Raw genomic sequence first — 44,469 nt, forward strand, 5'->3', positions numbered from 1 at the left:
GATCAGCAATGATCGGGGTTTTTTCGTGTGGGTGAAAGAAAAGTAAAGCTGGGCAGAAAGAGAAAGAAAACCTGCAGATAAATCACAGTATTGTATCTGATTTAACTCAAACCCTTATTCAGAGTGAGGCTTGTGTAGATGGCTTAGTGTAACCCTATTAATCTGAAACCCTTAAACTTTTAAGACTGCTTATCGTCTTTTCTTTGGGGTTTTATTCGAGGGTGCAGGCAAGAGAACAAGGGATAAGCTAATCGGTGAAACATGAGCTGGAGTTTTTACTGTGCACTATGCTAAGGGGCTCAGGCCTGTTCTGAGATCATACTGGTATTTTCTTGTTTTAACCCGTCAGAGTCTTCTGTTACGCGGTGGCTAGCCTTACTTGCTATGTTTGCTTTACTTATTTGGCTGCTGGGTTGGTACTGACTAGGAGTATCATCGTTATCTTCACTTTTATCATCTTCATAATAGTCGACTAAGCTAGAGTTTTCATTTTTGCTTTCTTCCTTTTCCCCACGGCGCGTATAACGAATGAGCCCTTCTTCTTGGTTTGTTTGTGATTCCATTATTTTATGCTCTGAATCAGCGTCAGATTCTTTCAGGCTTGCATTGGCCTCTATAGCTTCCTGGCTCCTTTGCTCAAGAAATTCTCCAATGGGATTGTTAAGTACACTATTAATGTTGCTACGCCTGTTATCAAACTGAAGGTATTGTCTGTCAATACCTGCTGATAGTGAGATAATACGTCCGCTGCTATGCACAAGGTAAGCTGTTACACCCGAGTTTAAAACTTGAAACTCTTCAGCGCGACCAAGTATCCGAAAGACATTGCTTAAAGCGATGCTTTCAGGCCTGTTTGTAAAACCCTGTTGGCTCTGTAGCTGTCTTTCGTGACTTGAGTCTGTTTCTTTGGTGTATAGCTCTGAATCCTGCGAGCTGGTATTAGATGCTGCCCCTGCTGCAGTCTTATCTTTCAGGTTGTTTTCCTGTACTGAAGGTGTGTTACTAAAAGGTGGTATGGTTATCAGGCTAGGCATATGATTCTTTCATCATTAGCAGGAATGATTATGCTATTAAGCGAAAAAAGAGCGTTGGTTGCAATCATTTGATTAATATATATCGCTGATTTAGTGGCTAAAAAGCAAATACTGTTTTTATGAACAGTGTTGTGGTGATTAAAGAATTCTGGGGTTGGTGGTGGTAGTGCTGTGGAAGATATAGACCTGATTCGTTTGTTGTCGGATGGTGAGAGTCACTCGGGTGTTGAGTTAGCTGCGAAAATGGGTGTAAGCCGTGCTGCGGTTTGGAAGCGTCTTCAGAAGCTGGAGTCCCAGGGGTTGCCTGTAGTGAGTGAGCAAGGGAAAGGCTATAAGCTGGCTTATCCTTTATCCTTGCTTGACCCTAAAGCTGTGAAAACTGATTTAGCTGAAGGTGTTACGGTGGATATTAAATCCATTACTGAATCGACCAATAATGACGTATTGCAGTATATCAAGGATGGCAGCCTGGATGGTTCCCGCGTCTATGTTTGTCTTGCTGAACAGCAGTCAGCTGGGCGTGGGCGTAGGGGCAAGGAATGGCAAAGCCCCTATGGTTCAAACCTTTATTTCTCCCTTGGCCGGCATGTGGCTTTAGGGGCAGCTGCTCTTGAGGGGTTGAGTCTGTCTGTTGGTCTTCTGTTGGCTCGTTTGTTGTCAAAGCAGGGTGTTGAAGATGTATCGGTCAAGTGGCCTAACGATATTTATATTCAGGGTCGTAAAGTAGCAGGAATTTTGATTGAAGTGGATGGTGATCTGACGAGCTACTGTAATGTCGTTGTAGGGATTGGCATTAATTTTCAATTGGAGAGTCTGAAAGATAAGTGGATTGATCAGGCCTATACCGCATTGGATGAATATGGTGTCACGGACCGCAGTTTAATCGCCAATCAGCTCATTGTTGGGTTGCAGAGGGTCTTTAATGAGCTGGAAGCCGGTGCAGCCTTCGACTTGTCAGCCTGGAAAGCATATGACTTCCTGGCCGGAAAAGCAGTGGATGTGCATCTGGGTAGTCAAAAGGTTTCAGGGCAGGCGGTAGGAGTCGATATGGGGGGGAATTTATTGGTGCGCTTGGAAGATGGCAGCGAAAGAAAGTTTTCAGGGGGAGAAGTCAGTGTTCGGGCGCAATAAGCTGTTATTGGTGGATATCGGTAATACCCGTGTGAAGTATGCCTATTCGACAGAGGGGGAGTTAACACAGCAGTGCTACGCCGCTAGCTTGGCTGAGCTTGATCTATCCGGAGTGATAGAAGTGCGTATCGGAAGTGTGGCCAGAAAGGCGGAAGTTGAGCAATGGCTGGCGACTTTGCCTGACGATATTTTGATTAAACAGGCAAAAGTATCCCCCGAAGCTTATGGAGTGCGCTGTATTTATCCGGATTGTTCCCGTTTAGGGGTGGATCGTTGGCTGGCGATGATCGCCGCTCGTAAAGAAAACACTGATGATTTGGTGGTTATTGATCTTGGTAGCGCGATTACTGTCGATTATTTGGCTAAAAACGGTCAGCACGATGGTGGCTATATTGTTCCCGGTCTGGCAATGATGCGAAAAAGCTTGGGGCAAACTACCGAGCAAGTAGGTTTATCCGGTGGAAAAGGGAAAAAAATCACTCCCGGAAGTGATACGAGTAGCTGTGTTGATCATGGCGTGATGCGTTTAGCGGTTAATTTTGTGCAATCTGTTATTGATGAAAACGCTGAAAAAGCCCAGGTTTTCATTACCGGTGGTGATAGTAAACAAGTTTGTGCAAAAATTTCAGGTGCCTTTGAAATCGATGAAAGCCTTGTAATACGTGGGTTGCAGCATTGTTTTGATTGAAGGGGTAAAACTTTTTTTAAATATTTTCAAAAAAATGTTTGCACTGTCTTCGGGAGTTAGATATAGTACGCCCCGTTGCTGAGACACGGCAACGAAACAAAGCGGAATATCCGCGCTGTGCTCGGAGGGGTTCCCGAGTGGCCAAAGGGAGCAGACTGTAAATCTGCCGGTTCGCCTTCGAAGGTTCGAATCCTTCCCCCTCCACCATTTTGCGGGCATAGTTTAGTGGTAGAACCTCAGCCTTCCAAGCTGATGATGCGGGTTCGATTCCCGCTGCCCGCTCCAAGGTTCGCTCATGTAGCTCAGTCGGTAGAGCACTTCCTTGGTAAGGAAGAGGTCACCGGTTCAATTCCGGTCATGAGCTCCAGTTTGAAAAGACAGGCTAAGGCCTGTTTTTTTGTCTGCGAGGTAAAGTATTTTATCTTGTAGGCAGGTGATGCTAAAGAGTATAATCTCTGGTCTAAATTTTTTAGTCAGGGTGTGATAGGCCAGTAGTTCAATTGGTAGAGCACCGGTTTCCAAAACCGGCTGTTGGGGGTTCGAGTCCCTCCTGGCCTGCCATCCTTCCCCAGGTTGGTGTCCTTATCGGCAGTCGCCGAAATCTGAGGAGTTCATAGATGAAAAGCAATGCAGAAGCCCCTGAGTCCAGTAGTTTTGATGGTTTGAAGTGGGCGGTTGTTGTTCTGCTTGTTTCTGTAGCTGTGGCGGGAAACCTCTATTTTTCCGAGTACCCTCTGTTATATCGTACAGTCGCAGTGGTTGCGGTTGGTGTTGTGGCGGCGCTGGTAGCTCTTAAAACTGAGAAAGGTCGTCGCTTTGCAGATATGGCCGCTGAATCTCGTAATGAGATTCGTAAAGTCGTTTGGCCAACTAAGCAAGAAACAACTCAGACGACAATGATCGTTCTGGCCGCAGTTTTATTTATGGGATTGGTTTTGTGGGGGCTAGATTCCCTGCTTAGCTGGCTGATCTCAATGTTTATACGTTAATCGAGGAATAGACATGGCAAAGCGTTGGTGTGTTGTACATGCCTATTCAGGTTACGAAAAACACGTAATGCGCTCCCTGTCTGAGCGCGTTTCCCGTCTTGGCATGGAAGAGTTCTTCGGTGAGATTTTGGTGCCGACAGAAGAAGTTGTCGAGATGCGTGACGGTAAAAAACGCAAAAGTGAGCGTAAATTTTACCCGGGTTACGTGTTAGTACAGATGGAAATGAATGATTCCACCTGGCACTTGGTTAAAGAAACGCCTCGAGTAATGGGATTTATTGGCGGTACCGCTGAAAAGCCCGCGCCAATTACGGAGCGTGAGGCAGATGCAATTCTGCAACGGGTGGCTGATCGTACCGACAAGCCTCGTCCTAAGACTCTGTTTGAGCCGGGTGAGATTGTGCGTGTTATCGATGGTCCATTTGCAGACTTTAATGGCGTAGTTGAAGAAGTAAACTACGAGAAGAGCAAATTGCAGGTGTCTGTGTTGATCTTTGGTCGTTCCACTCCGGTTGAGCTGGAATTTGGTCAGGTCGAGAAAGATTGATTTAAGGCTTGCCCTTTAGGGTGAGTGTTAACGGGGAGCCGAAAGGCGCATAACCCATTTAGGAGATAAAGATGGCTAAGAAAGTAGAAGCCTATATCAAGCTTCAGGTTGGAGCTGGTAAAGCAAATCCAAGTCCTCCAGTTGGTCCTGCTCTGGGTCAGCACGGTGTTAACATCATGGAGTTCTGTAAAGCGTTCAATGCTGCGACTCAGGAAATGGAAGCAGGTCTGCCAATTCCCGTTGTGATCTCTGTATACAACGATCGTAGCTTCACCTTCGTAACTAAAACTCCTCCAGCGTCCGTTTTGCTGAAAAAAGCAGCGGGCCTGAAGAGTGGTAGTGCGCGCCCTAATACTGTCAAAGTAGGTACTGTTAACCTGGCTCAGCTGGAAGAGATTGCTGCAACTAAGCAGCCGGATCTGACTGCAGCTGATATGGATGCGGCGGTACGTACTATTGCTGGTACGGCTCGTAGCATGGGTCTGAACGTGGAGGGTCTGTAAGATGGCTAAGCTGACTAAGCGCGCGAAACTGATTCGTGAAAAAGTAGATGCTAATAAGACTTACTCTGTTGCTGAAGCATTGGCTCTGCTGTCTGAGTTGTCTACTGTTAAGTTCAAAGAGTCTGTAGAAGTTGCAGTAAACTTGGGTGTGGATCCACGTAAATCTGACCAGGTTGTACGTAGTGCTACAGTAATGCCTAATGGTACTGGTAAAGATGTCCGCGTAGCGGTATTTACTCGGGGTGCTAACGCAGATGCTGCTAAAGAAGCAGGTGCTGACGTAGTAGGTATGGATGAACTGGCTGCCGAAATGAAAGGTGGCGACCTGAACTACGATGTGGTAATTGCTTCTCCTGACGCAATGCGTGTTGTGGGTCAGCTGGGCCAAATCCTGGGTCCGCGTGGTCTGATGCCAAACCCTAAAGTGGGTACTGTAACTCCTGATGTGGCGGGTGCGGTTAAGAATGCCAAGTCCGGTCAGGTTCGCTACCGTACAGACAAGAACGGTATTATTCATACTGCTATTGGCAGGGTTGATTTCTCTGCCGATGCAATTAAAGGTAACCTGGAAGCACTGGTTGCTGACCTGAAGAAGCTGAAACCTTCATCTTCCAAAGGTGTTTACCTGAAGAAAATTACTCTGTCTTCTACCATGGGTCCTGGTCTGACAATCGATATTGCAGATCTGGCGGTTTAAGATAGAAATCGAACTTTGCGGGGCTCTGTATTGTACAGGGTTTCGTCAAAGACCGTAGGAGCGAAAGCTTAATTGCTTATTTAGGCATCCTGCGCAGATGGAATGGCCCGCCAGAATCTCTGGTGCCCAGCCATCGTTACTTCCCTGAAAAGGGGTGGTGGTAAAAGAAGGTATAATACCTTCATGAACTTAGGAGCACACAAAGTGGCACTACGTCTCGAAGACAAAAAAGCAATTGTTGCTGAAGTCAACGAAGCTGCCAATGCTGCTCTTTCCGTTGTGGTAGCCGATTCTCGTGGCGTTACTGTAGGTGCAATGACTGCTCTACGTAAAGATGCCCGTGAAGCCGGTGTACAGCTGCGTGTTGTTCGTAACACGCTGGCTCGTCGCGCTGTTGAAGGTACTCAGTTTGAGTGTCTGACAGAATTCTTCAAAGGCCCAAGCCTGCTTGCTTTCTCTATTGAGCATCCAGGTGCAGCTGCTCGTCTGCTGAAAGATTTTTCTAAAGCACAAGAGAACTTTGAAGTTAAAGCGCTGGCGTACGAAGGAGAGTTGATCGCAGCGGCGGATATTGACCGTTTAGCAAGCCTGCCAACCTACGACGAAGCTATTGCTCGCCTGATGATGACTATGAAAGAAGCATCTGCTGGCAAACTGGCGCGTACTCTGGCAGCTATTCGCGATCAGAAAGAAGAAGCGGCAGCTTAATTTTAGCGCTGTTTTTCTCTAAAAGATTTTTGATTTTAATCGAGCGACAATTGCTCTATAACGTTGGGAAGCTAAGAAAATGGCTCTGACTAAAGAAGATATCATCAATGCAGTTGCTGAAATGTCCGTAATGGACGTTGTTGAACTGATTGAAGCTATGGAAGAAAAATTCGGTGTTTCTGCTGCTGCAGCTGTTGTTGCTGGTGGCGCTGCTGGTGGCGAAGCTGCTGCAGAAGAGAAAACTGATTTTGACGTTGTTCTGACCGCTGCTGGCGATAAGAAAGTTAACGTAATTAAAGCAGTTCGTGCGATCACTGGTCTGGGCCTGAAAGAAGCTAAGGCTATGGTAGACGGCGTTCCTGCTACTGTTAAAGAAGGCGCATCTAAAGATGACGCTGAAGCTGCTAAAGCACAGCTGGAAGAAGCTGGTGCAACTGTAGAGCTGAAGTAATAGCTCTTGCAGTACAGCAGACGCTGCTAAATATTGCAGTGGGCTGGTGGCGATTTTCGCCGCCGGCCTTTTTCTGTTCATAATATCCTTGACTGCTTTTAAAAAAGTAGTGTGAATAGATAACGACACAAGCTTCCGGTAATCAGTGGTGAAGTTGTGTGCGTAGCCTAATTAAGCTGGGGACTACTGATGGCTTACTCATATACTGAGAAAAAACGTATCCGCAAGGATTTCGGTAAACTACCCCAAGTCATGGATGTGCCGTATCTGTTGGCCATCCAGTTGGACTCTTATCGATCCTTCCTGCAAGAAAACAAATCAATTGAACAGCGGGAGGATTTAGGCCTTCATGCTGCGTTTAAATCGGTATTCCCAATCGAGAGTTACTCTGGTAACGCTTCGCTGGAATATGTGAGCTATCGTCTGGGTAATCCCGTCTTTGATGTAAAAGAGTGTCAGTTGCGTGGTGTGACCTACGCGGCATCTCTGCGCGTTAAAGTGCGTCTTGTAATTTATGACAAAGAGTCATCTAACAAGGCAATCAAGGATATTAAAGAACAAGAAGTCTACATGGGCGAAATGCCTCTGATGACTGAAAACGGTACTTTCGTAATCAATGGTACCGAGCGTGTGATCGTATCTCAGTTGCACCGTTCTCCTGGTGTGTTCTTTGATCACGATAAGGGTAAGACGCACTCCTCTGGTAAGCTGCTCTACTCTGCACGTGTAATTCCTTACCGTGGTTCTTGGCTGGACTTCGAATTCGATCCGAAGGATAACGTCTTCGTTCGTATTGACCGTCGTCGGAAACTGCCTGCTTCCGTTCTGCTGCGTGCTCTGGGTTATGAATCTGAGCAGATGCTGGACATGTTCTTCGATACAAACCGTTTCTACTTTGAGCGTGACGGTCTGTATATGGAGCTGCTGCCTGCGCGTCTGCGTGGTGAAACTGCAACCTTTGATATCTGTGATGAAAACGGTGAAGTCATCGTTGAAGAAGGTCGTCGTATCACCCCTCGCCATATCCGTCAGCTTGAAAAAGCAGGTATGGATAAGCTGAAAGTGCCTGTTGAGTATCTGTTTGGTCGTGTACTGGCTAAAGATATGGTCAATCAGAGCACGGGTGAGTTGGTTGTTGAGTGTAATACGCCTATCAGCGCCGATATTCTGGAAAAACTGGCGATGGCCGGTTGTAAAGAGATCGAGACACTGTACACCAATGACCTGGATTGCGGTCCGTTCATCTCTGATACCCTGCGTATTGATACCACGCGCAACAAGCTGGAGGCTTTGGTAGAGATCTACCGCATGATGCGTCCTGGTGAGCCGCCAACCAAAGAATCTGCCGAAGCGCTGTTTGAGAATCTGTTCTTCAGTGAAGATCGCTACGATCTGTCTGCGGTAGGTCGCATGAAGTTCAATCGTCGCCTGGGTCGCAGTGAAGATGTTGGCGAAGGCGTACTGAGCTACGATGACATCATTGATGTACTGAGAGAGCTGATCAACATCCGTAACGGTAAGGGTGAAGTCGATGACATCGATCACCTGGGTAACCGTCGTATCCGTTCGGTTGGTGAAATGGCAGAAAACCAGTTCCGTGTAGGTCTGGTTCGTGTTGAGCGTGCTGTTAAAGAGCGCCTGTCTCTGGCAGAAAGCGAAGGCCTGATGCCTCAGGACTTGATCAACGCTAAGCCTGTTGCTGCGGCAATTAAAGAGTTCTTCGGTTCCTCCCAGCTGTCCCAGTTTATGGATCAGAACAACCCGCTGTCTGAGGTCACTCACAAGCGTCGTGTTTCTGCTTTAGGCCCTGGTGGTCTGACCCGTGAGCGTGCTGGCTTTGAAGTGCGAGACGTACACCCAACTCACTATGGTCGTGTATGTCCAATTGAGACCCCTGAAGGTCCAAACATCGGTCTGATTAACTCTCTGGCAACCTATGCCCGTACCAATGATTACGATTTCCTGGAGACCCCATACCGTAAAGTTGTGGATGGCCAGGTAACGGATGAGATGGTGTATCTGTCTGCTATTGAAGAAAGCCAGTTTATTATTGCACAGGCTTCTGCAACCGTAGATGAAGATAATCGCCTGATTGATGATCTGGTCCAGGTGCGTCACAGGGGTGAAACCACCTTTATGACACCGGATCAGGTGACCATGATGGATGTATCTCCGCGTCAGGTTGTGTCTGTCGCAGCGGCACTGATTCCATTCCTGGAGCACGATGATGCGAACCGTGCATTGATGGGGTCGAACATGCAGCGTCAGGCCGTACCTACATTGAAGGCGGACAAGCCTCTGGTGGGTACCGGCATGGAGCGCTTTGTGGCTCGTGACTCGGGTGTATGTGCTATTGCCCGTCGTGGCGGTGTGGTTGACTCCGTAGACGCCAGCCGTATTGTGATTCGTGTGAACGATGAAGAGACGGATGCGGGTGAGGCGGGTGTAGATATCTACAACCTGACTAAGTACACCCGTTCTAACCAGAACACCTGTATTAACCAGCGCGCCATTGTGCTGCCGGGTGATGTGGTGGCTCGTGGCGACGTTTTGGCAGATGGTCCTTCTGTGGATCTGGGTGAGCTGGCTCTGGGTCAGAACATGCGCATCGCCTTTATGCCGTGGAATGGTTACAACTTCGAGGATTCCATTCTGGTATCCGAGCGAGTTGTACAGGAAGATCGTTTTACAACGATTCATATTCAGGAACTGACTTGTGTATCCCGTGATACTAAGTTGGGCCCTGAAGAGATTACTTCTGATATCCCGAATGTGGGTGAAAGTGCCCTGAGCAAGCTGGATGAATCCGGTATTGTTTATATCGGTGCAGAAGTTGGCCCTGGTGATATCCTTGTCGGTAAAGTAACGCCTAAAGGTGAGACTCAGCTGACGCCGGAAGAAAAGCTGCTGCGTGCTATTTTCGGTGAGAAAGCGTCTGATGTTAAAGATACCTCTCTGCGTGTATCTACCGGTACTAAAGGTGCTGTGATTGATGTTCAGGTCTTTACCCGCGATGGCGTGGAGAAAGATACTCGTGCTCGTGCGATTGAGCAGTCTCAGTTAGATGAAGTGCGCAAAGATCTGCAGGAAGAGTTCCGTATTGCGGAGGAAGCCACTTTTGAACGTCTGGGTCGTCAGCTGGAGGGGCAGTCTGTACTGAGTGGTCCTAAGCTGGCTAAAGGGGATATTCTGACGGCTGAGTACCTGAACGAACTGCCACACGGCCAGTGGTTCAAACTGAGTCTGATTGACGATGCCCTGAACGAAGTACTGCAGCAGGCTGAAGAGCAACTGCAGCTGCGTCGTAAAGAGATGGATGCCAAGTTCGAAGACAAGAAGAAGAAGCTGCAGCAAGGTGATGACCTGGCTCCAGGTGTTCTGAAGATTGTTAAGGTATACGTGGCTATTAAACGTCGTATCCAGCCAGGTGATAAGATGGCGGGTCGTCACGGTAACAAGGGTGTAATCTCTGCGATTATGCCGGTTGAAGATATGCCGTACGACGAAAAGGGTCAGCCAGTGGATATCGTACTGAACCCGCTGGGTGTACCGTCTCGTATGAACGTGGGTCAGATTCTGGAAACTCACCTGGGTATGGCAGCAAAAGGTCTTGGTGACAAGATTAATGAGATGCTGCTGGAACAGCGTGAGAGTCAGGTTCAGGATATTCGTAACTTCCTGAACCAGGTCTATAACGAAGTGGGTAACCACAAAGAAGACATTGACAGCCTGACAGATGATGAAGTGATCGCACTGGCGAAAAACCTGCGCAAAGGTGTGCCGATTGCAACACCTGTGTTCGATGGTGCGCCGGAGGAAGAGATCAAAGCACTGTTGCGTCTGGCAGATATTCCAGACAGTGGTCAGGTATGGCTGCGTGACGGTCGTACCGGTGAGCAGTTCGATCGTCCTGTAACCGTAGGTTACATGTACATGCTGAAACTGAACCACCTGGTTGATGATAAAATGCACGCCCGTTCCACTGGCTCCTACAGTCTGGTAACTCAGCAACCGCTGGGTGGTAAAGCTCAGTTCGGTGGTCAGCGTTTCGGTGAGATGGAAGTGTGGGCACTGGAAGCTTACGGTGCGGCTTATACCCTGCAGGAGATGCTGACTGTTAAGTCGGATGATGTGAATGGTCGTACTAAGATGTATAAGAACATCGTAGACGGCGACCATCGCATGGAGCCGGGTATGCCTGAGTCCTTCAACGTATTGGTGAAGGAAATCCGTTCTCTGGGTATCGATATCGACCTGGAAAGCTAAGCCGGGTTTATAGCAAAGAATTCCGATGCGGGCTGAGGTCCGCATCCGTAACTCCATTTGGAGCAGTGGCCGATGAAAGATCTAGTTAATGTGCTGAAGGCACAGGGACAAAGCGACGAATTCGACTCGATTAAGATCACGCTGGCATCGCCAGACATGATCCGTGCATGGTCCTTTGGCGAAGTGAAAAAGCCAGAGACCATCAACTACCGTACCTTTAAGCCAGAGCGTGATGGTCTGTTCTGTGCAAAAATCTTTGGTCCGGTAAAAGACTACGAGTGTTTGTGCGGTAAATATAAGCGCATGAAGCACCGCGGTATTATCTGTGAAAAGTGTGGTGTTGAGGTCACTCAGGCTAAAGTACGTCGTGATCGTATGGGTCACATCGAACTGGCTTCTCCTGTTGCCCGCATCTGGTTCCTGAAATCTCTGCCGTCCCGTATCGGCTTGCTGCTGGATATGACGCTGCGTGATATCGAGCGTGTCCTCTACTTCGAATCTTTCGTAGTGATTGATCCGGGTATGACAACGCTGGAGCGTGGTCAGCTGCTGAATGACGAACAGTACTATGAAGCACTGGAAGAGTTCGGCGATGACTTTGATGCGCGCATGGGTGCTGAAGCTGTTCAGGAGCTATTGAAAGATATTGATCTGGAAGATGAGATCAATACTCTGCGTGAAGAGATCCCGCAAACCAATAGTGAAACCAAGATCAAGAAGCTGTCTAAGCGTCTGAAGCTGCTGGAAGCTTTCTACAAATCGGGTAATAGCCCGCAGTGGATGATCCTGGAGGTACTGCCAGTTCTTCCGCCTGATCTGCGTCCTTTAGTGCCGTTGGATGGTGGTCGTTTCGCGACGTCAGATCTGAACGATCTGTATCGTCGAGTGATCAATCGTAACAACCGTCTGAAGCGTCTGCCGGACCTGAATGCACCTGACATCATCGTACGTAACGAAAAACGGATGTTGCAGGAAGCGGTCGATGCACTGCTGGATAACGGTCGTCGCGGTCGTGCCATCACGGGTTCTAACAAGCGTCCTCTGAAATCCCTGGCCGATATGATCAAGGGTAAACAGGGTCGTTTCCGTCAGAACCTGCTGGGTAAGCGTGTTGACTACTCCGGTCGTTCGGTAATTACCGTAGGTCCTCAGCTGAAACTGCATCAGTGTGGTCTGCCTAAGAAGATGGCTCTGGAGCTGTTCAAGCCGTATATCTTTGCCCGTCTGGAAGCAAAAGGTATGGCTACAACCATCAAAGCTGCGAAGAAGATGGTTGAGCGTGAACTGCCGGAAGTATGGGATATCCTGGCTGAAGTGATTCGTGAGCATCCGGTTCTGCTGAACCGTGCGCCGACGCTGCACCGTTTGGGTATTCAGGCGTTTGAGCCGTTGCTGATTGAAGGTAAAGCGATTCAGCTGCACCCACTGGTTTGTGCCGCTTATAACGCTGACTTTGATGGTGACCAGATGGCGGTTCACCTGCCGTTGACCACTGAAGCACAGCTTGAAGCCCGTGCACTGATGATGTCGACTAACAACGTACTGTCTCCTGCGAACGGTGAGCCAATTATCGTTCCTTCCCAGGACGTTGTACTGGGTCTGTACTACATGACCCGTGACCGTATCAACGCTAAAGGCGAAGGTATGGTGTTCAGTAATACCGACGAAGCAGAGCGAGCACTGGGTGCGGGGCATGTACACATGCAGGCCCGTGTTAAAGTGCGAGTGACTGAGCGCCTGCTATGTGATGATGGCAGCATTGAAGAAGTAACTTCCATCAAAGAGACGACTGTAGGTCGTTGTATGCTGTATCGCGTACTGCCGAAAGGTCTTCCGTTCTCTCTGGTTGATCAGCCTATGACGAAGAAGGCAATTTCTCGTCTGATCAATAACTCCTACCGCCGTGTAGGCCTGAAAGAAACGGTTATTTTTGCTGACCAACTGATGTACACCGGTTTCCGTCAAGCGACGCTGTCTGGTGCATCCATTGGTGTAAACGACTTTGTAATCCCTGACGAAAAAGCTGATATCGTTAGCGCGGCTGAAGCGGAAGTTAAAGAGATTGAGCAACAGTTCTCTTCCGGTCTGGTAACTCAGGGTGAGAAATACAACAAGGTGATCGACATCTGGTCCAAGGCAAACGATAAAGTTGCTAAGGCGATGATGGAGGGTATCTCGAAAGAGACCGTGATCAACCGTAACGGTGAAGAAGAGCAACAAGACTCCTTCAACTCCGTATTTATCATGGCTGACTCCGGTGCGCGGGGTAGTGCTGCTCAGATTCGTCAGTTGGCGGGTATGCGTGGTCTGATGGCTAAACCGGATGGCTCTATTATCGAGACGCCGATTGTGGCGAACTTCCGTGAAGGTCTGAACGTACTTCAGTACTTCATCTCGACCCACGGTGCTCGTAAAGGTCTGGCCGATACTGCACTGAAAACTGCAAACTCCGGTTACCTGACTCGTCGTCTGGTAGACGTGGCGCAGGATTTAGTAGTGACAGAGCATGACTGTGGCACAGAAGAAGGCCTGGTTATGAACCCTCTGATTGAGGGTGGTGATATCGTAGTGCCTCTGGCTCAGCGTGTGCTGGGTCGTGTTGTTGCTAAAGATGTGATTAAGCATGATAGCGGTGAAGTGCTGATTCCTCGTGGTACTTTGTTGGATGAAGCCTGGTGTGATCGCCTTGATACTATGGGTATCGATGAGATTGTGGTGCGTTCGGCGATCTCTTGTGACACGCGTTACGGTGTATGTTCAAGCTGTTATGGTCGTGATCTGGCTCGTGGTCATCTGGTTAACGTGGGTGAAGCTGTTGGTGTTATCGCAGCACAGTCCATTGGTGAACCAGGTACCCAGCTGACGATGCGTACATTCCACATTGGTGGTGCGGCATCTCGAGCGTCTGCGATCGATAATGTTCAGGTTAAACACGGCGGTACTGTACGTTTCCACAATATTAAATTTGTAGAGCGTAGTGACGGTAAGCTGGTAGCGGTATCTCGTTCCGGTGCGCTGGCAGTAGCCGATGAAACCGGCCGTGAGCGTGAATACTATAAACTGCCTTACGGTGCTGAAATCAGTGTACGTGAAGGTGATAAAGTGGAATCCGGCCAGATTCTGGCGAAATGGGATCCACACACTCACCCAATTGTGGTTGAGATGGCAGGTCGTGCCAAGTTCAGTGGTATGGAAGACGGTATTACCGTTAACCGTAGCCAAGATGAGCTGACCGGTCTGACGTCGATCGAGATTATCGATCCAGCCGCACGTCCAGCTGCAGGTAAGGACATTCGTCCGATGATCATGCTGGTGGATGAGATGGGTAATGAGCTGTCTATGCCAAACTCCCAATCTCCACTGCAATATCTGCTGCCAGGTAATGCGGTAGTGACCGTAGAAGATGGTAAAGATATTGGCGTTGGTGAGATTATTGCTCGTATTCCGCAGGAATCCAGTGGTAACAAAGATATCACCGGTGGTCTGCCACGCGTAGCTGATCTGTTTGAAGCCCGCCGTCCGAAAGAGCCTGCGCTGCTGGCTGAGATCTCAGGTGTGGTGACCTTTGGTAAAGAGACCAAGGGTAAGCGTCGTATTGTGATCACGCCAGAGTCCGGTGATGCGTACGAGGTACTGATTCCTAAGTGGCGTGTGATGAACGTGTTTGAGGGTGAGAAGGTAGAGCGTGGAGAGGTGATCTCCGACGGTCCATCTAACCCGCACGATATTCTGCGCCTGCTGGGTGTTAGTAAGCTGGCTGAATACATCACTACAGAGGTACAGGAAGTTTACCGTCTGCAGGGTGTAGGCATTAACGATAAGCACATCGAAGTAATTGCCCGTCAGATGCTACGTAAGGCGGAAATTACCGAAACAGGTGATTCGACGCTGATTCATGGTGATCAGGTTGAGCTGGCGACAGTGCTGGACGAGAACGAAGCTCTGGTGAGTCAGGATAAGTTCCCGGCTAAGTATGAGCGTGTACTGCAGGGTATTACGAAGGCGTCTCTGGCGACAGAATCCTTTATCTCTGCGGCTTCCTTCCAGGAGACTACACGCGTACTGACCGAAGCAGCCGTTACTGGTAAGCGTGATCAGCTGCGCGGTCTGAAAGAAAACGTTGTGGTTGGTCGACTGATTCCGGCTGGTACCGGTCTGACCTACCACAGTCAGCGTAAACTGAAACGTCAGGAAGCGGAGGCTGCATTGGCAGGCCCAAGCGCCAGTGAAGTGGAAGCAGCGCTGAGTGAGGCGCTAAACAGCGAAGATTGATCAGTTTTAACGCTGTTTAGGTAAAAGATTCAAGGCCAGACACTGTCTGGCCTTGACTGTGTTAAGGAGGCAACATACAATGCGCCTCCTTAAATTAGTATGGCGGTGGTTTATCCAGCGTCTTATTGTGTACAACGTGGAGTCTGCTTAAATGGCAACCATTAATCAGTTGGTACGCAAACCTCGTAAGCGTAAAGTTGAGAAGAGTGATGTTCCTGCTCTGCAAAGCTGTCCGCAAAGACGTGGTGTATGTACTCGTGTATACACTACCACTCCTAAGAAGCCTAACTCAGCGCTTCGTAAGGTGTGTCGTGTACGTTTAACAAACGGTTTTGAAGTAACTTCTTATATCGGTGGTGAAGGTCACAACCTGCAAGAGCACTCTGTAGTGCTGATTCGCGGTGGTCGTGTGAAGGATCTGCCTGGTGTTCGTTATCACACTGTTCGTGGTAGCCTGGATACCTCTGGTGTTGCTGATCGTAGACAAGGTCGCTCCAAGTATGGTGCGAAACGTCCTAAGTCTTAATTCTTTAATCATTGTCTGATAAGAGTAAGGCCGGATAATTTTCGGATTTACCTGAAGACCTTAACGAGGGCTTATCAATGCCTAGACGTCGTGTCGCCGCGAAGCGTGAAATTATCCCGGATCCTAAGTTCGGTAATGAGCGCCTGGCTAAGTTTATTAACCATTTGATGGTTAGCGGTAAAAAATCTGTTGCTGAAAAAATCGTTTACGGTGCTCTTGATAAAGTTGAAGAGCGCAGCAAAGAAGAGCCGCTGGATATGTTTGAAAAAGCACTGGAATCTATCCAGCCGCTGGTGGAAGTTAAGTCCCGCCGTGTGGGTGGTGCTACATATCAAGTACCCGTAGAAGTGCGTCCTGCCCGTCGTGTAGCTCTGGCTATGCGTTGGTTGGTTGATGCCTCTCGTAAGCGTGGTGAGAAGTCCATGGATCTGCGTCTGGCAGGCGAAATTCTTGATGCAGCCGAAGGTAAAGGCGCTGCGGTTAAGAAACGTGAAGACGTGCATCGCATGGCTGAAGCTAACAAAGCCTTCTCTCACTACCGCTTCTAATAGAACGGGAGATATGTCGTGGCACGTAAGACCCCAATCAACCGCTATCGTAACATCGGTATTTGTGCGCACGTGGACGCAGGTAAAACTACGACTACGGAGCGCGTACTGTACTACACCGGCTTATCGCACAAAATCGGTGAGGTTCACGACGGCGCAGCGACGATGGACTGGATGGAGCAGGAGCAGGAGCGTGGTATTACCATTACTTCTGCGGCAACTACCTGCTTCTGGTCTGGCATGGATCAACAGTTTGAGCAGCATCGTGTCAATATTATTGATACCCCGGGGCACGTAGATTTCACGATTGAAGTGGAGCGTTCTTTACGTGTGCTGGATGGTGCTGTTGTTGTGTTCTGTGGGGCCTCGGGTGTTGAGCCTCAGTCCGAGACGGTTTGGCGTCAGGCGAACAAATACGAAGTTCCACGTATCGTGTTTGTAAACAAAATGGATCGTGCTGGAGCTGATTTTTTACGTGTGGTCGATCAGATTGAGAATCGACTGAATGCAACCCCTGTTCCTATTCAGCTGAGTATTGGTGCAGAAGAAAACTTTGAAGGCGTTGTCGATCTGATGCGCATGAAGAGTATCTACTGGAACGAAGATGACAGCGGTATGACTTATGAGCTGCGCGATATTCCTGCAGAGCTACAGGCTCAGGCAGAAGAATACCGCGAAAAGATGATTGAGGCTGCGGCTGAGGCATCTGAAGAGCTGATGGATAAGTATTTGGAAGAGGGTGAGCTGACGCACGAAGAGATCAAGCAAGGTCTGCGTACCCGCGTATTGAATAATGAGATCGTGCTGGCGCTCTGTGGTTCTGCTTTTAAGAACAAGGGTGTTCAGGCGGTGTTGGATGCGGTGGTGGAATATCTGCCGGCTCCAACAGAGGTTAAAGCGATCGAAGGTACTCTGGATGATGGTGAGACTGTTGAAAGTCGTGAGGCTGATGATAGTGCACCATTCTCCGCGCTGGCATTTAAGATTGCCACTGACCCGTTTGTGGGCGCGTTGACCTTCGTTCGTGTTTATTCTGGTGTGCTGAACTCCGGTGATAGCGTGTTCAACTCTGTTAAGGGTAAAAAAGAACGCGTGGGTCGCATGGTGCAGATGCATGCTAACGATCGTGAAGAGATTAAAGAAGTTCGGGCAGGGGACATCGCAGCCCTTATCGGTATGAAGGATGTGACCACTGGTGACACCCTTTGTGATGGCGACAAGAGAATTATTCTTGAGCGTATGGAATTCCCAGAGCCTGTAATCTCTGTTGCGGTTGAGCCAGAGTCTCAAGCGGATCAGGAGAAGATGGGTATCGCCCTGGCCAAGCTGGCTCAGGAGGATCCATCTTTCCGTGTGAAGACAGACGAAGAGACCGGTCAGACTGTAATTTCCGGTATGGGCGAGCTGCACCTTGATATTATCGTGGATCGTATGAGTCGCGAGTTTAAGGTGGATGCTACTATCGGTAAGCCTCAGGTGGCGTATCGTGAAACTATCCGTTCCTCCGTAGAGCAGGAAGGTAAGTTTATACGTCAATCAGGTGGTCGCGGTCAATTTGGTCATGTTTGGCTACGTATTGAGCCTTTGACTGACAAAGGTGAAGACGGTGAAAAAACTTACGAGTTCCAAAGTGAAATCGTAGGTGGAGTGGTGCCTAAGGAGTACATTCCGGCTGTTGAAAAAGGTTGTTTTGAGCAGCTGCAGAATGGTGTTCTGGCAGGTTACCCGATGATCGACGTAAAGGTTACGTTGTTTGATGGCTCATACCATGATGTGGACTCCAATGAGATGGCGTTCAAGATCGCGGGTTCTATGGGTGTTAAACAGGGTTGTACCAAAGCTGATCCCGTGCTACTTGAGCCTATAATGAAGGTTGAAGTGGTAACCCCTGAGGATTATATGGGGGATGTAATGGGTGACCTGAACCGGCGTCGTGGTTTGGTTCAAGGTATGGATGATAACGTCTCCGGTAAAGTTATTCGTGCCCTGGTACCGCTAGGTGAAATGTTCGGTTATGCAACCGATCTGCGCTCTGCAACTCAAGGCCGTGCAAGTTATAGCATGGAATTCGAGAAGTATGCAGAAGCCCCTTCAAGCATTGTTGAAGCTGTTATTAATTTTAAATAACCGCTAAATATGAAAATGAGGTTTTAGCTGTGTCTAAAGAAAAATTTGAACGTTCCAAACCGCACGTAAACGTTGGTACTATTGGCCACGTTGACCACGGTAAAACTACTCTGACTGCTGCTCTGACTCGTGTTTGTGCAGAAGTTTTCGGTGGTACTGCTGTTGCATTTGACGGTATCGATAATGCTCCTGAAGAGCGTGAGCGTGGTATTACCATCGCGACTTCTCACGTAGAGTACGATTCCACTATCCGTCACTACGCACACGTAGACTGCCCAGGACACGCTGACTACGTTAAGAACATGATTACTGGTGCTGCTCAGATGGACGGCGCTATCCTGGTATGTGGTGCGACTGACGGCCCTATGCCTCAGACTCGTGAGCACATCCTGCTGTCTCGTCAGGTAGGTGTACCTTACATCGTAGTATTCCTGAACAAAGCTGACCTGCTGGCTGAAGACTGTGGCGGCGTTGGTACTGAAGAGTACGACGAAATGCTGGAGCTGGTAGACATGGAAATCCGTGATCTGCTGTCTACTTACGACTTCCCTGGTGATGACACTCCAATCATTCCTGGTTCTGCACTGATGGCTCTGAACGGCGAAGATGCTGACGAGCTGGGTACTACTGCAGTTAAGAAACTGGTTGAAGCTCTGGATACTTACATTCCTGAGCCAGAGCGTGCTATCGATCAGCCGTTCCTGATGCCAATCGAAGACGTATTCTCCATCTCTGGTCGTGGTACTGTAGTAACAGGTCGTGTAGAGCGTGGTATCGTTAACACTGGTGACGAAGTAGAAATCGTTGGTATCAAAGAGACTACCAAGACTACTTGTACTGGTGTTGAAATGTTCCGCAAGATGCTGGACGAAGGCCGTGCAGGTGAGAACATTGGTGCTCTGCTGCGTGGTACTAAGCGTGAAGACGTTGAGCGTGGTCAGGTTCTGTGTAAGCCAGGTTCTATCCTGCCTCACACTGAGTTTGAAGCAGAAGTATACGTTCTGTCTAAAGAAGAAGGTGGTCGTCACACTCCTTTCTTCAAAGGCTATCGTCCACAGTTCTACTTCCGTACTACTGACGTAACCGGTTCTTGTGAACTGCCAGAAGGCGTTGAAATGGTTATGCCAGGTGACAACGTTCAGCTGCGTGCTACTCTGATCGCGCCTATCGCGATGGAAGAAGGTCTGCGCTTCGCGATTCGTGAAGGTGGCCGCACAGTAGGTGCTGGTGTTGTTGCTAAGATCATCGAATAATATCGATTGAATCTTGTAAGGGGTCTTCTTTTTTAAGAAGATCCCTTTTTTGTGTTGACATCCCTCCTCACTCTTCTTACAATGCGCTTCCTTTTTATCAAGGGTGAGCTATTTACGCTCGTGTCCAATTGGGGTTTTTGGAATGCAAAACCAGAAAATTCGTATTCGTCTGAAAGCATTCGATCATCGTCTGATCGACCAGTCTGCGCAGGAAATCGTTGATACTGCAAAGCGTACTGGTGCTCAGGTGCATGGTCCAATCCCGCTGCCGACCCGCAAAGAGCGTTTCACTGTTTTGATCTCTCCTCACGTGAATAAAGACGCGCGTGATCAGTACGAAGTTCGTACTCATAAGCGTGTTTTAGATATCGTTGAGCCGACTGAGAAAACAGTTGATGCGCTGATGAAGCTGGATCTGGCTGCTGGTGTTGATGTGCAGATCAGTCTTGGCTAATTGCCAAATTTGAAAATCTAGGCGCTCGTCGGGAGGCGACACACAATTTATCAGTGGAATGCAATGAAAAGTGCAGCCATAGCGGGTGACAGCCCCGTACACTAAGGAGTCGAAATATGACTATCGGTCTTGTCGGTAAGAAAAGCGGTATGACCCGCGTATTTACCGAAGATGGTGTTTCTGTACCTGTAACTGTTATCGAGGTTTCTCCAAACCGCGTAACTCAGGTGCGTTCACTTGAAAAAGACGGCTATGCTGCGATCCAGGTAACAACTGGTGAGCGTAAAGCAAAGCATTTGACCAAAGCTGAAGCCGGTCACTTCGCGAAAGCAGGTGTTGAGGCAGGCCATGGTCTGGTTGAGTTCCGTCTGGCGGAGGGTGATGAAGCACCTGAAGTTGGTGGTGAACTGAACGTATCCCTCTTTGAAGCTGGTCAGCTGATTGATGTGACTGGTACTTCCAAAGGTAAAGGTTTCCAGGGTGGTGTTAAGCGCTGGAACTTCCGCATGCAAGACGCTACACACGGTAACTCTCTGTCCCACCGTGCTCCAGGTTCTATTGGTCAGTGTCAGACCCCAGGCCGCGTTTTCAAAGGTAAGAAAATGGCGGGTCACATGGGTGCTGAACGTTCTACTGTTCAAAGTCTGGAAGTTGTTCGCGTTGATGCTGAACGCAACCTGCTGCTGGTTAAAGGCGGCGTACCAGGTGCTCCTGGTGGTCAGGTTATCGTACGTCCAGCAGTTAAAGCTCGCGGCTAAGGGGTAAGAGAGAATGAATCTGAATCTTGCAGGCGGAGCAGCAGGTACTGTAGATGTATCTGAAACAACTTTTGGTAAAGAGTATAACGAAGCTCTGGTACACCAAGTTGTAACCGCATACCTGGCCGCTGCCCGTCAAGGTACTCGTGCGCAAAAAACGCGTTCTGAAGTAAAAGGCGGTGGTGCTAAGCCATGGCGTCAAAAAGGTACTGGTCGTGCGCGTGCCGGTACTATCCGTAGCCCAATCTGGCGCTCCGGTGGTACTACTTTCGCGGCTAAACCTCAAAGCTTTGAACAGAAAGTGAATAAGAAGATGTACCGTGCAGCAATGCGCAGCATCTTGTCTGAGCTGGCTCGCCAGGAGCGTCTGGTAGCAGTAGAAGACTTCACTGTTGAAGCACCTAAAACTAAAGCGTTGGCAGCCAAGCTGAAAGAAATGGATCTGACTAAAGTTCTGATCGTAACTTCTGAAGTTGACACCAACCTGTTCCTGGCCGCTCGCAACATCCCTCACGTTGAAGTGGTAGACGTTGCTGGAGCAAACCCAGTGAGCTTAGTTGTTTACGACAAAGTGCTGGTCACTGTACCTGCTCTGCGTCAGTTTGAGGAGAAGCTGGGATGAACCAAGAGCGCGTATTCAAGGTTCTGCTAGGACCTCATATTTCTGAAAAAGCAGCTATCGTTGCTGATGAGAAAAATCAGTACGTATTCAAAGTAGCGGCTGATGCGACTAAGCCAGAAATCAAAAAGGCTGTTGAGCAACTGTTTGAAGTTAGCGTGACCGGTGTTAGCACTGTAAACGTTAAAGGTAAAACTAAGCGCACTGCCCGTGGTATTGGTCGTCGTAAAGGTTTCCGTAAGGCATACGTGTCTGTAGCGGAAGGTCAAGAAATCGACTTTGCTGGCGCTGAATAAGGCGAGGAGTTGGGATAATGGCAGTTGTTAAATCAAAACCAACATCAGCAGGTCGTCGTCACGTTGTTAAAGTAGTTAACAACGAGCCGCACAAAGGTGCGCCTTACGCGCCGCTGCTGGCGAAAAAATCTAAAACGGGCGGTCGTAACAATAACGGTCGTATCACTACCCGTCATATTGGTGGTGGTCACCGTCAGCACTACCGTCTGGTAGATTTCCGTCGTAACAAGGACGGTATCCCAGCGGTTGTTGAGCGCCTGGAATACGATCCAAACCGTACTGCACACATCGCTCTGCTGAAGTATGCAGATGGTGAGCGTCGTTACATTATTGCGCCTAAGGGTGTTAAAGCAGGCGATGCTATCCAGTCTGGTGCTGATGCGCCGATCAAGGCTGGTAATACTCTGCCTCTGCGTAACATCCCAGTAGGTAGCGTGATTCACTGTATCGAACTGAAACCTGGTAAAGGTGCACAGATTGCACGTTCTGCTGGTGCTTCCGTTCAGCTGGTAGCCCGTGAGGGTGCTTACGCAACTCTGCGTCTGCGTTCCGGCGAAATGCGCAAGGTACTGGTTGATTGTCGTGCGACTCTGGGTGAAGTAGGTAACTCTGAGCACAGTCTGCGTCGTCTGGGTAAAGCTGGTGCTAAGCGCTGGCGTGGTGTTCGCCCGACTGTTCGCGGTGTGGCTATGAACCCGGTAGATCACCCACATGGTGGTGGTGAGGGTCGTACCTCAGGTGGTCGTCATCCAGTAACCCCTTGGGGTGTGCCGACTAAAGGTCATAAGACACGTAAGAACAAGCGTACTGACAAACTGATCGTTCGTCGTCGCGGTTCTAAGTAACAGTTTTTAAGAGGATACAGCTGTGCCACGTTCACTGAAAAAAGGTCCATTTGTTGACCTGCATCTGTTGAAGAAGGTTGAAGCTGCTCTGGATAGCAACGATCGTCGCCCGGTAAAAACCTGGTCTCGTCGTTCCATGATCCTGCCAGAAATGGTAGGCATGACCATTGCAGTTCATAACGGTCGCCAGCACGTGCCTGTACTTGTCTCTGAAGAGATGGTCGGCCACAAGCTGGGTGAATTCGCTGCTACTCGTACCTACCGTGGTCACGTAGCAGACAAGAAAGCCAAGCGCTAAGCCGAGGGGAATAAGAGATGGAAGTAGCCGCTAAATTACGGGGTGCTCGCTTATCCGCACAAAAGGCGCGTTTGGTTGCTGACCAGGTTCGCGGAATGCCAGTTGCAGAAGCACTGAATCTGCTGACCTTCAGCCCGAAGAAGGCTGCGGTTTTGATCAAGAAAGTTCTTGAATCAGCCATTGCCAACGCCGAGCACAACGAAGGTGCTGATATCGATGAGCTGCGCGTATCAACAATTTTTGTTGATGAAGGTATGACCATGAAGCGCATCAGACCACGTGCTAAAGGCCGTGCTGATCGCATTCTGAAGCGCACTTGCCATATCACGGTTAAGGTAGCAGATAAGTAGGAGACGACCAGATGGGTCAGAAAGTACATCCAACTGGCATTCGACTGGGTATTGTTAAAGATCACACTTCTACATGGTTTGCAGAAGGCAGTGATTACGCTGACAACCTGAACAACGATCTGCAGGTGCGTTCTTTCCTGCAGAACCGTCTGAAACAGGCTTCTGTAAGCCGGATTCAGATTGAGCGCCCAGCTCAGAATGCTCGTATAACCATTCACACTGCCCGTCCAGGCATCGTGATTGGTAAGAAAGGCGAAGATGTTGAAAAACTGCGCAACGAAGTCACTAAGATGATGGGCGTGCCTGTACACATCAATATCGAAGAAATTCGTAAGCCTGAACTGGACGCAAAACTGGTAGCAGAAAGTGTTGCTAGCCAGCTGGAGCGTCGTGTGATGTTCCGTCGCGCTATGAAGCGTGCGGTACAGAACGCAATGCGTCTGGGCGCCAAAGGTATCAAAATTCAGGTATCTGGTCGTCTGGGTGGTGCTGAAATTGCACGTTCTGAGTGGTATCGCGAAGGTCGTGTGCCTCTGCACACACTGCGTGCTGACATTGACTACGCGACTGCTGAAGCAAACACCACATACGGTGTAATCGGTGTTAAGACCTGGATCTTCAAAGGCGAAATCCTGGGTGGCATCGAGGAAGTACGTGCTAAGCAGAACGCGCCTAAGAAAAAAGGCAAGTAGGAGATAGACAATGTTACAGCCAAAGCGTACCAAGTTCCGCAAGGTACAAAAAGGCCGCAATCGTGGTCTAGCTCGCGGACATAATGTGAGCTTCGGTGAATTCGGTCTGAAAGCCACGGGTCGTGGTCGTCTGACAGCACGCCAAATTGAAGCGGCACGTCGTACAATGACGCGTCACATCAAGCGTGGTGGTAAGATCTGGATCCGTGTATTCCCGGACAAGCCGATCACAGGTAAGCCATTAGAAGTGCGTCAGGGTAAAGGTAAAGGTAACGTTGAATACTGGGTATGCCAGATTCAGCCGGGCCGTGTACTTTACGAGATGGAAGGTGTATCAGAACAGCTGGCTCGTGAAGCATTTGCTCTGGCCGCTGCCAAGCTACCTTTCGCAACCACCTTTGTTAAGCGGACGGTGATGTAATGAAAGCAGCAGAACTGCGTGAAAAGTCAGTTGAAGAGCTGAAAGAGCAGCTGACTGACCTGCTTCGTGAACAATTCAATCTGCGTATGCAGAAGGGGACTGGTCAGCTGACTCAGACTCACCTGCTGAAACAGGTTCGTCGAGACATCGCTCGTGTGAACACTTTGCTGAATGAAAAAGCAGGTAACTAAAGATGGCTGAGACTGAAAACAACGCCCGTACACTTACCGGTAAAGTGGTAAGTAACAAGATGGACAAGTCCATCACTGTACTGGTTGAGCGTCGCGTAGCACACCCGATCTACGGTAAGTATGTCCGCCGTTCAACCAAACTGCATGCACATGACGCAGACAATAGCTGCAACATGGGTGATGTAGTGACTATCCAGGAATGTCGTCCTCTATCGAAGACTAAAACCTGGACTTTGGTGAGCATCGATGAGCGTGCTGTAGAGCTGTAAGCTCGGCACAGATCGAACTTTAGTTAAGCGTATTTGGTTTGGAGAAGAACCGATGATTCAAACGCAAAGCATGCTTGATGTGGCCGACAACAGCGGCGCTCGTCGTGTAATGTGTATTAAGGTGCTGGGTGGTTCCAAGCGTCGTTATGCACGTGTTGGTGACATCATCAAAGTAACCGTTAAGGAAGCTATTCCTCGCGGTAAAGTGAAGAAAGGTCAAGTCCTGAAGGCTGTAGTGGTTCGCACTAGGCAGGGGATTCGTCGTCCAGACGGTTCAGTAATCCGTTTCGATGGCAACGCAGCTGTAATGCTGAATGCTAACGACGCCCCAATCGGGACCCGTATCTTCGGCCCGGTAACCCGTGAACTGCGTGGCGAAAAGTTCATGAAGATTATTTCCTTGGCGCCAGAAGTGCTATAGGGAGCGAGAGACCGGCTATGCGTAAGATTAAGCGTGAGGACGAGGTAATCGTCATTGCGGGTAAGGATAAAGGCAAGCGTGGTACCATTAAGCGTGTACTGCAAGATGGTCGCATTGTCATTTCTGGTGTGAACATGGTTAAGCGTCACACCAAGCCAAACCCGATGTTAGGCACCCAGGGTGGTATTGTTGAGCGCGAAGCGCCAATTCATTCCTCCAACGTTGCCATCTATAACAAAGAAACCAACAAAGCTGATCGCGTTGGTTTCAAGGTCTTGGAAGATGGTTCCAAGGTTCGGATTTACAAGTCGACCCAGAAAGAGATCGACGCCTAAGCGAGTCAGGTAACATCATGGCGAGACTGAAAGAGTTATATAAGTCAGAAGTTGTAGCCAAGTTGCAGGAGCAGTTTGGTTACAACAATGTGATGGAGGTTCCTCGCATCACAAAAGTGACTCTAAACATGGGTATCGGCGATGCAACCAGCGATAAGAAGCTGATTGACAGCGCAGTTGCAGATCTAGAGCAACTGAGTGGCCAGAAACCAGTCGTAACTAAAGCACGCAAATCTGTTGCTGGCTTTAAGGTACGTGAAGGTTGGCCAATCGGTTGTAAAGTGACTCTGCGTGCTGATCGTATGTGGGAGTTCCTGGATCGTTTGGTTGATATCTCTATTCCACGTGTACGTGACTTCCGCGGCCTGAATCCGAAGTCATTTGACGGTCGTGGCAATTACAGCATGGGTGTTCGTGAACAGATCATCTTCCCTGAAATTGACTACGATAAAGTGGATCGCATCCGCGGTTTAGATATCACTATCACTACCACGGCTGACAGCAACGAGGAAGGCCTGGCACTGTTAAGTGCTCTGCAATTCCCGTTCAAGAAATAGGGGTAGGATCATGGCAAAAGTAAGTATGGTTCAGCGCGAAGCTAAGCGCGCTAAACTGGTTCAGAAGTACGCTGCAAAGCGTGCTGAACTGAAAGCACTGATTGCAAACCCTGCGACTTCTGAAGAAGATCGTTGGGACGCGCAGCAGAAGCTGCAAAAAATGCCTCGTGACGCTAGCCCTGCACGTCAGCGCAATCGCTGTCGTGTTACTGGCCGTCCGCATGGCTTCTACAACAAGTTCGGCCTGAGCCGTATCAAGTTGCGTGAAGCTGCCATGCGTGGTGATGTTCCTGGCCTGCGTAAAGCAAGCTGGTAAACGCGTAGTATTAGGAGCGCGAACCGAATGAGCATGCAAGACACACTGGCGGATATGTTTACCCGTATCCGTAATGCACAGATGGTAGCTAAGGAGACTGTCTCCATGCCTTCTTCAAAAATGAAGGTAGAGCTGGCACGCGTGCTGAAGGAAGAAGGTTACATCACAGATTATTCTGTTGAGGGTGACGTTAAACCTTCTCTGACTGTTGAACTGAAGTACTTCGAAGGCAAGCCTGTAATCGAAAAGATTGAGCGTGTCAGTAAGCCGAGTCTGCGTAGCTATAAAGGCACTGCGGACCTGCCGAAGGTCGAAGGTGGTCTGGGCGTAGCGATCGTATCTACCTCTAAAGGTGTTATGACTGATCGCGCAGCACGCCAGGCCGGTGTTGGTGGCGAAGTCATCTGCACCGTATTCTAGGAGATCGAAATGTCCAGGGTAGCAAAAAGTCCTGTTCAATTGCCAGCTGGTGTTGAATTCAAGCTGGATGGCCGTCAGGTTACTGTTAAAGGTAAAGAAGGCGAGCTGAAGCTGGATCTGCACGCAGATGTTGCAATTGAACAAAACGAAAACGTGCTGACCTTTGCCCCGGTTTCTGAGAAAGCATCATGGGCACAAGCGGGTACCGCTCGTGCTCTGATTAGCAACATGGTACAAGGTGCAAGCGAAGGCTTCACCAAGACACTGAATATTAATGGTGTTGGTTACCGTGCTCAGGCTAAAGGCAAAGAAATCAACCTGTCTCTTGGTTTCTCACACCCAGTTGATTACCAACTGCCAGAAGGTGTGACTGCTGAAACTCCAAGCAACACTGTAATCGTACTGAAAAGTGCTGATAAACAGCTGCTGGGCCAGGTTGCTGCAGAGATTCGTGCTTATCGTCCACCTGAGCCTTATAAAGGTAAGGGTATTCGCTATGCGGATGAGCACGTACGTCGCAAAGAAGCTAAGAAGAAGTAAGGCAGGGTTATGAGCGCTAAGAAAGAGTCTCGTTTACGTCGCGCGCGTCGTGCACGTGCCAAAATGCGTGAGCTCGGCGTACACCGTCTGTGTGTAAACCGCACCCCGCGTCATATTTATGCTCAAGTTATCAGCCCAGACGGCGGTCAGGTTCTGGCCGCAGCATCTACTGTAGATGCCACTCTGCGTGATGGTGCTACCGGTAACGTAGAAGCAGCCGGCAAAGTAGGCAAACTGATTGCTGAACGCGCTAAGGCAGCGGGTGTAACTAAGGTTGCGTTTGATCGCTCCGGTTACAAGTATCATGGCCGCGTTAAGGCGCTGGCTGATGCTGCCCGTGAAGGCGGTCTGGAATTCTAAGGGTAAAAGCGATGGCGAATATTGAACAGAAAGGTGCTGAGCTGCAAGAGAAGCTAGTTCAGGTCAACCGTGTCGCCAAGGTAGTTAAGGGTGGTCGTATCTTCGGCTTCACTGCTCTGACTGTCGTTGGTGATGGCAATGGCCGCGTTGGCTTTGGTCGTGGTAAAGCACGTGAAGTTCCAGTTGCTATTCAAAAGGCAATGGAACAAGCGCGCCGCAACATGGTACAGGTTCAGCTGGATGGCAACACCCTGCAGTACCCTGTAAAAGCACGTCACGGTGCTTCCAAGGTTTACATGCAGCCTGCATCTGAAGGTACCGGTATTATTGCTGGTGGCGCAATGCGTGCTGTATTGGAACTGGCTGGTGTACAAAGCGTTCTGGCCAAGTGCTATGGCTCTACTAACCCAGTGAACGTGGTTCGTGCGACTGTTAAAGGTCTGGCGAACATGAACGCTCCTGAGGATGTAGCAGCTAAGCGTGGCAAGAGTGTAGAAGAGATCCTGGGGTAAGTATCATGGCAAAAATCAAGGTAACTCTTACCCGTAGCCCAATTGGTATTCTGCCTAAACACAAATTGTGTGTTAAAGGCCTGGGTCTGCGTCGCATCGGTCACACTGTTGAGCTGGAAGATACTCCTTCCGTTCGCGGCATGATCAACAAGGTTAACTACCTTGTTACAGTTGAAGGAGAGTAATCATGCATCTGAATACTCTAAGTCCGGCTCCAGGTTCCAAACCTTCTAAGAAGCGTGTTGGTCGTGGTATCGGTAGTGGTCTGGGTAAGACTGGTGGCCGTGGCCACAAAGGTCAGAAATCCCGCTCTGGTGGTTCTGTAAAACCAGGTTTTGAAGGTGGTCAGATGCCACTGCAGCGTCGTCTGCCAAAATTTGGTTTCACTTCTCGCCAAGCTGCTTTCACTGCTGAAGTACGTCTGCATGAGCTGGCTAAAGTTGAAGCTGAAGTGATTGATATCGCTGCGCTGAAGCAAGCGGATATCATCAAAGATGACACCAAACGTGTACGCGTTATTCTGTCTGGTGAAATCGACAAAGCAGTAACTGTAAGCGGCCTGGAAGTAACCAAGGGTGCACGTGCAGCGATTGAAGCTGCAGGCGGAAAGGTTGAAGAATAATGGCTAAATCAGGATCTGTACCAGCAGGGGCACAAAAAGGTTTAGGCGAGCTTTGGGCGCGTCTGCGTTTTGTGTTTATCGCAATTGTGGTTTACCGCATTGGCGCGCACATTCCTGTTCCTGGTATCAATCCTGAAAGGCTGGCTGCTTTGTTTGAGCAGAGTCAGGGCACCATTCTGAGCTTGTTTAACATGTTCTCGGGTGGTGCTCTGGAGCGTATGAGTATCCTGGCACTGGGCATTATGCCCTACATTTCTGCCTCGATTATCATGCAGCTGCTGACCGTGGTTTCACCTCAGCTGGAACAGCTGAAGAAAGAAGGTGAGGCCGGTCGACGCAAAATCAATCAATACACCCGCTACGGCACAGTGGTGTTGGCAACGGTGCAATCGATTGGTATGGCAGTCGGTCTTGCTGGTCAGGGCGTCGCGTTTGCGGCGGATTTCAGCTTCTACTTTGTAGCTGTTACCACCCTGGTCTCAGGTGCGATATTCCTGATGTGGCTCGGTGAGCAAGTAACAGAACGCGGTATCGGTAATGGTATATCCATTCTGATTTTCGCTGGTATTGTTGCAGGTTTACCTGGAGCTATTGGCCAGTCCTTCGAACAGGCGCGTCAGGGTGATATCAATATCCTGGCCCTGCTGGCGATTGGTGTACTGGCTGTTCTGACTGTTGCTTTTGTTGTGTTTATGGAGCGCGGCCAGCGTCGCATCACCGTAAACTATGCAAAGCGTCAGCAAGGACGGAAGGTGTTTGCAGCACAGTCAAGCCACTTACCGCTGAAAGTAAATATGGCTGGTGTTATCCCGCCAATTTTTGCTTCCAGTATTCTGTTGTTCCCGGCCTCTATTGGCCAATGGTTCGGCCAAAATGAAAGTATGGCATGGCTGCAGGAAGCCTCATTGGCACTTGCACCAGGTCAACCATTGTATATCTTGCTTTTTGCGCTCAGTGTAGTATTCTTCTGCTACTTTTATACAGCACTGGTATTTAACCCCAAAGATGTCGCTGACAACCTGAAGAAATCAGGTGCGTTCATTCCTGGCATCCGCCCTGGGGAGCACTCAGCTCGTTATATCGATGGAGTAATGTCTCGTCTGACATTGTTTGGCGCATTGTACATTACTGCTGTGTCTCTTATGCCACAGTTCCTGGTTGTTGCCTGGAGTGTACCGTTTTACTTCGGTGGTACTTCCCTGCTGATTGTTGTAGTCGTTGTCATGGACTTTATGGCTCAGGTGCAGTCGCATCTTATGAGTCATCAATATGAGTCCCTGATGAAAAAATCGAACTTGAAAGGTTATGGTGGTGGTAGCGGAATGCTACGCTAAACCAAGCCTGAATATTGGAGTTTGATCGAATGAAAGTTCGTGCATCTGTTAAGAAGATCTGCCGTAACTGTAAGATCATTCGTCGCCGTGGTTCTGTTCGCGTAATTTGCGCAACTGATCCTAAGCACAAACAACGTCAGGGCTAATCCTGACCTTGGGTCACGAAGGCAATACACCTTGATATTTTTTATATCAAGGTGTATTCTTTTGCGCCCTTCGTGAACATTAAACTGAAGAGCAATCGCTCGTATATCGGAGATAGCTGAATGGCCCGTATTGCAGGTGTCAATATTCCCGACAATAAGCATGCGGTGATCTCGCTGACCTATATCTTTGGTATCGGCTCTACCACCGCTAAAAGTATTCTGGCGGCAGTTGGTATTGAGCCATCTACCAAGATCGCAGATCTGTCTGAAGACGTTCTGGACCAGGTTCGTAACGAGGTAGGCAAGTACACTGTTGAAGGTGACCTGCGCCGCGAAATTAGCATGAATATCAAGCGTCTGATGGACCTTGGTTGCTATCGTGGTCTTCGTCATCGTCGCAGTCTGCCCGTCCGTGGTCAGCGCACCAAGACTAACGCGCGTACTCGTAAAGGTCCGCGTAAACCGATTCGCAAGTAATTGTGAAGCTTTTTACAGGAAACATACATTATGGCTAACCCAGCACGTAACCGTAAAAAAGTTAAAAAGACTGTGGTGGACGGTGTAGCACACATCCACGCATCTTTTAACAATACGATCGTTACGATTACTGACCGCCAGGGCAACACCCTTTCTTGGGCAACTGCCGGTGGTTCGGGTTTTCGTGGTTCTCGTAAGAGTACCCCGTTCGCAGCTCAAGTAGCTAGTGAACGTGCTGCGACCGCAGCAGCCGAATATGGTGTTAAAAACGTAGATGTACTTGTTAAGGGTCCAGGACCAGGCCGTGAGTCTGCTGTTCGTGCACTTAACGCTGCTGGCTTTAAAGTTGGCAACATTACTGACGTTACACCTATTCCGCACAACGGTTGTCGTCCACCTAAGAAACGTCGTGTGTAAGGGAGCGGAAATAGATGGCTCGTTATATTGGTCCTAAGTGTAAGCTTTCACGTCGTGAAGGCGTAGACTTATTCCTAAAAAGCGGTGTAACCGCTTTTGAAAACAAGTGCAAATCCGAAACTGCTCCTGGTCAACACGGTCAGCGCCGTGGTCGTCTGTCTGACTACGGTCTGCAGCTGCGTGAGAAGCAAAAAGTTCGTCGTATCTACGGCGTTCTGGAAAAGCAATTCCGTAACTACTACAAAGAAGCAGCTCGTCTGAAAGGTGCAACGGGTGAAAACCTGCTGCAACTTCTGGAAAGCCGTCTGGACAATGTAGTATTTCGCATGGGCTTTGGTTCCACTCGTGCAGAAGCACGTCAGCTGGTAAGCCACAAAGCGATCCAGGTGAACGGTCGTACAGTTAACATCGCATCTTACCAGGTTAAGGCGGGTGATGTTGTTGCAGTACGTGAGAAATCCAAGAACCAGCTGCGTATTCAAAACGCACTGCAACTGGCTTCTCAGCGTTCTGACGTACAGTGGGTTGACGTTGACAGCAAGAAAATGGAAGGTACTTTCAAGGCTAAGCCTGAGCGTATTGACCTGTCTGCTGACATCAACGAAAACCTGATTGTTGAGCTGTACTCCAAGTAATCTCTGAGTAATCATCTGGCAGCTAAATAAAGGTAATTCTATGCAGCGTTCAGTGACAGAATTTCTTCGCCCACGTGAAATCAAGGTTGAAGAAGTAAGCGCTACTCGTGCAAAAGTGATCCTAGAGCCTTTTGAGCGAGGTTATGGTCATACTCTGGGTAATGCCCTGCGTCGTATTCTTCTGTCTTCTATGCCGGGTTGTGCCGTAGTAGAAGCGGAAATCGAAGGCGTATTGCACGAGTACAGTGCAGTTGAAGGTGTTCAGGAAGACGTTATCGAAATCCTGTTAAACCTGAAAGACGTAGCAATTATCCTGCACGGCCGTGATGAAGCAGTACTGACGCTGAATAAGAAAGGTCCTGGTGCAGTGACAGCTGGAGATATCCAGCTGGATCATGATGTTGAAATCGTTAATCCAGAGCACGTAATTGCTCACCTGAACGACGGTGCAGAGTTCAAAATGCAACTGAAAGTTCAGCGTGGTCGTGGTTACGAGCCTGCTGATGCACGCCAATCTGCTGAAGACGAAAGCCGTTCTATCGGTCGTCTGCAGCTAGATGCGACCTTCAGCCCAGTACGCCGTGTGTCTTACGTTGTAGAAAGCGCTCGTGTTGAGCAACGTACAGACCTGGATAAACTGATTATCGATCTGGAAACTGATGGCACTTTAGATCCTGAAGAAGCGATCCGTCGTTCTGCGACTATCCTTCAGGAACAGTTGGCTGCCTTTGTTGATCTTGAGACTGACAAAGAGCAAGAACCCGAGGAAGAAGAAGATCAGATTGATCCTATTCTTCTGCGTCCGGTTGATGATCTGGAACTGACTGTTCGCTCTGCAAACTGTCTGAAAGCCGAGAACATCTACTACATTGGTGATCTGATTCAGCGCACCGAAGTAGAACTGCTGAAGACGCCGAACCTTGGTAAGAAGTCGCTGACTGAAATCAAGGATGTACTGGCCTCTCGCGGTCTGTCTCTGGGTATGCGGTTGGAAAACTGGCCGCCAGCAAGTTTAAAGGGTGACGAGAAGGTATCAGCCTAATCTCGATCATCACGGTTTGGTAAGGAACTGAAAAATGCGTCATCGTAAGAGTGGTCGTAAATTTAATCGTAACAGTTCACACCGTAAGGCCATGTTTAAAAACATGGTTAACTCTCTGGTGGAACACGAACTGATTAAAACTACACTGCCTAAAGCTAAAGAACTGCGTGGCCACATTGAGCCACTGATCACTTTGGCTAAGAACGACTCTGTAGCTAATCGCCGTCTGGCATTCGCTCGTACTCGTTCTGATGCAGTGGTAGGTAAGCTGTTTACAGATCTGGGTCCACGCTATCAGAATCGTCCAGGCGGTTACGTTCGCATCCTGAAATGCGGCTTCCGTGCTGGTGACAACGCGCCTATGGCGTACGTTGAACTGGTAGATCGTCCAGTTGTAGAAGCTGACGACGAGTAAGCAATTGCTCGACAAAAACCGGCCTTTATGGCCGGTTTTTTTATGCCTGAAATGTAGCCATTAACTATCCTGCCCATTTTTACATACCGTTCATGGCTCCTCACCGGAACCGTTTTCATCAGCCGTCAGATTAATGTCCTGCCTTTCCAAATCTCAGTCTCCAATAGACAAAAAAATACCGCATCGTCTAAACGACACGGCATCTTTTCAATAAGCTAACTATCACTGGCTACACTCTGTCCAGCCTTCAGCCTCCTAAACGAGCTATTTCTTTAACAGTGGCCCCAGGAAGCGCCCTGTATGGGATATTTCCATCTTAGCCACTTGCTCTGGTGTACCTTCAGCGATAATTTGACCACCCCCAGAACCCCCTTCAGGCCCCAGATCGATCAGCCAGTCCGCCGTTTTAATCACATCCAGATTGTGTTCGATCACCACAATGGTATTACCGTGATCACGTAAGCGCTGAAGCACTGCCATCAACAGCTGAATATCTTCGAAGTGAAGACCAGTGGTTGGTTCATCGAGAATATAGATGGTTTTACCTGTATCACGCTTGGATAGCTCTTTTGCCAGCTTAACCCGCTGAGCTTCACCACCGGAGAGTGTTGTCGCACTCTGTCCTAAACGAATATAGGACAGGCCAACATCCATCAAGGTCTGTAGCTTACGTGCAAGAGCAGGCACCGCAATAAAGAATTCCAGTGCGTCCTCAATGGTCATCTCGAGCACTTCATGGATATTCTTGCCTTTGTAACGTACTTCCAGAGTTTCGCGGTTATAACGTTTACCCTTACACACATCACAAGGAACATAGATATCCGGCAAGAAGTGCATCTCAACCTTGATCAGGCCATCGCCCTGGCAGGCTTCACGGCGACCGCCTTTCACGTTAAAGCTAAATCGCCCCGGTTTATAACCCCGGGAGCGGGCTTCCTGAGTACCTGAGAACAGCTCACGAATTGGCGTAAAGATACCAGTATAGGTTGCAGGGTTAGAACGTGGCGTACGACCAATTGGGCTCTGGTCGATATCGATCACTTTATCAAACAAGTCTAAGCCTTCTATAGACTCATGCTCTGCTGGTGTCAGGCTGGTATTACGATTCAGCTCACGGGCCAGAATCGGATACAAGGTGCCGTTAATCAGCGTGGATTTACCGGAACCAGACACACCCGTAATACAGGTAAACAAACCTGCTGCGATATTCAGATCCACATTCTTCAGGTTATTCCCTTTTGCACCCTTGAGTCGCAATATCTGCTCTGGATGTGCCGGGATACGCACCTTAGGCACAGCGATTTCTTTTTTGCCAGATAGATATTGACCGGTCACCGAGTCAGGGTTATCCATAATCTCCTGCGGTGTGCCCTGAGCCACAATTTGACCACCGTGGACACCGGCACCCGGGCCTATATCCAGCACGTGATCCGCATGACGAATGGCATCTTCATCGTGCTCAACCACAATCACCGTATTACCAAGATCCCTTAAATGGGTCAGCGTCGCAATCAGGCGTTCGTTGTCTCTCTGATGCAGACCGATAGACGGCTCATCAAGGATATACATCACGCCCACCAGACCAGCACCGATCTGACTGGCCAAACGAATACGCTGGGCTTCACCGCCGGACAGAGTATCGGCGCTACGCTCAAGATTGAGGTAATCAAGACCCACATTGACCAAAAACTGCAGGCGCAGACGAATCTCGGTCAAAATCTTAGCGGCAATCTCACCTTTACGGCCTTCCAGCTGTAGATTGGTGTAGTAGTCAAAGGCTTCACCAATGGGCATGCAAGTAATATCAGGCAGGTTCTTTTCTGCCAGCAAGACATGACGGGCTTCTTCACGCAGACGCGTGCCGTGACAGCTTGGACAAGGTTGTACGCTCAGATACTTGCTTAACTCTTCCCGTACCATCTGAGATTCGGTATCCCGGTAACGCCGTTCCATATTGGGAATCACGCCCTCAAAGGGATGATTACGGGTCACCTTATCGCCACGGTCGTTGATATAGATAAATTCCAGCTTGGTTTGTCCGCTGCCGTATAGCACCTTATCCTGATGCTCTTTTGGCAGCTTTTTCCAGGGTGTCTCCAGCTTAAAACCGTAGTGTTTAGCAACAGAACTCAGCATAGAGAAGTAATAGACACTGCCGCGATCCCAGCCACGAATCGCACCTTCTGCCAGGCTGGAATCCTCATTGGTGATCAGCTTGCCTTCATTAAAGAACTGGTGAGTCCCCAGACCATCACAGGTCTGACAGGCTCCGGCCGGGTTATTAAATGAGAATAGACGGGGTTCCAGCTCCTGAATGGAATAACCGCATTCAGGACAGGCAAATTTGGAGGAGAAGGTGATATCGTCCTGCTCGCCGTCCATAAAGTGCACGATGGCTAAGCCATCCGCCAATTGCAGTGCCGTCTCAAAGGATTCCGCTAAGCGCTGCTGTTGATCGTCACGTACCTTAATTCGATCAACGACGACCTCAGTGGTGTGCTTCTTGTTTTTATCCAGTACCGGTAATTCATCCAGGTCATAGACCTTTTCATTGATTCGCACACGAACAAAACCCTGACCCTTCAGTTCGCCAAACAGGTTCAGGTGTTCTCCTTTACGGGCGCGTACCACAGGAGCCAGTAACATAATCTTGCTGCCTTCCGGTAGGGCTAACACCTGATCCACCATCTGACTGATCTCTTGCGCTTCCAATGGCAAGTGATGGGTTGGACAGTGTGGCGTACCGGCACGGGCAAACAGCAGACGCAGGTAGTCGTAGATCTCTGTAATGGTACCAACCGTGGAGCGAGGGTTATGAGAGGTCGACTTCTGCTCAATGGAGATGGCCGGTGACAGACCCTCGATATGATCCACATCGGGCTTTTCCATCATCGATAGGAACTGACGGGCATAGGTGGACAGAGACTCCACATAACGCCGCTGCCCCTCCGCATACAGGGTATCAAACGCCAGGGAGGATTTTCCTGATCCGGACAGCCCGGTGATCACCACCAGCTTATCCCGAGGGAGATCAAGGTTGATGTTTTTCAGGTTATGGGTACGGGCACCGCGAACCAGGATCTTATCCATTGAATCTAACCACTCAGATAACTTACGACACTAAAGGGACAGACATTATAGAGACACGTCGGAGCCACGAACAGACTCCTGTATGCTTAAACAGGAAAAAACTAACAGAATACTCTATCGGCGGTGGTATTGGCGGGGGGATAAAGAGTAAAATGTCCGGCTATTCTGAACGGGGCCCAGCGTGTGCCGGTGCCGTCAAAGCAAGCAAGAGGTAAAGAACGTCGATGAGTATCGAGTCGATGACCGCAGGCGAACGCCGGGCGGTATCAGGTCTGGCCGGTTTGTATGTCCTGCGTATGCTGGGACTTTTTATGGTACTGCCTGTGCTTTCGATCTACAGCGCCGACCTGGAAGGTGCCACTCCGGCATTGATTGGTATTGCGATTGGTAGTTATGGTCTGACCCAGGCGCTGTTGCAGATCCCGTTTGGTTTCCTGTCGGATAAGGTCGGCCGCAAAACCGTGATTGTTTTGGGGCTGGTGCTGTTTGTTATTGGCAGTATTGTTGCCGCCATGTCCGAATCGATTTATGGTGTCATTATTGGCCGCTGTCTGCAGGGCAGTGGTGCCATTGCCAGTAGTATTATGGCGCTGCTCTCAGACCTGACCCGTGAACAGATGCGGACCCGCGCCATGGCCGTAGTGGGTATGAGTATCGGTATCTCCTTCTCTGTCGCGCTGGTACTGGGTCCTGTGATCTCCCAACCCTTCGGTCTATCCGGCTTATTCTGGTTTACAGCGCTCTTGGCATCGCTTGGTCTACTGGTGATCTGGAAATGGGTTCCGACACCGCAACTGTACTCGCCTCAGCGTGATGCCACGGTACAGAAAAAACAGATCTTCGAGATGCTTAAACATCCTGAACTGCTGCGTCTGGATATGGGTATTCTGATTCTGCATCTGGTGATGACCGCCACCTTTGTGGTAGTTCCACTGCGTTTAGTCGAGTTGGGACTGACTGCACCTCAGCACTGGATGGTGTATCTACCGATTATGATCCTGGCGTTTTTCGCCATGGTGCCCTTTATCATCATCGCTGAGAAAAAGCGTAAGATGAAACCCATCTTCCTATTGGCGATCTCTCTGGTTGCCATCTCTCAGATTCTGATGGGACTGACCACCGCCGACAGCCAAATCATGCTGTTTGGATTGCTGTTTGTATACTTTATGGCCTTCAACCTATTGGAAGCCAGCCTGCCATCCATGATCAGCAAGATCTCACCGGCGGGCCAGAAAGGCACCGCAATGGGTGTTTATTCCAGTAGCCAGTTCTTTGGTGCCTTTATCGGTGGTGCAGCCGGTGGCACCATTTACGGAGCCTGGGGCATCGACGCCGTACTGATTTTATGTGGTGCGCTGGCGCTGATCTGGGTAGCGATTGCCTGGGGTATGCAGCCACCGAAACACCTGACCGGGAAAGTGATCACTCTGCCGGAAAGCTGGCAGGAACAGACCGATCAGATCGTCGCCAAACTGCTGGCGATTCCTGGTGTAGAAGAAGTGGTGATCGTCGCCGACGAAAAAGCCGCTTATATGAAGATCGATAAAGAATCGTTAGACGAACAGGCCCTGGCTTCGGCGCTGGCCTGACCTTAATTATCTGGAGAAAACAATGTCTCGTGGTATCAATAAAGTAATTCTGGTAGGTAATGTGGGTCAGGACCCTGAAGTGCGTTACCTGCCAAACGGCGGCGCAGTCGCCAACGTATCAATCGCTACCAGTGAAAGCTGGATGGATAAAAACAGTGGTCAGCGTCAGGACCGCACCGAATGGCACCGTGTAGTGTTCTTCGGCAAACTGGCCGACGTGGTAAGCCAGTACGTGAAAAAAGGCTCTAAGCTATACGTTGAAGGTAAGCTGCAGACCCGTAAATGGCAGGATCAAGCTGGTCAGGATCGTTACACCACAGAGATCGTTGTCGACGGTTTCAACGGCGTAATGCAGATGCTGGATAGCCGCGATGGCGGCATGGGTGGCGGTGCATCAGCAGGAATGCCTCCCCAAGGCGGGTATGGCAACAACCCAGCGGCACAGCCAATGGGCGGTCAAATGGGCGGCCAGCCGATGCAACAAGCAGCACCTCAGCACGCGCCACAACAGCCAAGCTATCAGCAACCGGCTCAACAAGCGCCACAGCAGCCGAGCTACCAGCAGCCAGCGCCTGCTCCTCAGCAAGCACAACAATCTGCTCCGCAGCAACAAGCGCCTCAGCAGGCTCCTGCTCAACCCGCTAGCCAGTTTGGCTCACCGGCCAGCAACCCTGGTCAGAGCTTTGATGATTTCGACGATGATATCCCGTTCTAAAACATAGATATCTTGTAAAAATCTTCTTTAAGGCCCCATTTTACGGGGCTTTTTATTTTGTAGGTGTGCTGCTTTTTGCTTTGAGAGAGGAAATAGCTCTTAGCAGGTCATAGAGAACTCTTTTAAATTCACACTGTTAATACAGTCTCATCCAAACTTGCAGACAAACACTAAGGTTCTAGATGTTTTCAGTATGACTTGTTTTTTGACTGTGAGTAAAAAATAGTTGCTTTCTGTGAAAAAATAGCTATTATCACAGATGTACAAGGTGTATCACCTTGATGCTCTCAAAAAGATATAACCTTAATCTGAACAAGATTGTGACTCTCTTGAGTCGATTGCCTTTGGCGATCAACTACCCAGCAAAATTCCAACGGCACTAGCTATTAGTGAGATAGTGGATAAATTCGACTGGAGGGGCTAACAAGTAGCCCAAGAATGAGTGACCTGTGCTGTCCATGGCATTTCTATTCAGTTCAGTATTGTTTTGTCGACTGGTGCGATATTGCACTGAATGACAGAGAGGTTTTCGATTATGAAAAATAATCGCCATCTTTTAGAGAAATCCATTGAATCGTTAAAAATGATTCAGTTGGAGATGCATGATGTTATGGACAGCAGCAAGCGTGATGAACTTGATAAGATTATTCTAGATCTTGAGCAGTATGGAGATCAAAAGACTTCTTCCCAATTACTGGATTTATTGGGTAAGTGTCTTAGCCTAGTACCTACTGTAGAGAAGCTATTGAGAATGTTATCTGAGTTCTAAGTAACGCTCCGTTTGCAACAGGTCACTTCTCTTCTTTGGAGGTATACCTATGAATATTGGAAGGGCTCTGACCCTATGCCGTACTCAAAAGGGGATGACAAAAACCAAGCTTTCACAAGCAGCTGACGTGTCAGTTTCATATTTGACCTTGTTGGAGCAAGGCAAACGAGATCCCAATCTTTCGACCATTAATCAAATATGTAAGGCGATGAATGTACCAATGAGCATTTTTATGTTCTTGGCATCTGATGCACGTGATAGAGAAGGGATTAGCAACGAACTTGCTGAAAAGCTCTCTCATACGGCACTTTCTTTGATGGAGCCTGAGATTGCGAAAACCTAACTACCCCCATGCACCAATAGGTGATTTAGATAAACTTGCTCTTGCCCTTCATGTTTCGAAGAAAGGTTTGCAAACAGTTACAGCTCAGTCAAATGACCTCTTTTTTTTAACGCGAAAAATTAAGAAAGAAGATGGCTCTTATCGATTAACTTATGATGCAAAACCATCTTTAAAGTCATTGCATGGGAAGATTTGTGAAGCCTTCTTGAAGCGTGTCGAGTACCCTGATTATCTTCAAGGAAGCATCAGAAAAAGAGATTATCTAACAGATGCTAGGAGTCATGTCGGTTCCAAAGTCCTAATCAGTGAAGACATCACCAACTTTTTTCCTTCTATTTCTAAGAAAACGGTTCATGAAATGTGGGTCGGGGTGTTTGGTTTCTCAAATATTGTTGCTGAATGCTTAGCTGAGCTTGTGACGATGAATGGTGATGTTGTACAAGGAGCTAAGACAAGTAGCTACATTTGTAACTTGGTACTCTGGAATCGAGAAGCCCAGCTTGTAAGCCAGTTGAGAAAAAAGGGATTAGTTTATACGAGGTACGTTGATGACATAACCGTATCTTCTAGACGATCACTTAGTAAATCTGAGAAATCTAGGATAATCAGTTCTATTTATTCTATGTTCCGTAGTATTGGTGCAAAACCTAATCGTAGAAAGCATAAAATCATGCCCAGAAATACTCAGCAAGATGTGCATGGTGTTAATGTCAATAAAGACCGCCCTACGATGCCAATGGAAAAGAGAAATCAGATCCGAGCAGCTGTACATAGGTGTGAAATCGCATTTAATGGACGACCAAGCTCTAGTGAGTATGTATCCCTGTTCAATAGCGTAATGGGTAAAGTAAACACAATGGGTAGGATGCATAGGTCTGAGGCAGGAAAGCTCAAGGCTCGACTGTTACAAGTAAAACCAGTTATCACTTGATACTTAGAATATATCTTGCGGTACGATTATGTTTTATAAAATGTACTCACCGAGACTTCTCTGCAGTGGGTATTTCTAATTGGATGGAAAAGCGTTTAAGGGCTGGTGCTTAACGTGCGACTTCCAGATGGCGGTTGGAGTGCATTTCCAGATAATGGAACAGCTGGATAATGACCATGTTCCTCGGTAAGCACCGGATCCAGCACCACAACCTGCTTCGCAGTTAGCACCAGCCAGCAACCCTGGTCAGAGCTTTGATGACTTCGACGACGATATCCCGTTCTAAGCCATTAGATCTGTTGATATCGTGAGAGAAAATAGCTGCCCTATAATTTTAGCGCAGCTATTTTTTTACCCAATCCACGAGCATCAGTCCGTCGATTCTTTCAAACTCTCGAGTATTGTTGCTGACAAGGGTTAATCCTTCACTGCGCGCATGACCGGCAATATGGAGATCATTAACGCCGATAGTTTTGCCTTGGCGCTCCAATGAGGCTCGGATATTGCCGTAGTGATCAGCGGCTTTATTTCCGTAATCCAATACCTCAAGGCGTGAGACAAAATCTTCGACATTACGAAGATTTTTCTCTGGTACTGCACTTTTCTCAACGCCGTGCATCAGTTCTGCCAGAGTGATGCTGCTAATGCACATCTGTCCGGCATATTTGTTAAAGGTCTCCAGTACTTCTATTGGACGCCTTTTAATCACGTAGATAACAATGTTGGTATCCAGCATAAACCTGAGCATTAGAAGCTTTCCCTTTCAGGCTGATCCTGGCTGGCGCGTTCTGCCATAAAGTCATCACTAACACCTTCTTCCGCCAGAAAAAAACTATCCCAGGTGTTTTCTACCGGTGTCAGAATGCGCTCCTTACCTACGACACGCACGTTAACCTTTTTCACATCCTCAGGAAACCGAGTATCTGCTGGTAGGCGCACAGCCTGAGTACGGTTATTGATAAATACGGTGCCTTGGGACATAACAGACCTCCAGAAAGCGTTACTGAACTGCTAATTAGCAGATGTATATAGCATAGCTGAGAGTCGAGCTTTTACGAAGCTGAGAAATAAAAGTACCCACTGGACTCGTCATCTCAACATTCCCAATATGCCGAGGTTATCTCCGCTGAGATGAAGGACGCTACAGTTTCTAAAAAGAACTCTCTGTCCCCATTGTAACGATGATAACTGTGCCTTTTTTCACGCCATCAACAATGAGAGCCTTTTGTTTGAGCGAAAGTATGTCCGGCAGCGCTGGTGACATCGATTCGAAAGATATATGAGTGGTTAGTCTGGGATAAGTGGATGAGCAAAGCGGTTTTTTCAAAGACGTCTTCAACAGACGTTGTGCTGGAAGATGCATTTTGGGAAGCAGATAGCGGTTGGGAAGAGTATTTTCTCAACCAAAGTGTTTGGGTGCATATGGATGAATACAGTCCTCATCTGGTTGGTGATGAAGACTATTCCCGGATTATTATTCATTCAAGCAATGATAGCGGCTGGAAATATAGTCGTAGGCTGAAGGATAGAGATCTTGTCCATGCTGTGTTTGCCGCGATAAAGAAACCCGTATCTGAGAAAAACTTGATGGAGCTGGGTTTCGAGAAATGGTGCGGGGCTGATGCTTAACTTTGCTGTACGTTGTGCGGGCATAGCTTCTTTTTTCAGCAAGCAATCTGTGATGAACCAAAAAAAGCCCATATAGATCGCTCTATATGGGCTTTGATATTTGGGAGGTCGCTGGTGCTTAACGTGCCACTTCCATATGACGGTTGGAGCGCATTTCCAGATAACGGAACAGCTGGATAATGGCCATGCTCATCAGCAGGTAGATCACACCGGCGGCCAGGAAGATCTCAATGGGCGTATAGGTGCGGGCGATAATGGTTCGGGCCATACCGGTCAGATCCAGCAGGGTGATGGTGGAGGCCGGGGCGCTGCCTTTTAGCATCAGAATCACTTCATTACCGTAAGCGGGCATAATCATACCCAGTGCACGCGGTAGCATAATGCGTTTATACAGCTGTACCTTGCGCATACCGATACTCTTCGCGGCTTCCACTTCACCTCTTGGTACGGCTCCCAGTGCGCCACGCAGAATCTCGGCGGTATAAGCCGCAGTATTTAATGAGAAGGCGATAATGGCACACCAGTAAGGCTCTCTCAGGTAAGGCCATAGACTGCTTTCACGGATGGATTCAAACTGGGCGATACCGTAGTACACCAGAAAGATCTGTACCAGCAGTGGAGTGCCACGGAAGAAAAAGATATAGCCGTAGGGAATCGCTTTTAACCACCAACGGTGGGAGTGACGGGCCAGACCAATGGGCAGTGCCAGCAGGGAACCGATAATGCCCGAGACCAGTACCAGTTCTAATGTCGTGACGGCACCCTGTAGCAGGCGCGGGAAATACTCAACGATAACTGCAAAATCCATTAGGCTTGTCCTCCCCAGCGATTGGTGCGTTTTTCCATATAGTGAATAAAGACCATAGAAACAATGGTCAGACTGAGATAAAGGAAAGCCGCTGCGCTATAGAACAGGAAGGGATCTTTGGAATAGCTCACCGCTTCACGGGTTTTCATCATAATATCGTGCAGGCCCACCACAGAGACCAACGCGGTGTCTTTCAGCAGTACTAGAAACAGGTTACCCAATCCAGGCAGTGCCAGCTTCCAGACCTGTGGCATAGTGATTCGGAAGAAGATTTTCATGGGCGACATGCCGATGCTTAAACCGGCTTCACGCTGTCCCTTAGGAATGGCAATAATGGCGCCGCGCAGTACTTCGCTGGCGTAAGCACCAAAGGTTAAACCCAGTGCAATCACACCGGCGGTAAAGGGGCCGATCTCAATATATTCGTCGTAACCAAATTGACGAGCGATGGCCATCAATAGGGTTGCGGTACCGAAGTAGATAATCAGTACGGTCAGCAGTTCTGGAATACCGCGAATCACGGTGGAGTACAGGGTGGCGATCTTTTGGGCGATGCGGTTATCGGACAGGCGGGCGACCGCTGCCAGTGTACCCAGAATCAAACCCACAACCAGACTGGCCATTGCCAGCTGGATGGTGATCGTCGCGCCTTCCAGCAACTGATCACCAAAACCTTGGAGGTCAAACATCTTAGCGTCCTCTTGTTTGCATGAGCGATCGAGTCACGAAGCTAATACCATTACTGATAAATTCTTTGATATTTGGGTAGGTTGGATAAGCGAAGCGCCATCCGACACTGACCTGGATACCTGATTATTGTCGGAAGGCGCCTACGGCTTTTCCGACCTTGTATCTCTCCGGAAATCAGGGTTAGCTACCTTGATGACCTGTAGAGTCCGGTGATGTTGGTTCCGACCTTAGTGTTTGACGCTGTAATGTAGATAAACGCCCAGACTCTCATTGTTCTCATACATTGAATGGTATCCAAGCACCTGTTTTCAGTGATGCTGCATATACAAGGTAAATGAGAGATGCATTATATAGGTATTGATATTAGTAAAGCCAAACTTGACTGCTGCTGGCTGCGTGATGTCGACAAAAGCAAGTTTAAAA

54 protein-coding genes and 4 tRNA genes are annotated in these 44,469 nt (G+C 48.8%); 52 read left to right on the forward strand and 6 right to left on the reverse strand.

What is annotated here, in order from left to right; all coding sequences use genetic code 11:
* Positions 1–299 precede the first annotated feature (299 nt).
* Complete coding sequence (locus tag H579_RS0115220) at positions 300–1,034, reverse strand: hypothetical protein (RefSeq protein WP_028301401.1); 735 nt, start codon at positions 1,032–1,034, stop codon at positions 300–302.
* A 171-nt stretch (positions 1,035–1,205) separates the two neighbouring features.
* Here H579_RS0115220 and H579_RS0115225 point away from each other — a divergent pair, with 171 nt between their 5' ends.
* The 46 genes from H579_RS0115225 (at position 1,206) to rplQ (ending at position 33,482) form a co-directional block, all read left to right on the forward strand.
* The gene (locus H579_RS0115225; RefSeq protein ID WP_028301402.1) at positions 1,206–2,165 is read left to right on the forward strand and encodes a biotin--[acetyl-CoA-carboxylase] ligase; all 960 of its coding nucleotides are present in this window, start codon (positions 1,206–1,208) and stop codon (positions 2,163–2,165) included.
* A 10-nt stretch (positions 2,166–2,175) separates the two neighbouring features.
* Positions 2,176–2,853, forward strand: a complete 678-nt coding sequence (locus H579_RS0115230) for a type III pantothenate kinase (protein WP_157834632.1) — start codon at positions 2,176–2,178, stop codon at positions 2,851–2,853.
* A gap of 123 nt (positions 2,854–2,976) precedes the next feature.
* Positions 2,977–3,060, forward strand: a tRNA-Tyr gene (locus H579_RS0115235).
* A 4-nt stretch (positions 3,061–3,064) separates the two neighbouring features.
* Positions 3,065–3,138, forward strand: a tRNA-Gly gene (locus H579_RS0115240).
* A gap of 6 nt (positions 3,139–3,144) precedes the next feature.
* Positions 3,145–3,220 (forward strand) — tRNA-Thr (locus H579_RS0115245).
* Between the two features lie 118 nt (positions 3,221–3,338).
* A tRNA-Trp gene (locus H579_RS0115250) sits at positions 3,339–3,414 on the forward strand.
* Between the two features lie 56 nt (positions 3,415–3,470).
* The gene (gene secE / locus H579_RS0115255) at positions 3,471–3,842 is read left to right on the forward strand and encodes a preprotein translocase subunit SecE (protein WP_028301404.1); all 372 of its coding nucleotides are present in this window, start codon (positions 3,471–3,473) and stop codon (positions 3,840–3,842) included.
* Positions 3,843–3,855: 13 nt separating this feature from the next.
* Entirely contained in the window at positions 3,856–4,389 is a 534-nt protein-coding gene (nusG, locus tag H579_RS0115260) for a transcription termination/antitermination protein NusG (protein ID WP_028301405.1), read from the forward strand.
* Between the two features lie 71 nt (positions 4,390–4,460).
* Entirely contained in the window at positions 4,461–4,892 is a 432-nt protein-coding gene (rplK, locus tag H579_RS0115265; protein WP_028301406.1) for a 50S ribosomal protein L11, read from the forward strand.
* A gap of 1 nt (position 4,893) precedes the next feature.
* Positions 4,894–5,589 carry a 50S ribosomal protein L1 gene (gene rplA / locus H579_RS0115270; RefSeq protein WP_028301407.1) on the forward strand — a complete coding sequence of 232 codons (696 nt, stop codon included), beginning with the start codon at positions 4,894–4,896 and terminating at the stop codon, positions 5,587–5,589.
* Between the two features lie 204 nt (positions 5,590–5,793).
* Positions 5,794–6,297: a 50S ribosomal protein L10 gene (gene rplJ, locus H579_RS0115275; RefSeq protein WP_028301408.1), complete on the forward strand. Its 504-nt coding sequence runs from the start codon at positions 5,794–5,796 to the stop codon at positions 6,295–6,297.
* A gap of 79 nt (positions 6,298–6,376) precedes the next feature.
* The gene (gene rplL / locus H579_RS0115280) at positions 6,377–6,748 is read left to right on the forward strand and encodes a 50S ribosomal protein L7/L12 (protein ID WP_028301409.1); all 372 of its coding nucleotides are present in this window, start codon (positions 6,377–6,379) and stop codon (positions 6,746–6,748) included.
* A 189-nt stretch (positions 6,749–6,937) separates the two neighbouring features.
* Positions 6,938–11,014, forward strand: coding sequence for a DNA-directed RNA polymerase subunit beta (gene rpoB, locus H579_RS0115285; RefSeq protein ID WP_028301410.1), 4,077 nt, complete (start codon positions 6,938–6,940; stop codon positions 11,012–11,014).
* 72 nt (positions 11,015–11,086) lie between these two features.
* Positions 11,087–15,286: a DNA-directed RNA polymerase subunit beta' gene (rpoC, locus tag H579_RS0115290; RefSeq protein WP_028301411.1), complete on the forward strand. Its 4,200-nt coding sequence runs from the start codon at positions 11,087–11,089 to the stop codon at positions 15,284–15,286.
* A gap of 151 nt (positions 15,287–15,437) precedes the next feature.
* Positions 15,438–15,812: a 30S ribosomal protein S12 gene (gene rpsL, locus H579_RS0115295; RefSeq protein ID WP_028301412.1), complete on the forward strand. Its 375-nt coding sequence runs from the start codon at positions 15,438–15,440 to the stop codon at positions 15,810–15,812.
* 77 nt (positions 15,813–15,889) lie between these two features.
* Positions 15,890–16,360 (forward strand): 30S ribosomal protein S7, encoded by a 471-nt coding sequence (gene rpsG, locus H579_RS0115300; protein WP_028301413.1) that lies wholly within the window; start codon positions 15,890–15,892, stop codon positions 16,358–16,360.
* Between the two features lie 18 nt (positions 16,361–16,378).
* The gene (gene fusA / locus H579_RS0115305) at positions 16,379–18,487 is read left to right on the forward strand and encodes an elongation factor G (protein ID WP_028301414.1); all 2,109 of its coding nucleotides are present in this window, start codon (positions 16,379–16,381) and stop codon (positions 18,485–18,487) included.
* 29 nt (positions 18,488–18,516) lie between these two features.
* The gene (gene tuf / locus H579_RS0115310; RefSeq protein WP_028301415.1) at positions 18,517–19,740 is read left to right on the forward strand and encodes an elongation factor Tu; all 1,224 of its coding nucleotides are present in this window, start codon (positions 18,517–18,519) and stop codon (positions 19,738–19,740) included.
* Positions 19,741–19,882: 142 nt separating this feature from the next.
* A complete protein-coding gene (gene rpsJ / locus H579_RS0115315; protein ID WP_028301416.1) occupies positions 19,883–20,194 on the forward strand; it encodes a 30S ribosomal protein S10 in 312 nt (103 codons plus the stop codon).
* Between the two features lie 116 nt (positions 20,195–20,310).
* Positions 20,311–20,952: a 50S ribosomal protein L3 gene (gene rplC / locus H579_RS0115320; RefSeq protein ID WP_028301417.1), complete on the forward strand. Its 642-nt coding sequence runs from the start codon at positions 20,311–20,313 to the stop codon at positions 20,950–20,952.
* A 13-nt stretch (positions 20,953–20,965) separates the two neighbouring features.
* On the forward strand, positions 20,966–21,574 hold the full coding sequence (gene rplD / locus H579_RS0115325; protein WP_028301418.1) for a 50S ribosomal protein L4: 609 nt from the start codon (positions 20,966–20,968) through the stop codon (positions 21,572–21,574).
* Complete coding sequence (gene rplW / locus H579_RS0115330) at positions 21,571–21,867, forward strand: 50S ribosomal protein L23 (RefSeq protein WP_028301419.1); 297 nt, start codon at positions 21,571–21,573, stop codon at positions 21,865–21,867. Before rplD ends, rplW begins: the two co-directional genes overlap by 4 nt.
* A gap of 17 nt (positions 21,868–21,884) precedes the next feature.
* Positions 21,885–22,712, forward strand: coding sequence for a 50S ribosomal protein L2 (rplB, locus tag H579_RS0115335; protein ID WP_028301420.1), 828 nt, complete (start codon positions 21,885–21,887; stop codon positions 22,710–22,712).
* Between the two features lie 22 nt (positions 22,713–22,734).
* Positions 22,735–23,010: a 30S ribosomal protein S19 gene (rpsS, locus tag H579_RS0115340; protein WP_028301421.1), complete on the forward strand. Its 276-nt coding sequence runs from the start codon at positions 22,735–22,737 to the stop codon at positions 23,008–23,010.
* Between the two features lie 17 nt (positions 23,011–23,027).
* On the forward strand, positions 23,028–23,360 hold the full coding sequence (rplV, locus tag H579_RS0115345; protein ID WP_028301422.1) for a 50S ribosomal protein L22: 333 nt from the start codon (positions 23,028–23,030) through the stop codon (positions 23,358–23,360).
* A gap of 11 nt (positions 23,361–23,371) precedes the next feature.
* A complete protein-coding gene (gene rpsC, locus H579_RS0115350) occupies positions 23,372–24,052 on the forward strand; it encodes a 30S ribosomal protein S3 (protein WP_028301423.1) in 681 nt (226 codons plus the stop codon).
* A gap of 10 nt (positions 24,053–24,062) precedes the next feature.
* Complete coding sequence (gene rplP / locus H579_RS0115355) at positions 24,063–24,473, forward strand: 50S ribosomal protein L16 (protein ID WP_028301424.1); 411 nt, start codon at positions 24,063–24,065, stop codon at positions 24,471–24,473.
* The gene (rpmC, locus tag H579_RS0115360) at positions 24,473–24,664 is read left to right on the forward strand and encodes a 50S ribosomal protein L29 (protein ID WP_028301425.1); all 192 of its coding nucleotides are present in this window, start codon (positions 24,473–24,475) and stop codon (positions 24,662–24,664) included. The genes rplP and rpmC overlap by 1 nt, the downstream gene beginning before the upstream one ends.
* A 2-nt stretch (positions 24,665–24,666) precedes the next feature.
* A complete protein-coding gene (gene rpsQ, locus H579_RS0115365) occupies positions 24,667–24,933 on the forward strand; it encodes a 30S ribosomal protein S17 (protein WP_028301426.1) in 267 nt (88 codons plus the stop codon).
* A 52-nt stretch (positions 24,934–24,985) separates the two neighbouring features.
* Positions 24,986–25,354, forward strand: coding sequence for a 50S ribosomal protein L14 (gene rplN, locus H579_RS0115370; RefSeq protein ID WP_028301427.1), 369 nt, complete (start codon positions 24,986–24,988; stop codon positions 25,352–25,354).
* A 17-nt stretch (positions 25,355–25,371) separates the two neighbouring features.
* A complete protein-coding gene (rplX, locus tag H579_RS0115375; RefSeq protein ID WP_028301428.1) occupies positions 25,372–25,689 on the forward strand; it encodes a 50S ribosomal protein L24 in 318 nt (105 codons plus the stop codon).
* A 17-nt stretch (positions 25,690–25,706) separates the two neighbouring features.
* On the forward strand, positions 25,707–26,246 hold the full coding sequence (rplE, locus tag H579_RS0115380) for a 50S ribosomal protein L5 (RefSeq protein WP_028301429.1): 540 nt from the start codon (positions 25,707–25,709) through the stop codon (positions 26,244–26,246).
* A 10-nt stretch (positions 26,247–26,256) separates the two neighbouring features.
* Positions 26,257–26,562 (forward strand): 30S ribosomal protein S14, encoded by a 306-nt coding sequence (gene rpsN / locus H579_RS0115385; RefSeq protein WP_028301430.1) that lies wholly within the window; start codon positions 26,257–26,259, stop codon positions 26,560–26,562.
* Positions 26,563–26,589: 27 nt separating this feature from the next.
* Complete coding sequence (gene rpsH, locus H579_RS0115390; RefSeq protein ID WP_028301431.1) at positions 26,590–26,982, forward strand: 30S ribosomal protein S8; 393 nt, start codon at positions 26,590–26,592, stop codon at positions 26,980–26,982.
* 9 nt (positions 26,983–26,991) lie between these two features.
* Positions 26,992–27,522: a 50S ribosomal protein L6 gene (rplF, locus tag H579_RS0115395; RefSeq protein WP_028301432.1), complete on the forward strand. Its 531-nt coding sequence runs from the start codon at positions 26,992–26,994 to the stop codon at positions 27,520–27,522.
* A 9-nt stretch (positions 27,523–27,531) separates the two neighbouring features.
* A complete protein-coding gene (gene rplR, locus H579_RS0115400; RefSeq protein ID WP_028301433.1) occupies positions 27,532–27,882 on the forward strand; it encodes a 50S ribosomal protein L18 in 351 nt (116 codons plus the stop codon).
* 11 nt (positions 27,883–27,893) lie between these two features.
* Entirely contained in the window at positions 27,894–28,394 is a 501-nt protein-coding gene (gene rpsE / locus H579_RS0115405; protein WP_028301434.1) for a 30S ribosomal protein S5, read from the forward strand.
* Positions 28,395–28,396: 2 nt separating this feature from the next.
* Positions 28,397–28,579 (forward strand): 50S ribosomal protein L30, encoded by a 183-nt coding sequence (gene rpmD / locus H579_RS0115410; RefSeq protein ID WP_028301435.1) that lies wholly within the window; start codon positions 28,397–28,399, stop codon positions 28,577–28,579.
* Positions 28,580–28,581: 2 nt separating this feature from the next.
* The gene (gene rplO / locus H579_RS0115415) at positions 28,582–29,016 is read left to right on the forward strand and encodes a 50S ribosomal protein L15 (RefSeq protein ID WP_028301436.1); all 435 of its coding nucleotides are present in this window, start codon (positions 28,582–28,584) and stop codon (positions 29,014–29,016) included.
* Positions 29,016–30,350 (forward strand): preprotein translocase subunit SecY, encoded by a 1,335-nt coding sequence (gene secY / locus H579_RS0115420; RefSeq protein ID WP_028301437.1) that lies wholly within the window; start codon positions 29,016–29,018, stop codon positions 30,348–30,350. The genes rplO and secY overlap by 1 nt, the downstream gene beginning before the upstream one ends.
* A gap of 29 nt (positions 30,351–30,379) precedes the next feature.
* Complete coding sequence (gene rpmJ, locus H579_RS28665; RefSeq protein ID WP_084624164.1) at positions 30,380–30,496, forward strand: 50S ribosomal protein L36; 117 nt, start codon at positions 30,380–30,382, stop codon at positions 30,494–30,496.
* Positions 30,497–30,616: 120 nt separating this feature from the next.
* A complete protein-coding gene (gene rpsM, locus H579_RS0115425) occupies positions 30,617–30,973 on the forward strand; it encodes a 30S ribosomal protein S13 (protein ID WP_028301438.1) in 357 nt (118 codons plus the stop codon).
* A gap of 30 nt (positions 30,974–31,003) precedes the next feature.
* Positions 31,004–31,390 carry a 30S ribosomal protein S11 gene (gene rpsK / locus H579_RS0115430; protein WP_028301439.1) on the forward strand — a complete coding sequence of 129 codons (387 nt, stop codon included), beginning with the start codon at positions 31,004–31,006 and terminating at the stop codon, positions 31,388–31,390.
* Positions 31,391–31,404: 14 nt separating this feature from the next.
* Positions 31,405–32,025, forward strand: a complete 621-nt coding sequence (rpsD, locus tag H579_RS0115435) for a 30S ribosomal protein S4 (RefSeq protein ID WP_028301440.1) — start codon at positions 31,405–31,407, stop codon at positions 32,023–32,025.
* A gap of 40 nt (positions 32,026–32,065) precedes the next feature.
* On the forward strand, positions 32,066–33,067 hold the full coding sequence (locus tag H579_RS0115440) for a DNA-directed RNA polymerase subunit alpha (protein WP_028301441.1): 1,002 nt from the start codon (positions 32,066–32,068) through the stop codon (positions 33,065–33,067).
* A gap of 34 nt (positions 33,068–33,101) precedes the next feature.
* Entirely contained in the window at positions 33,102–33,482 is a 381-nt protein-coding gene (rplQ, locus tag H579_RS0115445) for a 50S ribosomal protein L17 (RefSeq protein ID WP_028301442.1), read from the forward strand.
* A 264-nt stretch (positions 33,483–33,746) separates the two neighbouring features.
* Here rplQ and uvrA read toward each other — a convergent pair whose 3' ends face one another.
* Positions 33,747–36,572, reverse strand: coding sequence for an excinuclease ABC subunit UvrA (gene uvrA / locus H579_RS0115450; RefSeq protein ID WP_028301443.1), 2,826 nt, complete (start codon positions 36,570–36,572; stop codon positions 33,747–33,749).
* Positions 36,573–36,796: 224 nt separating this feature from the next.
* On the opposite strand from uvrA, the gene H579_RS0115460 reads away from it, so the two are divergent.
* The 5 genes from H579_RS0115460 to H579_RS0115480 all read left to right on the forward strand — a co-directional run bounded on the left by H579_RS0115460 (position 36,797) and on the right by H579_RS0115480 (position 40,919).
* Entirely contained in the window at positions 36,797–38,161 is a 1,365-nt protein-coding gene (locus H579_RS0115460) for an MFS transporter (protein WP_028301445.1), read from the forward strand.
* Between the two features lie 22 nt (positions 38,162–38,183).
* Positions 38,184–38,876, forward strand: a complete 693-nt coding sequence (gene ssb, locus H579_RS0115465; protein WP_028301446.1) for a single-stranded DNA-binding protein — start codon at positions 38,184–38,186, stop codon at positions 38,874–38,876.
* Between the two features lie 535 nt (positions 38,877–39,411).
* A complete protein-coding gene (locus H579_RS0115470; RefSeq protein ID WP_028301447.1) occupies positions 39,412–39,645 on the forward strand; it encodes a hypothetical protein in 234 nt (77 codons plus the stop codon).
* A 49-nt stretch (positions 39,646–39,694) separates the two neighbouring features.
* On the forward strand, positions 39,695–39,988 hold the full coding sequence (locus H579_RS0115475) for a helix-turn-helix domain-containing protein (protein ID WP_028301448.1): 294 nt from the start codon (positions 39,695–39,697) through the stop codon (positions 39,986–39,988).
* Entirely contained in the window at positions 39,975–40,919 is a 945-nt protein-coding gene (locus tag H579_RS0115480) for a reverse transcriptase family protein (RefSeq protein ID WP_028301449.1), read from the forward strand. Before H579_RS0115475 ends, H579_RS0115480 begins: the two co-directional genes overlap by 14 nt.
* A 343-nt stretch (positions 40,920–41,262) precedes the next feature.
* On the opposite strand, the gene vapC is transcribed toward H579_RS0115480, so the two are convergent.
* Both vapC and vapB read right to left on the reverse strand, forming a co-directional pair.
* Complete coding sequence (vapC, locus tag H579_RS0115485; protein WP_028301450.1) at positions 41,263–41,667, reverse strand: type II toxin-antitoxin system tRNA(fMet)-specific endonuclease VapC; 405 nt, start codon at positions 41,665–41,667, stop codon at positions 41,263–41,265.
* Positions 41,667–41,900, reverse strand: coding sequence for a type II toxin-antitoxin system VapB family antitoxin (gene vapB / locus H579_RS0115490; RefSeq protein WP_028301451.1), 234 nt, complete (start codon positions 41,898–41,900; stop codon positions 41,667–41,669). The genes vapC and vapB overlap by 1 nt, the downstream gene beginning before the upstream one ends.
* A gap of 324 nt (positions 41,901–42,224) precedes the next feature.
* Here vapB and H579_RS0115495 point away from each other — a divergent pair, with 324 nt between their 5' ends.
* Positions 42,225–42,548: a hypothetical protein gene (locus tag H579_RS0115495; protein WP_028301452.1), complete on the forward strand. Its 324-nt coding sequence runs from the start codon at positions 42,225–42,227 to the stop codon at positions 42,546–42,548.
* Positions 42,549–42,666: 118 nt separating this feature from the next.
* Here H579_RS0115495 and H579_RS0115500 read toward each other — a convergent pair whose 3' ends face one another.
* The gene (locus tag H579_RS0115500; RefSeq protein ID WP_028301453.1) at positions 42,667–43,356 is read right to left on the reverse strand and encodes an ABC transporter permease; all 690 of its coding nucleotides are present in this window, start codon (positions 43,354–43,356) and stop codon (positions 42,667–42,669) included.
* Positions 43,356–44,045, reverse strand: coding sequence for an ABC transporter permease (locus tag H579_RS0115505; protein WP_028301454.1), 690 nt, complete (start codon positions 44,043–44,045; stop codon positions 43,356–43,358). The genes H579_RS0115500 and H579_RS0115505 overlap by 1 nt, the downstream gene beginning before the upstream one ends.
* Positions 44,046–44,469: the final 424 nt, after the last annotated feature.

This window comes from Oceanospirillum beijerinckii DSM 7166 (assembly GCF_000422425.1).
GTDB lineage: Bacteria > Pseudomonadota > Gammaproteobacteria > Pseudomonadales > Halomonadaceae > Oceanospirillum > Oceanospirillum beijerinckii.

Excerpts from the sequence above, each read along its gene's own strand:
- H579_RS0115220 (WP_028301401.1), bottom strand. The coding sequence starts at position 1,034 with ATGCCTAGCCTGATAACCATACCACCTTTTAGTAACACACCTTCAGTA.
- secE (WP_028301404.1), top strand. The coding sequence starts at position 3,471 with ATGAAAAGCAATGCAGAAGCCCCTGAGTCCAGTAGTTTTGATGGTTTG.
- nusG (WP_028301405.1), top strand. The coding sequence starts at position 3,856 with ATGGCAAAGCGTTGGTGTGTTGTACATGCCTATTCAGGTTACGAAAAA.
- rplK (WP_028301406.1), top strand. The coding sequence starts at position 4,461 with ATGGCTAAGAAAGTAGAAGCCTATATCAAGCTTCAGGTTGGAGCTGGT.
- rplA (WP_028301407.1), top strand. The coding sequence starts at position 4,894 with ATGGCTAAGCTGACTAAGCGCGCGAAACTGATTCGTGAAAAAGTAGAT.
- rplL (WP_028301409.1), top strand. The coding sequence starts at position 6,377 with ATGGCTCTGACTAAAGAAGATATCATCAATGCAGTTGCTGAAATGTCC.
- rpoB (WP_028301410.1), top strand. The coding sequence starts at position 6,938 with ATGGCTTACTCATATACTGAGAAAAAACGTATCCGCAAGGATTTCGGT.
- rpoC (WP_028301411.1), top strand. The coding sequence starts at position 11,087 with ATGAAAGATCTAGTTAATGTGCTGAAGGCACAGGGACAAAGCGACGAA.
- rpsL (WP_028301412.1), top strand. The coding sequence starts at position 15,438 with ATGGCAACCATTAATCAGTTGGTACGCAAACCTCGTAAGCGTAAAGTT.
- rpsG (WP_028301413.1), top strand. The coding sequence starts at position 15,890 with ATGCCTAGACGTCGTGTCGCCGCGAAGCGTGAAATTATCCCGGATCCT.
- rpsJ (WP_028301416.1), top strand. The coding sequence starts at position 19,883 with ATGCAAAACCAGAAAATTCGTATTCGTCTGAAAGCATTCGATCATCGT.
- rplC (WP_028301417.1), top strand. The coding sequence starts at position 20,311 with ATGACTATCGGTCTTGTCGGTAAGAAAAGCGGTATGACCCGCGTATTT.
- rplD (WP_028301418.1), top strand. The coding sequence starts at position 20,966 with ATGAATCTGAATCTTGCAGGCGGAGCAGCAGGTACTGTAGATGTATCT.
- rplW (WP_028301419.1), top strand. The coding sequence starts at position 21,571 with ATGAACCAAGAGCGCGTATTCAAGGTTCTGCTAGGACCTCATATTTCT.
- rplB (WP_028301420.1), top strand. The coding sequence starts at position 21,885 with ATGGCAGTTGTTAAATCAAAACCAACATCAGCAGGTCGTCGTCACGTT.
- rplV (WP_028301422.1), top strand. The coding sequence starts at position 23,028 with ATGGAAGTAGCCGCTAAATTACGGGGTGCTCGCTTATCCGCACAAAAG.
- rpsC (WP_028301423.1), top strand. The coding sequence starts at position 23,372 with ATGGGTCAGAAAGTACATCCAACTGGCATTCGACTGGGTATTGTTAAA.
- rplP (WP_028301424.1), top strand. The coding sequence starts at position 24,063 with ATGTTACAGCCAAAGCGTACCAAGTTCCGCAAGGTACAAAAAGGCCGC.
- rpmC (WP_028301425.1), top strand. The coding sequence starts at position 24,473 with ATGAAAGCAGCAGAACTGCGTGAAAAGTCAGTTGAAGAGCTGAAAGAG.
- rpsQ (WP_028301426.1), top strand. The coding sequence starts at position 24,667 with ATGGCTGAGACTGAAAACAACGCCCGTACACTTACCGGTAAAGTGGTA.
- rplN (WP_028301427.1), top strand. The coding sequence starts at position 24,986 with ATGATTCAAACGCAAAGCATGCTTGATGTGGCCGACAACAGCGGCGCT.
- rplX (WP_028301428.1), top strand. The coding sequence starts at position 25,372 with ATGCGTAAGATTAAGCGTGAGGACGAGGTAATCGTCATTGCGGGTAAG.
- rplE (WP_028301429.1), top strand. The coding sequence starts at position 25,707 with ATGGCGAGACTGAAAGAGTTATATAAGTCAGAAGTTGTAGCCAAGTTG.
- rpsN (WP_028301430.1), top strand. The coding sequence starts at position 26,257 with ATGGCAAAAGTAAGTATGGTTCAGCGCGAAGCTAAGCGCGCTAAACTG.
- rpsH (WP_028301431.1), top strand. The coding sequence starts at position 26,590 with ATGAGCATGCAAGACACACTGGCGGATATGTTTACCCGTATCCGTAAT.
- rplF (WP_028301432.1), top strand. The coding sequence starts at position 26,992 with ATGTCCAGGGTAGCAAAAAGTCCTGTTCAATTGCCAGCTGGTGTTGAA.
- rplR (WP_028301433.1), top strand. The coding sequence starts at position 27,532 with ATGAGCGCTAAGAAAGAGTCTCGTTTACGTCGCGCGCGTCGTGCACGT.
- rpsE (WP_028301434.1), top strand. The coding sequence starts at position 27,894 with ATGGCGAATATTGAACAGAAAGGTGCTGAGCTGCAAGAGAAGCTAGTT.
- rplO (WP_028301436.1), top strand. The coding sequence starts at position 28,582 with ATGCATCTGAATACTCTAAGTCCGGCTCCAGGTTCCAAACCTTCTAAG.
- secY (WP_028301437.1), top strand. The coding sequence starts at position 29,016 with ATGGCTAAATCAGGATCTGTACCAGCAGGGGCACAAAAAGGTTTAGGC.
- rpmJ (WP_084624164.1), top strand. The coding sequence starts at position 30,380 with ATGAAAGTTCGTGCATCTGTTAAGAAGATCTGCCGTAACTGTAAGATC.
- rpsM (WP_028301438.1), top strand. The coding sequence starts at position 30,617 with ATGGCCCGTATTGCAGGTGTCAATATTCCCGACAATAAGCATGCGGTG.
- rpsK (WP_028301439.1), top strand. The coding sequence starts at position 31,004 with ATGGCTAACCCAGCACGTAACCGTAAAAAAGTTAAAAAGACTGTGGTG.
- rpsD (WP_028301440.1), top strand. The coding sequence starts at position 31,405 with ATGGCTCGTTATATTGGTCCTAAGTGTAAGCTTTCACGTCGTGAAGGC.
- H579_RS0115440 (WP_028301441.1), top strand. The coding sequence starts at position 32,066 with ATGCAGCGTTCAGTGACAGAATTTCTTCGCCCACGTGAAATCAAGGTT.
- rplQ (WP_028301442.1), top strand. The coding sequence starts at position 33,102 with ATGCGTCATCGTAAGAGTGGTCGTAAATTTAATCGTAACAGTTCACAC.
- uvrA (WP_028301443.1), bottom strand. The coding sequence starts at position 36,572 with ATGGATAAGATCCTGGTTCGCGGTGCCCGTACCCATAACCTGAAAAAC.
- H579_RS0115460 (WP_028301445.1), top strand. The coding sequence starts at position 36,797 with ATGAGTATCGAGTCGATGACCGCAGGCGAACGCCGGGCGGTATCAGGT.
- ssb (WP_028301446.1), top strand. The coding sequence starts at position 38,184 with ATGTCTCGTGGTATCAATAAAGTAATTCTGGTAGGTAATGTGGGTCAG.
- H579_RS0115470 (WP_028301447.1), top strand. The coding sequence starts at position 39,412 with ATGAAAAATAATCGCCATCTTTTAGAGAAATCCATTGAATCGTTAAAA.
- H579_RS0115475 (WP_028301448.1), top strand. The coding sequence starts at position 39,695 with ATGAATATTGGAAGGGCTCTGACCCTATGCCGTACTCAAAAGGGGATG.
- vapC (WP_028301450.1), bottom strand. The coding sequence starts at position 41,667 with ATGCTCAGGTTTATGCTGGATACCAACATTGTTATCTACGTGATTAAA.
- vapB (WP_028301451.1), bottom strand. The coding sequence starts at position 41,900 with ATGTCCCAAGGCACCGTATTTATCAATAACCGTACTCAGGCTGTGCGC.
- H579_RS0115495 (WP_028301452.1), top strand. The coding sequence starts at position 42,225 with ATGAGCAAAGCGGTTTTTTCAAAGACGTCTTCAACAGACGTTGTGCTG.
- H579_RS0115500 (WP_028301453.1), bottom strand. The coding sequence starts at position 43,356 with ATGGATTTTGCAGTTATCGTTGAGTATTTCCCGCGCCTGCTACAGGGT.
- H579_RS0115505 (WP_028301454.1), bottom strand. The coding sequence starts at position 44,045 with ATGTTTGACCTCCAAGGTTTTGGTGATCAGTTGCTGGAAGGCGCGACG.